The sequence below is a fragment of the Actinoplanes sp. NBRC 103695 genome (assembly GCF_030269485.1).
In the GTDB taxonomy this organism is placed as follows: domain Bacteria; phylum Actinomycetota; class Actinomycetes; order Mycobacteriales; family Micromonosporaceae; genus Actinoplanes.
In genome coordinates, this window is the sequence record NZ_BSTL01000029.1 from 1 (window position 1) to 57,671 (window position 57,671).

Annotated in this window: 50 protein-coding genes, 1 tRNA gene and 1 pseudogene (1 of these 52 running past the window's edge); 31 read left to right on the top strand and 21 right to left on the bottom strand. The window is 71.5% G+C overall.

Annotation, left to right across the window (positions count from 1 at the left end; translation table 11 throughout):
- Positions 1-447 precede the first annotated feature (447 nt).
- Together QSK31_RS38170 and QSK31_RS38175 are read right to left on the bottom strand one after the other, a co-directional pair.
- The gene (locus QSK31_RS38170; RefSeq protein ID WP_285689591.1) at positions 448-1,296 is read right to left on the bottom strand and encodes a LacI family DNA-binding transcriptional regulator; all 849 of its coding nucleotides are present in this window, start codon (positions 1,294-1,296) and stop codon (positions 448-450) included.
- Positions 1,293-3,761 (bottom strand): glycoside hydrolase family 2 protein, encoded by a 2,469-nt coding sequence (locus tag QSK31_RS38175; protein ID WP_285689592.1) that lies wholly within the window; start codon positions 3,759-3,761, stop codon positions 1,293-1,295. The genes QSK31_RS38170 and QSK31_RS38175 overlap by 4 nt, the downstream gene beginning before the upstream one ends.
- Positions 3,762-3,825: 64 nt before the next feature.
- On the opposite strand from QSK31_RS38175, the gene QSK31_RS38180 reads away from it, so the two are divergent.
- From QSK31_RS38180 to QSK31_RS38215, 8 genes are all read left to right on the top strand, one after another.
- Positions 3,826-5,109 (top strand): ROK family transcriptional regulator, encoded by a 1,284-nt coding sequence (locus tag QSK31_RS38180; RefSeq protein ID WP_285689593.1) that lies wholly within the window; start codon positions 3,826-3,828, stop codon positions 5,107-5,109.
- Between the two features lie 85 nt (positions 5,110-5,194).
- Positions 5,195-6,436 (top strand): cytochrome P450, encoded by a 1,242-nt coding sequence (locus QSK31_RS38185; protein ID WP_285689594.1) that lies wholly within the window; start codon positions 5,195-5,197, stop codon positions 6,434-6,436.
- On the top strand, positions 6,433-7,551 hold the full coding sequence (locus tag QSK31_RS38190) for a hypothetical protein (RefSeq protein ID WP_285689595.1): 1,119 nt from the start codon (positions 6,433-6,435) through the stop codon (positions 7,549-7,551). Before QSK31_RS38185 ends, QSK31_RS38190 begins: the two co-directional genes overlap by 4 nt.
- Positions 7,552-7,620: 69 nt before the next feature.
- Entirely contained in the window at positions 7,621-10,566 is a 2,946-nt protein-coding gene (locus QSK31_RS38195) for a glycosyl hydrolase 115 family protein (RefSeq protein ID WP_285689596.1), read from the top strand.
- Between the two features lie 503 nt (positions 10,567-11,069).
- Positions 11,070-11,378 carry a DUF3817 domain-containing protein gene (locus tag QSK31_RS38200; RefSeq protein WP_285689597.1) on the top strand — a complete coding sequence of 103 codons (309 nt, stop codon included), beginning with the start codon at positions 11,070-11,072 and terminating at the stop codon, positions 11,376-11,378.
- Between the two features lie 122 nt (positions 11,379-11,500).
- Positions 11,501-12,442: a DUF808 domain-containing protein gene (locus QSK31_RS38205; protein ID WP_285689598.1), complete on the top strand. Its 942-nt coding sequence runs from the start codon at positions 11,501-11,503 to the stop codon at positions 12,440-12,442.
- Positions 12,443-12,490: 48 nt separating this feature from the next.
- Complete coding sequence (locus QSK31_RS38210) at positions 12,491-13,609, top strand: endonuclease (protein ID WP_285689599.1); 1,119 nt, start codon at positions 12,491-12,493, stop codon at positions 13,607-13,609.
- Between the two features lie 48 nt (positions 13,610-13,657).
- A complete protein-coding gene (locus tag QSK31_RS38215; RefSeq protein ID WP_285689600.1) occupies positions 13,658-14,314 on the top strand; it encodes a ThuA domain-containing protein in 657 nt (218 codons plus the stop codon).
- A gap of 69 nt (positions 14,315-14,383) precedes the next feature.
- Here QSK31_RS38215 and QSK31_RS38220 read toward each other — a convergent pair whose 3' ends face one another.
- Positions 14,384-15,316 (bottom strand): GbsR/MarR family transcriptional regulator, encoded by a 933-nt coding sequence (locus QSK31_RS38220; RefSeq protein ID WP_285689601.1) that lies wholly within the window; start codon positions 15,314-15,316, stop codon positions 14,384-14,386.
- 136 nt (positions 15,317-15,452) lie between these two features.
- On the opposite strand from QSK31_RS38220, the gene QSK31_RS38225 reads away from it, so the two are divergent.
- The 6 genes from QSK31_RS38225 (at position 15,453) to QSK31_RS38250 (ending at position 21,259) form a co-directional block, all read left to right on the top strand.
- The gene (locus QSK31_RS38225) at positions 15,453-16,784 is read left to right on the top strand and encodes a serine hydrolase domain-containing protein (protein WP_285689602.1); all 1,332 of its coding nucleotides are present in this window, start codon (positions 15,453-15,455) and stop codon (positions 16,782-16,784) included.
- A gap of 9 nt (positions 16,785-16,793) precedes the next feature.
- The gene (gene ligA, locus QSK31_RS38230) at positions 16,794-18,797 is read left to right on the top strand and encodes an NAD-dependent DNA ligase LigA (RefSeq protein WP_285689603.1); all 2,004 of its coding nucleotides are present in this window, start codon (positions 16,794-16,796) and stop codon (positions 18,795-18,797) included.
- 10 nt (positions 18,798-18,807) lie between these two features.
- Positions 18,808-19,500, top strand: a complete 693-nt coding sequence (locus tag QSK31_RS38235) for a pentapeptide repeat-containing protein (RefSeq protein ID WP_285689604.1) — start codon at positions 18,808-18,810, stop codon at positions 19,498-19,500.
- A 30-nt stretch (positions 19,501-19,530) separates the two neighbouring features.
- Entirely contained in the window at positions 19,531-20,091 is a 561-nt protein-coding gene (locus tag QSK31_RS38240) for a hypothetical protein (RefSeq protein WP_285689605.1), read from the top strand.
- A gap of 18 nt (positions 20,092-20,109) precedes the next feature.
- Positions 20,110-20,523 carry an MmcQ/YjbR family DNA-binding protein gene (locus QSK31_RS38245; RefSeq protein WP_285689606.1) on the top strand — a complete coding sequence of 138 codons (414 nt, stop codon included), beginning with the start codon at positions 20,110-20,112 and terminating at the stop codon, positions 20,521-20,523.
- 67 nt (positions 20,524-20,590) lie between these two features.
- The gene (locus QSK31_RS38250; protein WP_285689607.1) at positions 20,591-21,259 is read left to right on the top strand and encodes a Type 1 glutamine amidotransferase-like domain-containing protein; all 669 of its coding nucleotides are present in this window, start codon (positions 20,591-20,593) and stop codon (positions 21,257-21,259) included.
- A gap of 24 nt (positions 21,260-21,283) precedes the next feature.
- Here the strand turns inward: QSK31_RS38250 and QSK31_RS38255 are convergent, their stop codons facing one another.
- A complete protein-coding gene (locus QSK31_RS38255; RefSeq protein ID WP_285689608.1) occupies positions 21,284-21,619 on the bottom strand; it encodes a hypothetical protein in 336 nt (111 codons plus the stop codon).
- Positions 21,620-21,816: 197 nt separating this feature from the next.
- Here QSK31_RS38255 and QSK31_RS38260 point away from each other — a divergent pair, with 197 nt between their 5' ends.
- Positions 21,817-23,151 (top strand): serine/threonine-protein kinase, encoded by a 1,335-nt coding sequence (locus QSK31_RS38260; RefSeq protein WP_285689609.1) that lies wholly within the window; start codon positions 21,817-21,819, stop codon positions 23,149-23,151.
- A 3-nt stretch (positions 23,152-23,154) separates the two neighbouring features.
- Positions 23,155-24,738: a Na+/H+ antiporter gene (locus tag QSK31_RS38265; protein WP_285689610.1), complete on the top strand. Its 1,584-nt coding sequence runs from the start codon at positions 23,155-23,157 to the stop codon at positions 24,736-24,738.
- Between the two features lie 46 nt (positions 24,739-24,784).
- Here QSK31_RS38265 and QSK31_RS38270 read toward each other — a convergent pair whose 3' ends face one another.
- Together QSK31_RS38270 and QSK31_RS38275 are read right to left on the bottom strand one after the other, a co-directional pair.
- A complete protein-coding gene (locus tag QSK31_RS38270) occupies positions 24,785-25,093 on the bottom strand; it encodes a winged helix-turn-helix domain-containing protein (protein ID WP_285689611.1) in 309 nt (102 codons plus the stop codon).
- Positions 25,090-25,551, bottom strand: a complete 462-nt coding sequence (locus QSK31_RS38275; protein WP_285689612.1) for a hypothetical protein — start codon at positions 25,549-25,551, stop codon at positions 25,090-25,092. The genes QSK31_RS38270 and QSK31_RS38275 overlap by 4 nt, the downstream gene beginning before the upstream one ends.
- 144 nt (positions 25,552-25,695) lie before the next feature.
- Here QSK31_RS38275 and QSK31_RS38280 point away from each other — a divergent pair, with 144 nt between their 5' ends.
- Positions 25,696-28,059, top strand: coding sequence for a transglycosylase domain-containing protein (locus QSK31_RS38280; RefSeq protein WP_285689613.1), 2,364 nt, complete (start codon positions 25,696-25,698; stop codon positions 28,057-28,059).
- A gap of 23 nt (positions 28,060-28,082) precedes the next feature.
- The gene (locus QSK31_RS38285; RefSeq protein ID WP_285689614.1) at positions 28,083-28,865 is read left to right on the top strand and encodes an SAM-dependent methyltransferase; all 783 of its coding nucleotides are present in this window, start codon (positions 28,083-28,085) and stop codon (positions 28,863-28,865) included.
- On the opposite strand, the gene QSK31_RS38290 is transcribed toward QSK31_RS38285, so the two are convergent.
- A complete protein-coding gene (locus QSK31_RS38290; RefSeq protein WP_285689615.1) occupies positions 28,831-29,355 on the bottom strand; it encodes a LytR C-terminal domain-containing protein in 525 nt (174 codons plus the stop codon). The two genes, QSK31_RS38285 and QSK31_RS38290, sit on opposite strands and share 35 nt — an antisense overlap.
- Before the next feature lie 135 nt (positions 29,356-29,490).
- Between QSK31_RS38290 and QSK31_RS38295 the strand changes: the two genes are divergently transcribed.
- Positions 29,491-31,278 carry a CocE/NonD family hydrolase gene (locus QSK31_RS38295; RefSeq protein WP_285689616.1) on the top strand — a complete coding sequence of 596 codons (1,788 nt, stop codon included), beginning with the start codon at positions 29,491-29,493 and terminating at the stop codon, positions 31,276-31,278.
- Positions 31,279-31,757: 479 nt separating this feature from the next.
- Here the strand turns inward: QSK31_RS38295 and QSK31_RS38300 are convergent, their stop codons facing one another.
- On the bottom strand, positions 31,758-32,006 hold the full coding sequence (locus QSK31_RS38300; protein ID WP_285689617.1) for an epoxide hydrolase N-terminal domain-containing protein: 249 nt from the start codon (positions 32,004-32,006) through the stop codon (positions 31,758-31,760).
- Between the two features lie 144 nt (positions 32,007-32,150).
- On the opposite strand from QSK31_RS38300, the gene QSK31_RS38305 reads away from it, so the two are divergent.
- From QSK31_RS38305 to QSK31_RS38325, 5 genes are all read left to right on the top strand, one after another.
- Positions 32,151-32,882 carry a hypothetical protein gene (locus QSK31_RS38305; protein WP_285689618.1) on the top strand — a complete coding sequence of 244 codons (732 nt, stop codon included), beginning with the start codon at positions 32,151-32,153 and terminating at the stop codon, positions 32,880-32,882.
- A gap of 17 nt (positions 32,883-32,899) precedes the next feature.
- Positions 32,900-34,192 carry a copper amine oxidase gene (locus QSK31_RS38310; RefSeq protein WP_285689619.1) on the top strand — a complete coding sequence of 431 codons (1,293 nt, stop codon included), beginning with the start codon at positions 32,900-32,902 and terminating at the stop codon, positions 34,190-34,192.
- Between the two features lie 61 nt (positions 34,193-34,253).
- On the top strand, positions 34,254-34,832 hold the full coding sequence (locus QSK31_RS38315) for a DUF305 domain-containing protein (protein ID WP_285689620.1): 579 nt from the start codon (positions 34,254-34,256) through the stop codon (positions 34,830-34,832).
- A gap of 162 nt (positions 34,833-34,994) precedes the next feature.
- Positions 34,995-35,396 (top strand): hypothetical protein, encoded by a 402-nt coding sequence (locus QSK31_RS38320; RefSeq protein WP_285689621.1) that lies wholly within the window; start codon positions 34,995-34,997, stop codon positions 35,394-35,396.
- A 152-nt stretch (positions 35,397-35,548) separates the two neighbouring features.
- On the top strand, positions 35,549-40,798 hold the full coding sequence (locus tag QSK31_RS38325) for a diguanylate cyclase domain-containing protein (protein ID WP_285689622.1): 5,250 nt from the start codon (positions 35,549-35,551) through the stop codon (positions 40,796-40,798).
- Between the two features lie 10 nt (positions 40,799-40,808).
- On the opposite strand, the gene QSK31_RS38330 is transcribed toward QSK31_RS38325, so the two are convergent.
- Entirely contained in the window at positions 40,809-41,924 is a 1,116-nt protein-coding gene (locus QSK31_RS38330; protein ID WP_285689623.1) for a MerR family transcriptional regulator, read from the bottom strand.
- 41 nt (positions 41,925-41,965) lie between these two features.
- Here QSK31_RS38330 and QSK31_RS38335 point away from each other — a divergent pair, with 41 nt between their 5' ends.
- Positions 41,966-42,643 (top strand): alpha/beta hydrolase-fold protein, encoded by a 678-nt coding sequence (locus tag QSK31_RS38335; RefSeq protein WP_285689624.1) that lies wholly within the window; start codon positions 41,966-41,968, stop codon positions 42,641-42,643.
- A 54-nt stretch (positions 42,644-42,697) separates the two neighbouring features.
- Here the strand turns inward: QSK31_RS38335 and QSK31_RS38340 are convergent, their stop codons facing one another.
- The 3 genes and pseudogenes from QSK31_RS38340 to QSK31_RS49295 all read right to left on the bottom strand — a co-directional run.
- Positions 42,698-43,927: an RICIN domain-containing protein gene (locus QSK31_RS38340; RefSeq protein WP_285689625.1), complete on the bottom strand. Its 1,230-nt coding sequence runs from the start codon at positions 43,925-43,927 to the stop codon at positions 42,698-42,700.
- A 61-nt stretch (positions 43,928-43,988) separates the two neighbouring features.
- Entirely contained in the window at positions 43,989-44,210 is a 222-nt protein-coding gene (locus tag QSK31_RS38345; RefSeq protein ID WP_285689626.1) for a hypothetical protein, read from the bottom strand.
- Between the two features lie 109 nt (positions 44,211-44,319).
- Positions 44,320-44,553: pseudogene (locus tag QSK31_RS49295) on the bottom strand (DcsG N-terminal domain-containing protein); the annotation flags it as partial.
- Positions 44,554-44,596: 43 nt separating this feature from the next.
- On the opposite strand from QSK31_RS49295, the gene QSK31_RS38350 reads away from it, so the two are divergent.
- Positions 44,597-45,025 (top strand): hypothetical protein, encoded by a 429-nt coding sequence (locus QSK31_RS38350; RefSeq protein ID WP_285689627.1) that lies wholly within the window; start codon positions 44,597-44,599, stop codon positions 45,023-45,025.
- Here QSK31_RS38350 and QSK31_RS38355 read toward each other — a convergent pair.
- The 4 genes from QSK31_RS38355 to QSK31_RS38370 all read right to left on the bottom strand — a co-directional run bounded on the left by QSK31_RS38355 (position 44,984) and on the right by QSK31_RS38370 (position 49,614).
- Positions 44,984-47,722, bottom strand: coding sequence for a helix-turn-helix transcriptional regulator (locus QSK31_RS38355; protein ID WP_285689628.1), 2,739 nt, complete (start codon positions 47,720-47,722; stop codon positions 44,984-44,986). The genes QSK31_RS38350 and QSK31_RS38355 overlap by 42 nt on opposite strands.
- A complete protein-coding gene (locus QSK31_RS38360) occupies positions 47,689-47,904 on the bottom strand; it encodes a hypothetical protein (RefSeq protein WP_285689629.1) in 216 nt (71 codons plus the stop codon). Before QSK31_RS38360 ends, QSK31_RS38355 begins: the two co-directional genes overlap by 34 nt.
- 118 nt (positions 47,905-48,022) lie before the next feature.
- The gene (locus tag QSK31_RS38365) at positions 48,023-49,009 is read right to left on the bottom strand and encodes a CU044_5270 family protein (RefSeq protein WP_285689630.1); all 987 of its coding nucleotides are present in this window, start codon (positions 49,007-49,009) and stop codon (positions 48,023-48,025) included.
- The gene (locus QSK31_RS38370; RefSeq protein WP_285689631.1) at positions 49,006-49,614 is read right to left on the bottom strand and encodes an RNA polymerase sigma factor; all 609 of its coding nucleotides are present in this window, start codon (positions 49,612-49,614) and stop codon (positions 49,006-49,008) included. The genes QSK31_RS38365 and QSK31_RS38370 overlap by 4 nt, the downstream gene beginning before the upstream one ends.
- A 128-nt stretch (positions 49,615-49,742) precedes the next feature.
- Between QSK31_RS38370 and QSK31_RS38375 the strand changes: the two genes are divergently transcribed.
- Positions 49,743-51,185: an alpha/beta hydrolase gene (locus QSK31_RS38375; protein WP_285689632.1), complete on the top strand. Its 1,443-nt coding sequence runs from the start codon at positions 49,743-49,745 to the stop codon at positions 51,183-51,185.
- On the opposite strand, the gene QSK31_RS38380 is transcribed toward QSK31_RS38375, so the two are convergent.
- Together QSK31_RS38380 and QSK31_RS38385 are read right to left on the bottom strand one after the other, a co-directional pair.
- On the bottom strand, positions 51,166-51,834 hold the full coding sequence (locus QSK31_RS38380; protein ID WP_285689633.1) for a response regulator: 669 nt from the start codon (positions 51,832-51,834) through the stop codon (positions 51,166-51,168). The genes QSK31_RS38375 and QSK31_RS38380 overlap by 20 nt on opposite strands.
- The gene (locus QSK31_RS38385) at positions 51,831-52,904 is read right to left on the bottom strand and encodes a sensor histidine kinase (protein ID WP_285689634.1); all 1,074 of its coding nucleotides are present in this window, start codon (positions 52,902-52,904) and stop codon (positions 51,831-51,833) included. Before QSK31_RS38385 ends, QSK31_RS38380 begins: the two co-directional genes overlap by 4 nt.
- Positions 52,905-53,160: 256 nt before the next feature.
- Between QSK31_RS38385 and QSK31_RS38390 the strand changes: the two genes are divergently transcribed.
- From QSK31_RS38390 to QSK31_RS38400, 3 genes are all read left to right on the top strand, one after another.
- Positions 53,161-53,994 (top strand): PHP domain-containing protein, encoded by an 834-nt coding sequence (locus QSK31_RS38390; RefSeq protein ID WP_285689635.1) that lies wholly within the window; start codon positions 53,161-53,163, stop codon positions 53,992-53,994.
- 35 nt (positions 53,995-54,029) lie between these two features.
- A tRNA-Val gene (locus QSK31_RS38395) sits at positions 54,030-54,101 on the top strand.
- Positions 54,102-54,398: 297 nt separating this feature from the next.
- Positions 54,399-55,178: an SDR family NAD(P)-dependent oxidoreductase gene (locus QSK31_RS38400; protein ID WP_285689636.1), complete on the top strand. Its 780-nt coding sequence runs from the start codon at positions 54,399-54,401 to the stop codon at positions 55,176-55,178.
- Between the two features lie 113 nt (positions 55,179-55,291).
- On the opposite strand, the gene QSK31_RS38405 is transcribed toward QSK31_RS38400, so the two are convergent.
- Complete coding sequence (locus tag QSK31_RS38405; protein ID WP_352244539.1) at positions 55,292-55,627, bottom strand: GNAT family N-acetyltransferase; 336 nt, start codon at positions 55,625-55,627, stop codon at positions 55,292-55,294.
- Positions 55,628-55,701: 74 nt separating this feature from the next.
- Here QSK31_RS38405 and QSK31_RS38410 point away from each other — a divergent pair, with 74 nt between their 5' ends.
- Positions 55,702-55,875: a CsbD family protein gene (locus QSK31_RS38410; protein WP_285689637.1), complete on the top strand. Its 174-nt coding sequence runs from the start codon at positions 55,702-55,704 to the stop codon at positions 55,873-55,875.
- A gap of 13 nt (positions 55,876-55,888) precedes the next feature.
- On the opposite strand, the gene QSK31_RS38415 is transcribed toward QSK31_RS38410, so the two are convergent.
- Both QSK31_RS38415 and alr read right to left on the bottom strand, forming a co-directional pair.
- A complete protein-coding gene (locus tag QSK31_RS38415) occupies positions 55,889-56,539 on the bottom strand; it encodes a response regulator transcription factor (protein ID WP_285689638.1) in 651 nt (216 codons plus the stop codon).
- 31 nt (positions 56,540-56,570) lie between these two features.
- Positions 56,571-57,671 carry the 3' portion of an alanine racemase gene (gene alr, locus QSK31_RS38420; RefSeq protein WP_285689639.1) on the bottom strand. 6 nt of this gene lie beyond the right edge of the window, so 1,101 of the gene's 1,107 nt are visible here — the last part of the coding sequence; the start codon falls outside the window, past its right edge; it ends in the stop codon at positions 56,571-56,573.

A 57,671-nucleotide genomic window follows, 5' to 3' on the forward strand; every position in this document is an offset into this window, starting at 1 on the left:
CAACGCGACCGCGTCAGCCCGGAACTCGGGCGGATAATGCTTGTTCACCATGATCTTCCAGGACTCCAGATCTCCCAGGACCATCAAGATCCCCGGCTCAAGTGTCCAAGATCAAGGGGCAAGGCCCCCCGCTCCTCGCTACCGCTCATGCCGGCTGCTACCACTGACGCCCGGTCCTACCACCGCGCGCCCGGCCACAGCCTTGAGTGGCGGCAGAGACGGCGAGTGAGCAACCCGGCCGTGTGGCAGCCCGGCCGTGTGGCAGCCCGGCCGTGTGGCAGCCCGGCCGTGTGGCAGCCCGGCCGTATGGCAACCCGGCCGTGTGGCAACCCGGCCGTATGGCAACCCGGCCCGGCCCCACGCCCAGCGGTATCTCGGGCTCGGACGGCCCGCCGCGATCGTCGTGGCCTACCACTCGCGGGGCCGGTTATGGGTCCTGCCGATTCGTCAGATTCGCTGCGGGGCCGGCCCGGTGCTGTCGCGGGTCAGGATGCGGATGGTCGGGCCGAAGTGTTCGCGCCGGGGTGCGCCGTTCAGCACGTCGAGGACGGCCACGCCGATCGTGACGCCGTGGTCGTGGACGTCGGTGCTCATCGCCGAGAGCGGTGGCACGGCCAGCTCGCACAGCGCGGAATCGTCGCAGGCCAGCAGGCTCACCTGGCCGGGCACCCGGACGCCCGCGCGGACCAGGTCGGCCTCGGCCGCGACCGCCATCACGTCGTTGTCGAAGATGACGGCGGTCGGCGGGTCCGCGGCGGCCAGCAGCTCGCGGGCGGCGAACACGCCCAGGTCGGCGCTGTAGTCGGCCTCGACGATGCGCACCTCGACGCCGAGGCCGCGGGCGGCCTCGTGCATCGCCGTGGAGCGTTCGGCGGTGTGCACCAGCTCGGCCGGTCCGCTCACCCGGCCCACGATCCGGTGGCCCAGGGAGTGCAGCAACCGCACGGCCGCGGTCATCGCGCCGGCGTCGTCGGTGATCACGCTGGTGAAGGTGGCCGGGCCCGCGTACCGGCCGGCGAGCACGGCGGGCAGGCCGGCGGTCGCCAGCTCGGCCGGTCGCCCGTCGTCGTGCACCAGGTTCACCACGACCACGGCGGCGACGGTGCGCTCGGCGGCCCACCGGCGGTAGGTCGCCAGCTCGGCGGCCAGATCGGGGACGACGAGCAGCAGCACGGAGGTCCCGGTCGGTGCGAGCGCCTGCTCCATGCCGCCGATCAGTTCCATGAAGAACGGCTCCACCCCGACCTGGGCGGCGCTGTCGGTGAGAACCATCCCGACCAGCCGCGGCGGGCTCATCGCGACCGGGTCAGCGAGTTGGCGGACCTCAGGACCTGCGGGGCGGTGAAGGCCGTGGGATCGGTTGCGGCACTTGTGCGTACGGTGAAGGTCCTGCTCTCGCCCGCGAGCAGGTCGACGAGCATCTCGTCGACCTCGGCGTCCGCGGCGACCCGGTCGGCGAGCACCGTGACGTCGCGGGCGAAGGCGGCGGCGGTGACTGTGACCGCGTACCCGTCGGGGACCGAGGTGACCACGGCCGTGACCGCCCCGGGGTCGTAGGCGAGGTCGAAGTCCTCGGCGAACAGGCGGGTCGCCCGGCTGCCGACGGCGTCGGCCACGAGCACCTCGCGGGTGCGGTCCGCCACGTCGAGCAGGGCCGCGGGCAGCGGAGTCGTGGTCACCGAGCGGGCGGGGACGTGGATGTCGAGCTCGGCGGTGGCCAGCTCGGCGCCGCCGAACCCGGCGCGGCGCAGGCGGACCCGGTCGTTCCACGGCTCGCCGGTGTCGTTGACCGCGACGAGGACCACGGCGTCGTCCCGGACCTGGAACGTGATCAGGCGCGGCTGGTAGGCGCGGCGCAGGGCGTACCAGGCGGGCTTGCGGCGGCCGGCGCCGTCCACGACGGCCCACGAGGTCACCGGCCAGCAGTCGTTGAGCTGCCACAGCACGCTGCCCATCGTGTGCGGGGCCCACGAGCGCAGGTGGTGCACCGCGTACGAGGTCGCCCGCGCCTGGTTGAGCTGGGTCGCCCAGTGCCACTCGGTGAAGTCCGACGGCACCGGCAGGTGGTGGGCCAGGCCGCGGTCGAGCTTGCCGTTGCCGTCGCCCGCCTTCTGATGCAGCAGGAACGCCGCGGATGTCTGGTGCAGGTCGGCGGCCTGGATCGCGTCGGTCAGCGTGGGCCAGGCCGGCGGCGCCTGCCAGCCGAACTCGGAGCAGAACCGCGGCGTGTACCGGTCGTGCCAGGTGTAGTCCTCGGCGTTCCACGCCTGCCACTCGTGGCGGGTGCCGTACCGGTCGTCGTTGGGGTGCACGACCTCGGGATCGAAGCCCGGGCTGGACGGGCTGCCCGGGTGGTAGGGCCGGGTCGGGTCCAGCTCGGCCAGCAGCGCCGGGAAGTCGCGGTAGTAGTAGCCGGCGCCCCACGACAGGTCGCCGAGGTCCTCCTTCCACCGCCAGTCCTCGTGGCCCCAGATGTTCTCGTTGCCACCGTTCCAGATCACCAGGGCGGGGTGCGGGGACAGCCGGGTCACGTTCTCCCGGGCCTCGGCCAGGATCTCCGAGCGGATCGGGTCCTCTTCCGCGTACGCCGCGCAGGCCAGCAGGAAGTCCTGCCACACCAGGACGCCGCGCTCGTCGCAGACGTCGTAGAAGTCGTCGGACTCGTAGATGCCGCCGCCCCAGACCCGCAGCAGGTTGGCGTTGGCCGCCACCGCGCGATCCACCGCGGCCTCGTAGTCCTGCCGGGTCAGCCGGGTCAGCAGGTGGTCCTCGGGGATCCAGTTGAGGCCGAGCGCGAAGACCGGGCGGCCGTTGACGACCAGCGCGAAGCGGCTCCCGGCGGCGTCGGGGCTCTCGTCGATCTGCACCGAGCGGAAGCCGACGCGGCGGGCGATCGTGTCCAGAATCTCGCCGCCCGCGCCGGCGAGACTCACCTCGACGTCCACCAGCGGCTGTGCGCCGTGGCCGGCCGGCCACCACACCGGCGCCCCGGGCACCTCGATCTCGACGGCGCCGGCGGTCGCGTCGGCCGGCAGGGTCACCGTGCCGGAACGGTCGCCGGCGGTCACCCGGACCACGAGATCCCGCGCGTCGCCGAGACCGGAGCGTTCCACCTCGACGTGCACGGACAGGCGCCCGGTCGTCCCGTCGTCGTCCAGGGTGGGCAGGATCCGGGTCTGCGCCAGCCGGGCCACCCGCCAGCGCTCGAGGCGCGCCGGCCGCCAGATGCCGGCCGTCTGCAGGTCGGGGCCCCAGTCCCAGCCGAAGCTGCAGGCCATTTTGCGCACCGCGTTGTATGGATGCGTGTTGGTGTGCGGCCGGGCGCCGATCTTTTCCTGCACCGCCTCGGCGTACTCCAGGGCGGAGTCGAAGCGCACCGACAGCGCCGCCGTCCGGCGCAGTCTGTCGCGCACGTCGAAGCGGTAGCCGCGGTGCATGTTGGCTGTCCGGCCCAGCTCGGCGCCGTCGAGCTCGATGGTGGCCACCGTGTCGAGCCCGTCGAAGACCAGGTCGACCCGCTCGTCGCCGGCGGCGGGCTCGGCGCGCAAGGTCGTCTCGTAGAGCCAGGACGACCGGTGCACCCAGGCCAGGTCGGTTTCGTGAGTGTCCGTGTAAGGGTCGGGGATGACACCGGCCGCGAGCAGATCGGTGTGCACCGTGCCGGGGACCGTGGCCGGTCGGGGAAGGTCGCCGACCTCCGGGGGGATGGCGCCACCGACGGGGCGCACGGTCCAGCCTGCAGAGAGATCGATCTTCTTCACGACCCCATTCTTAAGCAGCTGAACGAAGTCGTCAACGCAGATGGCGGCGGGTTAAGGTGAGCCGGTGAGCGACACGGTGACGCCGGTCGGGGGGCCGCCGGTCGGCACCCCCTCGGCCGGCACGCCATCGGGCAGCACTCCCTCGGGCAGCACGCCCTCGGGCAGCCGGGGCCGCCGCGCCGGGGCGCGGGAGAGCATCCTCGACGCCATCCGTCTCGCCGAGCCGCTCAGCCGCGTCGAGCTCGCCGCGATGACGGGTCTCACCGAGGCCGCCGTCTCGATGACCGTGCGCCGGCTGCTCGACGAGGGCCTGGTCGTGGAGACCGGCCGCACCCCGACCGCCGGCAAGCCGCGCACCCTGCTGCGCCTCGACCCGGCCGCACGCCTCGCGGTGGGCATCCACCTCGACGAGGACGTCACCACCTACGTGCTCACCGGCCAGACCGGCGGCATCGTCTCGCGGATGACCCGCCCGGCGCCCACCGGCACGGGCGACGAGGTGCTGGACGCCCTGGTCGCCGACGTCGCCCTGCTGATCGACGGCTCCGGCGTGGAACGGGTGCGCTGCCTGGGCGTCGGCCTGGTGTGGCCCGGTCCCCGCGGCGGACGGACCACGCCGCGCGACGCCCCGCCGCACCTGCGCGGCAATCACGGCGACGATCTGGACCAGCGGCTGTCCGCGGCGACCGGCATGCCGGTGCTGGTGGAGAACGACGCGACCGCGGCCGCGGTGGGGGAGTACTGGGTTGCCCGGGTGGGCCCGGCGCAAGCCTTCGCCGCGCTCTACATGGGCAGCGGGATCGGCGCCGGCATCGTCATCGACGGCGTCGCGCTGCGCGGCGCCCGGGCCAACGCCGGCGAGTTCGGCCACCTCTGCGTGCAGGTCGACGGGCCGGAGTGCTGGTGCGGCGGCCACGGCTGCCTGGAGGCCCTGGCCGGCCCGGCCGTGGTGGTCGCCGCGGCGCTGGCCGACCCGGTCGCCGCCGCCGAGGCCGGCCTGGACACCGCAGGTCCCCGCCGCAGCGCCGCGGCCGACTTCGCCGCCGTCGCCCGGGCCGCCCGGGGTGGGGCGCCGGCCTGCCTGGCGCTGATCGAGGGCTCCGCCCGCTACGTGGCGGCCGCCGCCGAGTCGGTGGTCAACCTGCTGGACATCGACCTGCTCGTGCTCACCGGCCCCGGGTTCGCCGCGGCGTCGTTCGTCTACGGCCCGGCGATCACCGCGCGGATCGCCGCCGCCGACGCCCGCACCTGGCACCGGTCAGTGTCGGTGACGGTGTCCCTGGCCGCGGCCACCGCGTCGGCCACCGGCGCGGCGGCGCTGGTCCTGCAGTCGAGTCATCGCGGCTGAAAGATACCTGCGGTCACGGGGTTTCCGTGCAGTGGTCAACCTGAAGCATTGACGGCGGAATGCGTGGTTGGCGACGTTTGACGCCATGCCGATCCCTGACGCGCCGCACGCTCTGCCCCTGGTCGGTCATCTGGTGCCACTGGCCCGCGACCGGCTGGCGTTTCTCGCGGGGCTGCACGCGTACGGGGAAATGGTGTGGATCCGGATTGGACCGTGGAAGGCGCTGGTCATCACGAGCGCCGACCTGAGCGACCGGGTGCTGCGCGACGACCGCACCTTCGACAAGGGCGGATACCTCTACGACCGGATCCGGGAGACCGGCGGCAACGGGCTGGTCAGCTGCGCACACAGCGACCACCGTCGGCAGCGACGCCTGGTGCAGCCGGTCTTCCACCGCGACCGGCTGCCCGGCTACCTGGCGCTGATGAGCGAGCAGCTGGACGAGGTGCTGGGCCGGTGGCGTGACGGCGGGACCGTCGACGTGCGGGCAGACATGCAGTCGATCACCGCCCGCACGATGCTGCCCCGAGGGCTGCCGCCGGCGGTGATGGAACGGATGCTGGCGGACATGAACGTCATCCTCGCCGGGGTGACGTGGCGTTCGATCGTCCCGAAGAGCCTGGACCGGGTGCCGACCCCCGCCAACCGGCGCTACCGGCGGGCGCAGGAACGGCTCCGGGGCGTCGTCGCGGACGCCATCGGCCGGTACCGCGCCGGCGACACCGTCCACGACGACCTGTTGTCGGGCCTGCTGGCCTCCTACGGTGCGGAGGGGGACGACGCGGAGATCCACGACCAGGTGCTGACGTTCCTGCTGGCCGGCACCGAGACCACGGCCAACGTGGTCAGCTGGGCGTTGCACCTGGTCGCGGGGCATCCCGACATCGAGAGGCGGCTGCGCGACGAGGAGGATCTGGCGCGCAAGGTGGTCCTGGAGACGATGCGGCTGTATCCGCCGGTTCCGGTCCTGACCCGCATCACCACGAAGGACACCGAGCTCGGCGGCCACGACGTTCCGGCCGGCACCGCGATCGCCTACAGCCCTTACCTCGTCCAGCGCCAGGGTGGGCACTTCAAGGATCCGGACCGCTTCGACCCGGATCGGTGGGGCGACGGCAAGGACGTGCCGCGGGCGCCTTTCCTCGCCTTCGGCGGCGGTGCGCGGCGGTGCGTCGGTGACACCTTCGGGATCGCCGAGGCGGAGCTGATGCTGTCGACGATCACCCGCCGATGGTCGCTGCGGCCGGTGCCCGGCTCACGCGTACGCCCGGCCCTGAGCTTGGTCCTGACCCCCAGAACCCTGCGCATGCGGGCGGTCGCGGCATGACGGACCTGTGGTTCTACCCGGACGTCATCGCGCGCGACCTGGAGGAGAGCGGCCTTCCTGACGCGATCGTCGCCGAGACGCTCGCGTGCGCCTGGGAGTACACCCGGTGCGTGATTCCCCAGTTCACCAACTGGGAGCGCTACGTGGCCTTCACGCGGATCATCGTGATCGGGATCGTCGCGGAGTTCCGCGGCTCGCTGGTCGACGTGACCACCGGCGACCGCGTCCTGGGCTACGACGTGGATGAACTCCTCGGCACGGTCTTCGGCGGCACGCCCGGCCACGAGCTGATGGCTCGTGAGTACCGGACCTTCCTGCTCGTGACCGCCGACAAGTCCAGCGACCGGCGCGACTCGGAGCTGTTCCGCCGTTACGTCAACGCGCTGGTCCGGTCGCCGCGGGACTGGTTCCGGCTGCGGGACTGCGACGCGCTGGCCCGGTTCACCATCGCCGCCGCGATGGCCTGCAACGACGTCGACGACCTCTGGTTCGGCGAGGAGGAGTTCGAGATCCTCACCGAGCTCGGGGACACGCTCTACGACGCCGTCGCCTACTACAAGCATCGGGCCGAGGGCGAGACCAACAGCACTTTCGGGTACGCCGGGCACGAGATCCGCACCGGGTCGTTCCGTCGTGGCCGCGAGGTCCTCTGGGCGCTGGACGTCGCGTGGGCGCGCTCGCCGGGGCACCGGGCGGCGGTCAACTTCCTGCGGTACTTCGGCGGCCCGATCCACATGATGATGCGGCGCTACCGGTTCACCGAGGAGGGGCTGACCATCGGGCGCCCGGAGACCGACCAGGTGGTGACCCAGACGCGGCACAACGTCAAGCTGTGGAACCGGATCGACGCCACCGACCGCAGCGTCCACGACGCCAGGTACGCCGGGGTGCTCGCGCGGAGCGACCGGCTGATGTTCCCGGGCCTGCCGGACATGCTGGAGAAGGCGCACGAGCCGCACTGCGACCGCTGCCGGTACCGGGTCTCGTACGGGGCCGAGGGCGCCGGTAGTTTCGGTGGAGTCGGCCTGTGCGACGAATGCCGGCAGGAGTGGCAGGACTACATCACGTCGTTCCCGGCGCGCGCGGCCGAGGTGTTTCCCGTCTTGACGACATAGATGGACGCCTCTACGTTACGGGTGTAGAGCCGAGATGTTTCCGAAACTTTCGGATTCGAGGTTGTCCCGATGAGGTCGTTTCTCGCGCTTGCCCTGATCGCGCCCTTGGTGGCGGCCCCGGCCGCGCAGGCTTCCCCGCCCGGCTATGTGGCCTTCCGCGACGGCCCCGGCCGCTTCCCGATCGTCGCCGCCGGGCGGGCCGCGCCGGTGGTGGTCAGCGCCGCCGACCACGCCGGCGTCATCCGGGTCACCGACGACCTGCGCTCCGACCTCCGCGAGGTCACCGGGGCCGAGCCGGTCGTCTCGCTCGACCGGGTGCCGGCCGGCGTCGCCCCGATCATCATCGGCACGCTCGGCAAGAGCCCGCTGATCGACCGGATCGTCGCCCGCGGCCGGCTCGACGTACGCGGGCTGCGCGGCAAGTGGGAGACCACGATCGAACAGGTGGTGACCGACCCGCTGCCCGGCGTCCGGCGCGCGTTCGTGATCGCCGGCAGCGACCAGCGCGGGACGATCTACGGCGCCTACGACCTGTCCCGCGCCATCGGCGTCTCGCCCTGGTCCTTCTGGGACGACGTGCCCGCCGCCCGGCATCCCGCGGTCTACGTGCTGCCCGGCCGGCACACCCAGGGCACCCCGGCCGTGAAGTACCGCGGGTTCTTCATCAACGACGAGAACCCGGCCACCGGCACCTGGGCGCCGGGACACTTCGGGCCCGGCAAGGCGCCCGGGCGGCCTGGCGGGCTCAACGCGGCCTACTTCGCCCAGGTCTTCGAGACGATGCTGCGGCTCAAGGCCAACTACCTGTGGCCGGCGGTGTGGGGCCGGGCGTTCGCCGAGGACGACCCGCTCAACCACGCCACCGCCACCCTGTACGGCGTGGTCATGGGCACCTCGCACGAGGCGCCGATGATGCGCGGCATCGAGGAGTGGAACCGGCACGCGGTCAACGGCACCGACCCGTACGGCGGGAACGGGCAGTGGAGCTTCGTGCGCAACGCCGCCGCGATCAAGGCGTACTGGCGGGACGGCGCGCAACGGATGGCCGACGAGAACATCGAGGGCGTCATCACCCTCGGCATGCGCGGCAACGGCGACGTGAGCCTGCCGGACGGCGACGGCATCGAGCTGATGTCGTCCATCATCGACAGTCAGCGGGAGATCCTGCGCGACACCGGGCTGATCGACCGGCCCCAGGTGCAGACCCTCTACAAGGAGGTCCAGCGCTACTGGGACGAGGGGTACCGGCCGCCGGACGACGTCACCGTGGTGTTCTGCGACGACAACTGGGGCAACCTGCGCAAGCTGCCCGACCCCTCGCTGCCGGAGCGCAGCGGTGGCTACGGCATGTACTACCACTTCGACTACGTCGGGGCGGGCCGCAACTACAAGTGGGCCGACACGGTCAACCTGACCAACACCTGGGAGCAACTGCACCGGGCGTACGCGTCGGGGGTCGACCGTCTCTGGATGGTCAACGTCGGCGACCTCAAGAACGAGGAGGCGCCGACCCAGTTCTTCCTCGACTACGCCTGGAACCCGGCGGCCATCCCGGTCACCGGCATCGAACGCTGGCTCCGGTCGTACACATCGGAAAATTTTGGTCCTGCTCTTGCCCCGGCCGTGGCCGACCTGCTGGACGAGTATGCGACGTTGCAGTCGCGTCGCAAGCCGGAGCTGCTGAACCGGCGGATCACCGGCGACGCGACCTCGGTGATCTACGACGACGAGGGCAACCCGTTCAGCCTGACCGCCTACCGCGAGATGGATCGCGTGACCGCGCAGTGGCAGACGCTCGCGGCCAAGGCCGACCGGCTGCGGCGTCTGGTCCCGGCCGCGTGGCAGGACGCGTTCTACCAGCTGGCCTACTACCAGATCAAAGACACCGCCCTGGTGTACGAGCTGAGAAGGGCCCAGTTCACCAACATCGAGTACGCCCGCCAGGGCCGCGCCGCCACCAACGCGATGGCCGACCGGGCTGAGGCGCTGTTCGCCCAGGACCAGGCCATGAGCGCCTACTACAACACCACGCTGGCCGGCGGGAAGTGGGCGGGCTGGCAGACCCAGCCCAAGATCGGGTACGGCGACGTCGAACGGTACGGCCCCAACGCGCCCTGGCAGCAGCCGGAACTGAACAACGTGGCCCTGCCGGACGCGATCTACCCGCACCTTCAGCGGATCAACGTGCCGACGGCCGCCGCGCTGGGCGTGGCCCTCGACGGCGGCGACCCGGTGACGCTGCCGACGTTCAGCCCGTGGCAGTCGCAGCCCGCGCAGTACATCGAGGTCTACAACAAGGGCGCCACCGCGTACGACTACCGCATCACCGCCGCCCAGCCCTGGGTGCACGTGACACCGTCGTCGGGCCGGGTCACCGACCAGGTCCGGGCCACGGTCACCGTCGATTGGCGGCGCGCCCCCCGCGGTACGTCGGTCGTGCCCATCACGGTGACCGGCGCCGGCTCCGCGGTGGTCGTCCGGGCGCCGGTCTCCTTCCCCGGTGTCGCGCCGTCCGGCTTCCTCGAGGCCAACGGCTACGTCGCCATGGAGGCCGGCCACTACAGCCGCAAGGTGGGCGACTGGCAGTTGCTGCCCGGGATCGGCCGCACCGGCAACGGGCTCACCCCGCTCGGCGGCGCCCGGGCCCGCCTCGAGTACGCGATGACGCTGACCACGACCGGCCCGGTGCGCGTCTCGGCGTACCTGTCACCACGCAACAACGTCCTGCCGACACCGGGCCTGCGCTACGCGGTCTCGATCGACGGCGCGGCGCCGCAGGTCGTCGACATCATCGGCGAGACCGGCGCGGACGACACCACGATGAACCCGCAGTGGGCCCGCAACACCTCGGACAACACCAACGTGACGACGACGGCGCACGCGGTGGACCGGCCGGGCCGGCACACGCTCACGTTCTGGATGGTCGACCCCAGCGTGATCGTCCAGCGCCTGGTCGTCGAGACCGCCCCGCTGCCGTACAGCTACCTCGGCCCACCCGAAAGCCGGCGGGCCTGACGCCCGGGGTGCCCGCTCGCGGTTGCCGGCGCGGCATGCGCTGGGCGTCGGCTCGAGGCGGGTTGCCAGGCGCCCGGGTGCCTGCTCGTGGTGGTTGCCGCCGCTCGCGGTGGTAGCCGAGTGCGGGAGTGGTAGGCGGGCGCGGGAGTGGTAGCCGGGCGCGGGAGTGGTAGGCGGGTGCGGGAGTGGTAGGCGGGCGTCGGAGTGGTAGGCGGGCGCGGGAGTGGTAGCCGGGCGCGGGAGTGGTAGCTCAGCGCGGACAATTCGGGCGGGATACCGTCGTGAGCCTCCACGGTCCGCGCGAGTGGTAGCCGGGCGCGGCTGGGCGTCCTGGATGGCGCCTGGTCCTACCACCGCGAGCGGCGGCTACGACCGTGAGCAGGCACCCCGGCCGCCTGGCCACCCTGCCTGACCATCGCCCGCGAGACCTGCCGACGATTCAATTCCCGGAAGCCGGGACGCGTATTCTCGCGCTGACCTTGCGCCGCGAATCAAGGAGCAGCATGCCGCCGCCGTACCGCATCTTTCGGATCGCCGCCGTCGCGGAGGCGATCTCCTGGACCGGGCTGCTCGTCGGCATGTATCTGAAGTATGTGCCGGAGAGCACCGAGGCCGGCGTCTGGCTGTTCGGGCGGCTGCACGGCGCGCTGTTCGTCGTCTACCTGGTCGCGACGCTCTGGGTGGCTCGGGCCGAGCGCTGGTCGCTGCGTCGCACCGCGGCCGGGCTGCTCGCGTCGATCCCGCCGCTGACCACGTTGATCTTCGAGCGCTGGGTGTCGCGTCGCCGCGCGCTCGTGCGGGCGGCGGGGTAGCGAGTCCGTCCGTGGGTGCGTGCGGGCGGCGGGGTAGCGAGTCCGTCCGTGGGCGCGTGCCTTTCAGGAAGCCCTGCGAGAATGGGCCGGCACGCACGCTGAACAGGACGGAAGGACTGCTTGTGGCCGGTGGACTCGTTGCCCTGCTGGACGATGTGGCGGTGCTGGCTCGCACCGCCGCGGCCTCCATCGATGACATCGGGGCGGCCGCCGCGAAAGCCGGTGCGAAGGCGGCCGGCGTGGTCATCGACGACGCCGCCGTCACGCCGCAGTACGTGCGCAGTCTCGCGGCCGAGCGGGAGCTGCCGATCATCAAGCGCATCGCCCTCGGGTCGCTGCGCAACAAGTTCCTGATCATCCTTCCGGTCATCCTGCTGCTCAGTCAGTTCGTGCCGTGGCTGCTCACCCCGATCCTCATGCTCGGCGGCGCCTACCTCTGCTACGAGGGCGCGGAGAAGGTGTGGGCCAAGGTCGCCCACCATGACGCCCACGGGCAGGGGGAGGAGGGTACGCAGGACGAGAAGAAGCTGATCTCCGGCGCCGTGCGTACTGATCTGATCCTGTCCGCGGAGATCATGGTCATCACCCTGAACGAGGTGATCGACGAGCCGTTCTGGTCGCGCCTGGCGATCCTGGCCGTCGTCGCGGTCGTCATGACCGTCGTCGTGTACGGCGCGGTGGGCCTGATCGTGAAGATGGACGACGCGGGGCTGCGCCTGGCCCAGCTGCCCGGCGCGATCGCCACCTTCGGCCGTGGCCTGGTGAAGGCGATGCCGGTGGTTCTGACGGTGCTCACGGTGGTCGGCACGGCGGCGATGCTGTGGGTGGGCGGGCACATCCTCCTGGTGGGCACGGACGAGCTCGGCCTGCACTTCCTGTACGGGGCGGTGCACCACGTGGAGGAGGCCGTCCACGACGCCTCCGGTGTCCTCGGCGGGCTCACGGGCTGGCTCGTCAACACGGTGGCCAGCGCGATCCTCGGCCTGATCGTCGGCGCTCTGGTCGTACTCGTCATGAGTGTGACCCTGCACCGGCGCAAGCCGGCCGCCGAGGCCGAGGTATGACGCGCTTGATATGACCCTGGGGGCGGTTCCGCCGCTCACACTGAGGCCATGAGGCGCAACGTCACGGTCGTCGCCGTTCTGGCTCTGCTCGGCACGGTGCTCGGGGCGCACGCCGCGTCCGCCGCCGCCCCGCTGACCGTCGCGCAGGCGATCGCCGGCCAGAGCGGCAGCGGCACGGTGCTCGGGTACATCGTCGGGCAGCCGACCGCCACGGACACGGTGATCCGCAGCGGATTCACCGCGGACACCGCGCTCGCGATCGCCGACAGCAGCGGCGAGACCGACACCGACGACATGCTGTACGTGCAGATCACCAGCGCGTACCGGAGCGCTTTTGGTCTGCAGAGCAACCCGGGCCTGGTCGGCCGCGCGTTGACCGTGACCGGCGCCCTGGCCGCGTACTTCGCGCATCCGGGCCTGAAGTCGCCGACCGCGATGACGCTCGGCACCGGCTCGGGGACGCCACCGCCGACCGACCCGACCGGCTACTACGCGGCGGCGTCGGGCAGGTCGGGGGAGGCGCTGAAGAACGCGCTGCACGGCATCATCTCCAGCGGGGTGACCACCCTGTCGTACGACTCGGTGTGGAACGCGCTCAAGGTCACCGACCAGGATCCGTCGAACGCGAACAACGTGATCCTGCTGTACTCCGGGGTCAGCCGGTCCAAGTCGCTGAACGGCGGCGACCAGGGGGACTGGAACCGCGAGCACGTCTGGGCGAAGTCCCACGGCGACTTCGGCACGAGCAACGGCCCCGGCACCGACCTGCACCACCTGCGCCCGGAGGACGTGCACGTCAACTCCGAGCGGGACAACAAGGACTTCGACAACGGCGGCACGGCCGTCGCCGACGCGCCCGGCAACCGTACGGACGCCGACTCGTGGGAGCCGCGGGCGGCGGTCAAGGGCGACGTGGCGCGCATGATCTTCTACATGGCGGTCCGCTACGAGGGCGGCGACGCCTGGCCGGACCTCGAGGTGGACAACGCCACGAGCGGCGGCACGTCGCCCCGGCTGGGCCGCTTGACGGCGCTGCGCACCTGGAACGCACAGGACCCGCCGGACGCGTTCGAGCGTCACCGCAACGAGGTCATCTACGGCACCTACCAGCACAACCGCAACCCGTTCATCGACCACCCGGAGTGGGTCGCCTCGATCTTCGGCTGAGGGCTCTCCCAGGCCGGATCCACGGCGCCGGTCGGTAGGGTGGGTGATGTGCGACCGTTGAGAGCGCTGATCGTCCGGGGCGGTTGGGACGGGCACGAGCCGATCGCCTGCACCGAGCTGTTCCGAGACTTCCTCGAAGGCAACGGGTTCAGCCTCCGGATCGCCGACAGCCTCGATGTCTACACCGACGCCCATGCGCTCCGCGAGGCCGACCTGATCGTGCAGTGCTGGACCGGCGGCCGGCTCACCGGCGAGCAGGAGGAGGGGCTCGTCGAGCGGGTCGCGGCCGGTGCCGGATTCGCCGGTTGGCACGGCGGCGTCCTGGCTGTCGGCTACGAGGCGTCCCGCTACCAGTACATGGTCGGCGGGCGGTTCCTCTTCCACCCGGGTGGATTCGTCGACCACACCGTCGCCGTCACCGGCGACCACCCGATCACCCGCGGGTTGCGCGACTACGACGTGCACACGGAGCAGTACTACTGCCACGTCGATCCCACGCTCGAGGTGCTGGCCACCACCACCTTCGACGGACACCCGGAGGCGCCTGAGACGGCGGGGGCCGTGATGCCGGTGACCTGGATCAGACCCTTCGGCGCGGGCCGGGTCTTCGTCACCACGCTCGGACACGCGCCGTCCGACCTGCTGATCGGGCCGACTCGCACGATGGTCGAGCGCGGCCTGCTCTGGGCCGCCGCCCGACCCTGACGAGAAACCTGGTCTTCGTCGAGGCGATCCGGGAACGGCGGCCGGCCGTGCGGGCGGCGCAGTACAGCATCAGCAGCCGGCGGTCCGCCGAGCCTGTCCCGGATCGGCGCCGGGACCGCGACCGGGCGGCGCCCCGGCCAGAGTTTTGCGCTGGGTCGCGCTGAGACGGTCCGGTCTCGCCATGATGGTGTACGCGCCGAGCGGGGCCGGCGCCAGCACGAGGGGGTCGGCGATGGCCGGGCGGCGTTCGAGAGCGCCCAGCGCGTCGTCGACCCGCTCCCGCGGCCAGTCCAGCCCGGTGGCGAGCTCGCCGGCGCACAGCGGCCGGGCGGCGTGGACGAGGGCGGCGAGCACCGTCAGCGCATCCGGCTCGACGACCTCGCTCTCGTGCATCTGTTCGCTGAGCCACCCGAAGAACTCACCCATCCTCCGCAGCCGTTGCCCGGCGGGCGTCCGGGCACCGAGGATCCTGGCTCCGCGCTGTGCCGCGGCGGCGACGTCGGCGTGCGCGGTCGTGTCGGTCTTCCACGCGCGCTGCCACAGGTCGTCGGCGACGACGTAGCGCTCGCGGCGGCTGCCCGCGTCCGGTGTGCGCACCAGCATGTCCATCACCTCGAGATAGGCGACGGCCTTGGAGACGGACGCCGGGCTGACCCGGAGCTGACGCGCGAGCTCGCCGGCCGTCCGGCTGCCGGTGTCGGAGAGCAGCAGGCTGACGAACACGCGGGCGCTCATCCGGGGCAGGCCCGTCCCGGTCAGCAGGGCGGCGAAGTGTTCCCCGAAACCGTGCATCGGCGGGGCGGCGGACGGCTTGCGCCGTGGCCTGCGTACGGCGACGTGGTCGGCCTGGTAGCCGTCGCGTTCGCCGTTGCGGGCCACCTCGCGGCTGATCGTGGAGGTCGGCCGGCCGAGGCGGCGGCCGATCTCGGCGTACCCGAGACCCTCGCCCAGCCACGCCGCGATCCGCCGGCGATCGTCCTGGCCCAGCCTGCTCCCCGGCATTCGCTCTTCCCCTTTGCATTAATCGTCAGTGCATTGCAATTCTTTCGGTGCAACGATGCTGATTATGCCGTCGCATTGCGAGTGTTCGCAACGATCGGTGTTTGCCACTCGAGGAAATACGCCATAGATTTCCGGAATGCGTTCCTTGATTAGTGAACTCCTCGCGGAATACGGGATTCCGAGCGCGCAGATCGGCATTCTGCGCGACGGCGAGATCACGGACCTCGCCGTGGGCGTCGCCGATGTGACGACCGGTGCGCCGGCCACGACCGGCACTATCTATCAGTGCGGTTCCATGACCAAGACCTGGACCACCCTGGCCTTCCTGCAGTTCGTCGACGAGGGCCGGGTCCGGCTGGACGAGCCGGTGCGCACCTATCTGCCCGGGTTCCGGGTCGCCGATTCCGACGTCGGCGCCCGGGTCACCGCGCGGCATCTGCTCTGTCACACGAGCGGCATCGAGGAGGATTTCGGCGATCCCGGCGAGGACGACGACGTCTACGAGCGGATGGTGCGCGCCATCGCCGACGCCCCGCAGGTGCACCCGCTGGGATACACCCACGGCTACAGCGCGGCCCTCGGGTACGCGATCCTCGCCCGCATCATGGAGGTGCTGGACGGCAAGCCCTGGGACGACATCATGGCCGACCGGCTCTTCGCCCCGCTCGGGCTGACCGGCACCACCAGCCGGCACGAACGGGTGGACCACGGCCGGGCCGCCACCGGGCACCTGATCCGGTCCCTCGCCGAGGGCCCGTTCGTCACGCCGGTCGACCACCTGCCGCGCCTCTACGGCCCCGGCGGCAACGTCACCTCGACGGCCCGGGACGTGCTCACCATGACGCGGGTGATCCTGGACGGCGGCGGCAGCATCCCCGAGATGCTCACGTCCCGGGTGCCGGTACCCGACCCGTACATGTTCGGCCCGGAGTGGGCGCTGGGCCTGATCGTGTGCGACTGGCACGGCCGGACGGTCTACGCGAGCGACGGCAGCACCATCGGCCAGAACGCGCGCCTGCGGATCCTGCCGGACTCGGGCACGGCCATCGTGATGCTCACCAACGGCGGACCGCGGGACGGCTTCTACCGCAAGGTGTTCAACGCCATCCTGGCCGACCTCGGCGAGGTCACCATCCCGGACCTGCCCGTTCCCGACCCCGCCCTGGACCTCGACCTGTCCCGGTACGAGGGCGTCTACGAGCGTCCCGGCACCAGGTACGAGGTCGAGGCCGTGGCGGGCCGGCTGCACCTCAGCCACGACCTCGACCCGACGCACGCCCAGATCCTCGGCAAGCCCGGCCGGATCACGTACGAGCTTCTCCCGGTGTCACCCACGCACTTCCTGATGCCGCCCGCCGACCCGCTCGAGGACACCCAGACCGTCGCGATCTACGACTTCGCCGAGGGCCGGGCGCGGTACCTGCACACCAACTGCCGCGTCCACCCTTCTGTCGTACCCGGGACGTAAGTTGTCGGCATGACGGACGCTCTCCTCTCCGAGACCGATTTCGCCGACGCGGTCGATCGGGCGCGGGCCGCCGCCTCGTCGTACTACGACACCGGCGACGTGCTGATGACCGACGCCGACTACGACGCGCTGCTCGACCGCATCACCGAGGCGAAAGGGGAACACCCGGACTGGGACGACCGGGGTGTCCTGACCCGGGTCGCGGCGGGCGCGTCCGCCGGCGGCGACGTGCGCCATCCGGTGCCGATGATGTCGCTGGACAAGATCACCGGTGAGGACGGCGTCCGCGCGTTCGTCGCGACCCTCGGCGGCGAGCCCTGCCTGGTTGAGGTCAAGCTCGACGGGCTGGCGATCCGCGTGGAGTACGCCTCGGGCCGGCTCGCCCTGGCCGCGCTGCGCGGCGACGGCAGCAGCGGCGAGAACGTCACCGCCCAGGTGTTGCGCGGCGTCGCCGGTCTGCCCGCCCGGCTCGGCACCCCGTGGACGGGTGAGGTCCGCGGCGAGGTCTACATGACGGTCGACGACTTCGAGGCCGCCAGCGCCAACCGGGTCGCCGCCGGCGCCAAGGCGTTCATCAACTCGCGCGGGGCGGTCGCCGGGTCGATCCGCAGCGTCGACCGCGCCTACGAGACCCCGATGACCTTCGCGGCGTACGACATCTCCGGCACGTTCGCCTCGCATCGCGAGCGCATGGCCCACGCGGCCGAGCTCGGCTTCCCCGCGGCCGGGCAGCTCGCCACCGGCGACATCGAGGTCGCCGGCGACGCGGCGGCCGCGCTGGCCGCCATCGCGCACATCGGTGAGCTGCGCCGCGGCCTCTCGTTCCCGATCGACGGCGCGGTGCTCACCGCCGATCTCGAGTCGACGCGCCGGCGGCTCGGCTCGGCCAGCCGCACGCCGTACTGGGCGGCCGCGTTCAAATACCCCGCCGACACCGGCTCGACGGTGCTGCGTGACATCGAGGTGCGGGTCGGGCGTACCGGTCGCATCTCGCTGCGCGCCGTGCTCGACCCGGTCTTCGTCGACGGCACCACCATCACGTACGCGACGTTGCACAACCCCAAGTTCGTCGAGGACCAGGGCCTCGCCATCGGCCAGACCGTCGCCGTGTGGCGGGCCGGGGACGTCATCCCCCGCGTCACCGCGCCGATCGGCGAGCAGCCGCACGGCCTCACCCCGTGGACGCCGCCCGAGACCTGCCCGCAGTGCGGCGAGCCGTGGGACAAGTCCAGCCTGCTGTGGCGCTGTCACACCGCCTCGTGCAGCGCCACCAACGCGCTGGAGTATTGGTGCAGCCGCGAGGCCCTGGACGTCGAGGGAGCGGGCGAGGCGCTCTGCGTCGCCCTGGTCAGCACCGGCCTCGCCACCGACGTCGCCGACCTGTACTCGCTCACCGAGGAACAGCTGGCCGAGCTCCCGGTCGGCAACACCAAGGCGGGTGGTGTCGTCCTGCTCGGCAAGCTCAACGCCGCCAAGGTGATCGCCTCGCTGGAAAACAGCAAGACCCAGCCGTTCAACCGGGTCATCACCGGCCTGGGCATCCGGATGACCGGCCGCAGTGTCGGGCGCTGGCTGGCTGCCCGCTTCAAGACCATGGACGCGCTGCGCGCCGCGACCGTCGAGGAGATCGCCGAGATCGACAAGATGGGCCTGATCAAGGCGCAGCACGTGGTGGACGGCCTCGCCGCCATGTCCGGCGTCATCGACCGGCTCGCCGCCGCCGGCGTCACCATGAGCGTCCCCGAGACCACGGGCGGCAAACCCCTCGAGGGCAAGACGTACGTGGTCAGCGGCAGCGTCCCCGGCTACACGCGTACGACGGTGAGCGAACGCATCGAGCAACTCGGCGGCCGGGCCAGCGGCAGCGTCTCGGCCACCACCACGGCGCTGGTCACCTCCGAGACCACGACGGCCAAGGCCACGAAGGCGGCCAAGCTCGGCATCCCCATCATCGACCCGGCCGCCTTCGCCGACCTGCTGGCGGACCGAGTCGTGCCGCAGAGCCGAGGCTAGGGTGGCACCCGTGTCGAGTCGACGAACCTCCGCTGTCCGCCGGCCCCGCCAAGGACCGCCCAAGCCGCCCCAGGCACCCGCGGACCTGTCGCTGGCGAACGCTCTCCAGCTCGACATCGAGCACGAGCAGACCGTCGAGGCGGTCGCCTACTACGACGCCGACCTCGCCGGCGCCGACGCGGAGGGCGTCGAGTTCCGCCAGTGCCGTTTCCGCAAGGCCAGCCTGGCGGGCGCGGCCCTGTCCCGGGTCCGCATGGCCGACTGCCTGATCGAGACGTGCGACCTGTCCAACCTGAAGGTGGACGGCGCGGCGTTCGACCGGATCAAGGTCTCGGGTACGCGGATGACCGGCCTCGCGTGCTACGGCGGCCTGGTCAGCGACGCGACCTTCGTCGACTGCAAGTCCGACCTGACGAACTGGCGGCAGACACGCCTCGACCGGGTCACGTTCCAGAAGTGCAACCTGGCCGGCGCGGACTTCACCGACGCCGACCTGCGCGGCGCGAGCTTCACCGACTGCGACCTGACCCGCGCCCAGTTCCACAAGGCGACGATGACCGGCGCCCGGTTCCGCAACTGCGAGTTGCAGGGCATCGGCGGCATCACCAGCTGGGAGGGCGCGATCATCCACCCCGACGACCTGCTGGCCATGTCCTACCTCATGGCCGGCGCCCTCGGCATCGTCGTCGACGACCGGAACTGATCTTTGCCGGGGGCTGCCACACTCGGGCGCGTGAGAAAAGTCGGCGAGTCCGTGGTGGCGTTCGTCGTGCCGATGGCCGTGTTCGCCGTCATCCTCTCGGTGATCGGCCTGATCAGCGAGGTCGTCGGCATCGCACAGCAGACCCCCGTCCAGCGGGGCATAGACGCCCACACCGTCAAGGTGACGGGCACCTACGCCGGTTACGACGACGGCTCGAAGTTCCACGACCCGACGTACACCCTCTCCTACCTGTACGAGGACGAGCCGTACAGCACGCCGCTGCGCAGCCTGCCCGGCAACCACTCGTTCGGTGACCAGTTCTGCGTCGAGATCGACGCCGAGCAGCCGACGAACGGCCGCGTGTGCGGTACTCTCGGCGGCCTCGCCGACGCCCGGTCCGGTCTGCGGACGGGCCTTCTGTTCCTGGGAACGGCGCTGCTGGTCCTGCTGGTGATCTGGAGGCTCGGCCACGCACGCGGTTTCCGGCGGCGGCGGACGACCACCACCCAGGTGCGGGGCCTGGGGAATCGCCAGCGCCGCAAGCCCGCCCGCGGGTCGCGAGCCCGCGCACGGCGGGCCGGGCGGCGCTGATCGCGGTACGGTCGGCTCATGTCCGGCCCCGGAGACGTACCCGCGGAGATCGTGGACCGGTTGCGGCCGATCTGCCTGGGGCTGCCCGAGACGTACGAGGAGCCGGCCTGGATCGGCGTCCGCTGGCGGATTCGCAAACGGACGGTCGCCCATGTCTACATGCCGGACCTCGAGCGCTATCCGTTCTACGCCCGGTACGCGACCGCCGGCGAGCCGCCGACCGTGATGACGTTCCGTGTGCCCGCCGACGAACTGCTCGGCCTGACCGCCGGCTTCCCGTTCTTCCGAGCCGACTGGGGCGGCAACGTCGCGGGTGTTCTGCTCGGTGACCACACCGACTGGACCGAGATCGCCGAGCTGCTCGCCGACAGCTACTGCGAGATGGCCCCGAAGTCCCTGGCCGCCCAGGTCGCCCTCCCGCCGCCCACCTGATCCTCGGCCCGACCGGGGCAACCCTAGGTCGTTGCACGCGCCTTGCCGGTCGTGGTTGGCTCGCCCGGTGGACCTTTTGTTGACGTCGAGCGGTCTGCGCAACGACTCCTTGCGGGATGCTCTGCGGGACATGCTGGGAAAGCCGTTCGGGTCGGCGAACGTCGTGTACGTTCCGACGGCGTCCGTCGCCGAGCCCGGCGACCACGGATGGTTCGTCGCGAACCTGGTCCGGCTGCACGGCCTCGGCTGGCGTGAGTTCGACGTCCTGGAGCTGAACGGTCTCCCTCGGCAGATGGTGCTCGACCGGCTGCGCCACGCCGACGTCATCTACGCCGAGGGCGGCAACCACTATCACCTCGCGCGCAGCATCACCGGCAACAACCTGGCCGACGACTTCCTGGAGGCGCTGGAGAGCCGGGTCTACGTGGGCTCCAGCGCCGGATCGATGATTTTCAGCCGGAACCTCACAGCGCACTCCGCCGACGTCATCGGGGACGCGGCAGACCTGCACGTGCTCGGCGCGACCACCGTGGAGTCGCCCTTCGGCCTCTTCGACTGGTACCTGAAGCCGCACCTGGACTCGCCCGAGTTCCCGGAGCGGGACGATGCCTGGGCCGATCGCATCGCCGGGCGGGCGGACTTCCCGATCTACTTCATCGACGACCAGACGGCTGTCCGCGTCCGTGACGACAAGGTGGACGTCGTCTCCGAAGGCCGGTGGCGGTTCCATCCGTAACTCCACGCAGCGGCCGGCGGCACCTCAGGCGACCCGTGGCACTCCACCCATCGGCAGCGCTGACCTGCTCACATCGCCGGTCTGGTCGGGGGAGGGCGCCACCGACGGAGAAGTCGTCGCGGTCGCCTCCACGTCCGCGAACGGTGTGCCGCCCGACGGATCGACCTGTGACAACACCTCCATCAGCCGGGCCACATCGCCGACGGCAAGCTGGAAGGTGCCTTTGCACACGGTGCCGGCCCACAACGACACGACGACCGTGCCACGACCCTCGTGGTAGCTGACCCGCATCCTTCGGTCGCCGCCGCGCAGATCGGTGAACAGATCACCCACGGCCGGCATCGGAAAGACCTCGCCCATCACCGCAGTCTTGCGGATCGACGACCTCTGGTAAAGACCGGCCACCGCGGCGGGTCGATCAAGGCTGTGCCGGGCCCTCGAGCGGACCACCGAAGACGACCGGCAGCAACGACGCCAAGAACGGCGGGCAGGACGGCGGGCCGGACGGCGGGCGGCATGGCCAGGAACTCGGCGCAGGCTGCCTGTACCTTGTCGGGGTGCCAGAAGCGCTGTCGTCACGGGATCCGGCGAGCATCGGCCCGTACCGATTGGTCGGCCGGCTCGGCGAGGGCGGCATGGGCACCGTCTACCTCGCCACCGACGCCGGCGGGCGGCGGGTGGCCGTCAAGGTGGTGCGCGGTCATCTCGCCGCCGATCCCGAGTTCGCGCTGCGCTTCCGCCGCGAGATCGACGGGGCCCGTCAGGTGCCGCCGTTCTGCACCGCCGAGGTGCTGGACGCGGACCCCGACCACGTCCCGCCGTACCTGGTCGTCGAATATGTCGACGGTCCCAGCCTGGCCGACGTGATCGAGCGGGACGGGCCGCTGACCGCGTCGAACCTGCACGCGCTCGCGATCGGCGTGGCCACCGCCCTGACCGCCATCCACGGCGCCGGGGTGATCCACCGCGACCTGAAGCCGCGCAACGTCCTGCTGCCGCCGGGCAGCCCCAAGGTGATCGACTTCGGCATCGCCCACGCGGTGCGGTCGTCCCGGCTGACCGCCGAGAACCAGCTGGTCGGCACGGTCGGCTACATGGCGCCGGAGCGCTTCGACCCGCGGCCGGGCGCCCCGGTCGAGCCGTCCGCCGACATCTTCTCGTGGGGCGCGGTCGTCACCCTCGCCGGGACCGGCCACGAGCCGTTCAGCGCACCGACGCCGATGGCCACGGCGGCCCGCATCGTCACCGAGGAGCCGAACCTCGACGGCCTGCACGGAGCGCTGCGTGACCTGGTGGCCGAGGCGCTCGCCAAGGACCCGGCCGGCCGCCCGACGGCGCGCGAGTTGCTGGACCGCCTCCTGCACTCCGGGACGGAGCACGGCGCCACGGTTCTGCTGGACAAGCCGGACCTGCGCGCCGCGGTCGACGGCGTGACCTGGCGTTACCCTGTTCGTCGTCGGCGTGGCCGCTGGATCGGCGCTGCCGCGGCGGCGGTGCTGCTGGCCGGCGCGGGAGTCGTACCGCTGCTCAAGGGGTCCGAACAACCGAGAGCGACCCCCGCACCACCCCCGGCCGCGTCGTCACCACCGCCCGCCGCGGAATGGATCGGCGAACTGAAGCAGAGCTTCGGCAGCGCACAGCCGGTGCATCTGCGGCTCGCGCCGGAGGAGGACCAGGGCACGATCAGGTACCCGCGTCTCGGCTGCTCGGGGACGGTCCGGGTGACCAGCCGGACCAGTGAGAAGATCGTCCTGGTCGAGCGCATCGACACCGGCACGTGCAGCCCGCGCGGCGACATCGTGCTGTGGCCGACCGGACCCGACACGATGCTGCTCGACTACACCCCCGCCGGCGGCAGGTACACCGCCCGCGCCTCGATGACGAGGAACTGACTCGTGTCCAGTCTCGCCCTGGTGGTCGCGATCGGCGTCGTGGTCCTGGTGTGCTCGGGCGCCTCCCGGCGGTTCGGGGTCGCGCCGCCGGTGCTGCTGCTCGTGTCCGGCATCCTGATCGGGTTCGTGCCGGCGCTGCGGCAGGTGCATCTGCCGCCGGAAGCGGTCCTGCTGTTGTTCCTGCCGCTGCTGCTCTACTGGGAGAGCTTCACCTCGTCGTTGCGGGAGATCCGCAGCAACCTGCGCGTGATCGTCATGTTGAGCACGTTGCTGGTCGCGGCGACGGCGGCGGGTGTCGCGGTGGCGGCGCACGCGTTCGGCCTGCCGTGGGGTCCGGCGTGGGTGCTCGGCGCGGCGGTCGCCCCGACGGACGCGACGGCGGTCGGGGTGCTCGGCCGGATCCTGCCGCGCCGGCTCGCCGCCACGCTGCGGGCGGAAAGCCTGGTCAACGACGGTACGGCGCTGGTCATCTACGCGCTGGCGGTCGGCGTGACCCTGGGCGAGGAGCATGTCAGCGCCGGACGGCTGGGCGGCATGTTCGCGCTGTCCTATCTGGGCGGCGTCGCCATCGGCGCGGCGGTCACGTTCGTCAGCGTGCGGGTGCGGCGCCGGTTGACCGATCCGTTCCAGCACAACGTGCTCGCGGTGGTGACGCCGCTGACCGCGTACCTGATCGCCGAACTCGTCGAGGTCTCCGGCGTGCTCGCGGTGGTCGTGGCGGGCCTGTGGGTCGGCCGGGTGTCGCCGCGGCTGTTCCCCGGCCCCGCCCGGCAGTACGTGCGCACGGTGATGAGTTTCCTGACCGCCCTGGCCAACGCGGCGCTGTTCGTGCTGGTCGGACTGGAGGCGCAGAACGCCGTTCGCGGTTTGAGCAGCGTCGGGCTGGTCACCGGCGCGGTGATGGTCGCCGGGGTGAGCGCGGTGGTCATCGCGGTGCGGTTCGGCTGGCTGTTCACCAGCCCGTATGTGATCCGCCTGGTCGACCGCCGCGAGGTGCAGCGGGACCGGCGGCTGGGTGCGCGTCCGCGGGTGGTGATGGCGGCTGCCGGTTTCCGCGGCGCGGTGTCGCTGGCGGCGGCGCTGGCCGTGCCGCACACGCTGGGTTCGGGGGAACGGTTCCCGGACCGGGACCTGATCGTGTTCGTGACTTCGGGCGTGATCGCGGTGACGTTGCTGGTCCAGGCGCCGCTGCTGCCGCGGGTGCTGCGCTGGGCACGGCTGGGCGATGACGGCGCGGCCGACGAGGAGCGCCGCCGCGTCGAGATCCACGCGACCGAGCGGGCGCTGGCCTCGTTGCCCGAGCTGGCCGCCGACCGGGGCACCGACGACAAGATCACCGACCAGTTGCGTACGGAGTACGAGCGCCGCCTCGGCGTCCTGCGCGCCGGCGCCGGCGACTCCGGCGGCGCCGAGGCGGCGGAGCAGGACCGGCAGTACGCCGACCTGCACCTGGCCGTCATCGGGCACAAGCACGACACCGTCGTCCGGATGCGTGACCAGGGCGAGATCGACGACGCGGTCCTGGTCAAGGTCCAGAACGCCCTCGACCTGGAGGCGGTGAATCTGGCCCGCCGCAGCGGCGGTTGACGGCCTCGCGACGGCGTGTCGGGCGTTGGCGATACCTGGTGATGGTTCATGGAGTGACGGGCCGCTCGGCGCGGGTCGCGATGTCCTGCAGGGCCGCGACGTGGCGGCTCAGGGCGGTCCGGCCGGCCTCGGACAGATTGATCCAGGTGCGCGGCCGCTTGCCGACATAGCCCTTGCGCACCTCGACATACCCACCGTCGGCCAGCGCGGAGATCCGCTTGGACAGGGTCGAGTCGCTGACCTCGACGGCGTCGCGCACGAAGGCGAACTCGGCCCACTCGGTCCCCGCCAGCAGAGCCACGATGGCCAGCCGGGTCGGATCGAGCAGGGCCGGGTCGATCTTTGCCTCGGTCACCGCCGGGCCTCGCGGGTCAGCACCCGGCGCTGCCACCACGGTCCGACCGCGGCCAGGAGCAGCCCGCCGGTCAGGCTCGTCCACAGCGCGACGTGCGGGGTGTGCAGGCTCGCGGCGAGGGCCGAGCCGCCGATGAGCAGCACGATCACCAGGCCGGACCAGAGCAGGGCCGCCGAGTCGTGCGGGATCCGCGGACGCACCTGCCGCCGGAGCAGGCTGCCGCCCCGGCGGGTGTTGCCGAGCACGACGACGAGCAGCAGCAGGCCGACCACCATCGAACCCCAGTCGCCGGCGAACCCCGGCCTCTGGTCGATCAGGACCCCCCAGGCCACGGTCAGCACTCCGGCGCCGATCCAGATCCAGCGTGACTGCCCCGAGGCGGCGGCGGTCTGCGTCCGGCGCCGCTCGACGTCCCGCAGCGCGTCCCGGGCTTCTTCCGGCGTGGGCGTGGCTTTCATCGTGCACCTCCGAGCGCTAGGGAAAATACTTGCTCCATTGGAAAGTACTTCCCTCAGAGCGGATCGGCAAGTCGAGTGCGAATCGTTGCGAGACGATGGCTTGTGTCCGGTGCGTACGCTGCGGCCGTGATTACCCGGACGCGCATGCGTGATCATCGCCTCGTCACGAACGCCGGCTCGTTGCTGATCTGTGGGCTGCTCGCCGGTGTCCTGGTGGCAGGGGCGACGTTCCCCGTCGCCGCGCTGATGGGCGTCACGGCGAAGACGGGCGGGCAGGCGTGGGCCGCGCTGCCCAGTGAGCTTCGCGACGTCAGTTCGCTGCAGGTGACCTATGTGTACGCGTCGGACGGCAAGACGCGGATCTCGCAGTTCTTCGACGAGCTCCGCAGCAACGTGCCGCTGAAGGAGATGTCGCCGTACCTGAAGAGCGCGATCGTGGCCGCCGAGGATCGCAACTTCGAGCGCCACAACGGCGTCGACCTCAAAGGCGTCGCCCGCGCGGCGGTCCGGGGCAGCGCCAACGGGGCGACGCAGCAGGGCGCGTCGACGATCACGATGCAGTACGTGCGGATGTCCCTCACCTACTCGGCGACGAATCCGCAGCAGGTGGTCGACGCGACGGCGAGGACCTCCAAGCGCAAGATCACCGAGATGCAGTACGCGACCGAGGTGGAGAAGCAGCTCTCGAAGGACCAGATCCTCGAGCGTTACCTGAACATCACTCCGTTCGGCAACCGCGCGTACGGGGTCTATGCGGCCAGCCAGATCTACTTCAACAAGAAGCCGAAGGATCTGACCGTCGCGCAGGCCGCGATGCTCGCCGGCATCGTGAAGGCGCCGAGCGACTACAGCCCCACCACCGCCGCCGGGCACGCCCTGATCCTGGCCCGGCGGAACAACTACGTCATCCCGAGCATGCTGGAGGCCGGCGCGATCACCCCGGCGCAGGCCGAGGCCGCGAAGAAGGAGCCGATCCCGCGCCGGGTGCGGGTGGTGGGCAACGGCTGCACCTCGTCGGCGAAGAACAACTGGGGTCACTTCTGCGAGTACTTCTACCGCTGGTGGATGAGTCGTGAGGAGTTCGGGGCCACGGCGAACGACCGGGAGCGTCGTCTGAAGGGCGGCGGCTACCACATCGTCACCACGCTCGACATCAAAGGCCAGGACGCCGCGCGCAAGCGCATCAGCGAGCGGATCGGCGACCGCAACCAGAAGGCGCTGCTGCTGGCGGGCATAGAGCCGAAGACCGGCAAGGTCCGCGTCATCGCCGCGAACCGCAAATACAAGATCGACGACCCGGACCACCCGGAGAACGGCCCCAACGCGAACCCGAGCAAGGCCAGGAAGGGTCAGAAAGGCACGTACCCGAACACGACCAACCCGCTGGTCACCGGCGGCGGCGACATCAAGGGGTACCAGGCCGGCTCGGTGTTCAAGATCTTCGCGATCGTGGCGGCGCTGGAGAAGGGATACCCGCTCGCGACACCGATCAACACCGTTCCCCGATACCGGTCGAAGTACATCGTGGACCCGGGCAGCTCGTCGGCCTGCCAGGGAACCCACTTCTGGTGCCCGGGTGGCGGCGGGGGCATCCACAACATGTGGACCGGATTCGGCAAGTCGGTCAACACCTACTTCGTGCCGCTCGAGGAGATGGCGGGCGCGGAGAACGTGGTCGGCGTGGCGCAGCGCTTCGGGATCAAGTTCCGGGAGAAGAAGGACGCCCAGTACGCCGCCACCGAGCGCTCGGCGAGCCAGTGGGGCGCGTTCGTGCTCGGCGTCTCGGCGTCGACCCCGCTGGACGTCGCGAGCGCGTACGCGACGCTGGCCGGGGACGGGATGTACTGCCAGCCGACCCCGATCGAGCGGATCACCACGGCGACCGGCGAGAAGCTGGACGTCGGCAAGCCGCAGTGCACGCGGGCGACCTCCAAGGACGTCGCCCGTGCCGCACTCGACGCGGCCCGCTGCCCGGTCGGCGACTCCGCCCAGCTCGGCCGGTGCGCGGGTGGCACGGAGGAGAGCGTCCGCGGCTTCGTGGGCCACCCGGTGTTCGGCAAGACCGGTACGACCGACGGCGACCGGACCGCGGCGCTGGTCGCCGGCACGACCAAGCTGGTGGTGGCGGGCTACCTGGTGAACCCGGACTGGCAGAACCACCACAGCCAGATGTCGCACGACGTGGTCAACCCGGCGGTCTACAAGACGCTCGGCGACTTCATGCGTGGCAAGCCCCGCCAGCAGTTCAAGAGGCCGGAGGACAGCAAGCTCTCGATCGGCGAGCAGCGCACGATCCCGGAGGTGACCTGCGACTCGGTGGCGGGCGCCCGGGACCGGCTCGAGGACGCCGGCTTCACCGTCTCGGTCGGCAGGCCGGCCGAGTCCGACTGCCCGGCCGGCACGGTGGCCGGCACCAAGCCGAGCGGACGCACCATCAAGGGCGGCTTCGTGACGATCGAGCCGAGCTCCGGCCGGAAGCCGGAGCCCACCGGCCGGCCCACGGACTGATCCGCGCGTGTGACCATTCTCCGATGAACGATGAGCTGAGACAGCGTCTCGTCCGGCCCCGGTTTCCGAGAAGTGCCGGCTACGACGCGCAGTGGATGATCGACAACTGGATGGGCCCGAGCGCGCTGTGGCTGGCCGAGTGGCTGTGCTCGGCGCTCGACCTGCGGCCCGGCGCCCGCGTGCTCGACCTGGGCTGTGGCCGGGCCGCCACGTCGATCTTCCTGGCGAAGGAGTTCGGCGTCCGGGTCGTCGCCGCCGACCTGTGGGTCAAGCCCACCGAGAACTGGGCGCGGATCGACGCCGCGGGCCAGGCCGGGCTGGTCACGCCGTTGCTGGCGGAGGCGCACGACCTGCCGTTCGCCGAGGGCTACTTCGATGCCATCGTCAGCGTCGACGCCTATCACTACTTCGGCACCGACGATCTCTACCTGCCCTACCTGAGCAGTTTCGTGGCGCCCGGCGGCGGCATCGGGATCGCGGTGCCGGGCCTCGCCGCCGAGCTCGACGACGGGCTGCCCGAGCACCTCGTGCCCTTCTGGGAGCCGGACTTCTGGTCCTTCCACTCGCCGGCGTGGTGGCATCGGCTGTGGAGCCGCAGCGGGGTCGTGGAGGACGTCCGCGCCGAGTTCCTGGAGGACGGCTGGCGTGACTGGCTGGACTGGAGCGAGGCGGTCCTCGAGGTCACCGAGAACGAGGTCCCCCGCAAGCTGGTCCCGCGGGAGGTCGGCATGGTGCGGGCCGACCACGGCCGGAACCTCGGCTTCACCCGGGTCATCGCGCGGCGCAAGCTCCCGGCGGAAGTTTAGGCTCGCTGAGCTGGGCCAGCGACTGGTTGACCTCGGTCTTGGTGGCGAGCTGCTTGTACTGGGCGCCGATGACGATGTCGATCACGTCGGTGGTCCGCTTCGCGTTGTACTGCGGGTCGGCCTCCCCGAGGAAGTACGCCCGGATCCACTGGGCGGCGCCGACCGACTTCGGCCCGTACCGGATGATCGCGACCTTGCCGAACTTGGTCTTGCTCTCCGCCGGCGGCTGCGTCCGGAAGCCACGGTCGGCGAACTCCTGGCTGACCCGGTCGGCCACGCCCTCCGTCTTGGTGCCGTTGAAGACGCGCAGCTTCACCTCGTCCGCGCCGGCCGGAATGTCGATGTTCGCCGTCGGCGCTCCGGCCGGGCACTTCTGACCGGCGGCGGCGTCGCCCTGGGTGTCGCGGACCAGGGCGACCACCACCACGACGATCGCGGCCACAGCAAGAAGGGCGACGACCAAAAATGCTCGGGTACGCGTGAAGCTCATGCACGCGTGACGCGCGCCGAACCTGTTTTGTGCACTCCCGCCTCGACAAGGGATGAACGTCACTCCGATTGGGAGACGGTCGACACGCTAGCGTCAGGCATCCAAGGATGGAGCTCTATCAATCGGGGAGGTCTGATGACCGTACGCAGAAGGACCGTTGCCGCCGCAGGCGCGCTGATCACGGTCGCGGTTCTCGCGCTCGGCGGCACCGCGACCGCCGCCACCGCGGCACCGGCGCCGGCGGGCGTCACCCACGACGAGAACCCGCGCGTGCCGGAGGGGGCGGTCTGGACCGAGGAGTACTTCCGGTCCGCCGACAACAGTGGCGTCGTGCTCCACGCCGACGTCCTGCGGCCCGCGAACCTGCCCGCCCGCGCCAAGACACCGGTGATCCTCGCCGTCGGCCCCTACTTCAGCCACGCGGGCCAGACGGGGCCGGAGGGGTGGACCCAGGCCGGGCCGTCCAGCCGGTTCGCCGACTTCACCAGCGGCACCGACCTCTTCGCCCGCGGCTACACCTACGTCATGGTCGACCTGCGCGGCTTCGGCGGGAGCACCGGCTGCCTCGACTGGGTCGGCCCCGGCGAACAGGCGGACGTGAAGGCCGCCATCCAGTGGTCGGCGAGCCGGCCCTGGTCGACCGGCAAGGTGGGCATGTACGGCAAATCGTACGACGCCGTGACCGGCCTGGTCGGCAACAACCTGCGCCTCGGAGCCCTGCGTGCCGTGGTGGCTCAGGAGCCGGTGTGGAACATGTACAACTACCTGTTCAGCAACGAGGTGCCCCGGCCCAACGTGACCGGCACACCGAACGCCTACAACGGCATCGCCACGATCCCGCCGATGGCCGACGACTCCGCCCGCTACCAGGCGAACGCGGCGTACGAGGAGAGCCACCCCGAGTGCCTCTCCGACAACCTCACGAACAACAACAACCCCGACCTCGCCTCGCCCTACTGGCGCGCGCGCAACCTCGCGGCGAAGGCCGAGGCCACGAGCACCCCGCTGTTCGTCACCCAGGGCTTCATCGAGAACAACACCAAGCCCGAGGACATGGAGGAGTACTTCGACAACCACGCCGGCGTCGAGCGTGGCTGGCTGGGGCAGTGGGAGCACGTCCGGGGCAACGAGAGGAACGCCCAGGGTCAGCTGCTGATGGGCCGCGCCGGGTTCTTCGACGAGGTCATGCGCTTCTACGACCACTACCTGAAGGGCGTGAAGCCGGCGGTCAAGGATCCCGCCTTCGCCATCGAGGACAACACCGCCGCGTGGCGGGTCCAGCCGACCTGGCCCAAGCCCTCGTCGTACACGGTGGCCGCCTTGCCGGACGGACAGTACGTGGACGACGGCGTCGCCTCCGAGCCGCTCGCGGCGGCCGGCAAGAAGTGGGACATGGAGCACGCCGCGGATCCGGCTCCGCCCGCCGCCAAGGGCCTCGCCCCGATGTCGGCGGACGCGCACAGCTACTTCGGCTGGTCCACGCCGGTGACATCCCGGGTGCGGATCACCGCCACACCGTCGATCACGCTGAACGCGAGCGCACCGGGCAACGTCATGGTGCGGCTGTGGGACGTCGCGCCGGGCGGGAGCGCGGTGATGTTCGACGAGAACGTGGCCCTGATCAAGCAGGCGGGCCGGGTCGCGTTCGACCTCAAGTCCACCGACTGGACCTTCGAGGAAGGCCACCAGCTCGGCGTGCAGATCGGGACCATCGGCAGCGGCAGCTGGCTCGACACCCCGAGCGGCAACACGATCGCGGTCAGCCGGGCCAAGCTGAGCCTCGCGCTGCAGAACCCCCGCGCGGACGTCCCGGCCCAGGGCGACCGGTCGCCGTTCCTCGACACCTACCTGAGGCAGAACACCCGAACCCTCACCGGCGTCGGGGCGGGAACCTTCCCGCTGAGCCTCCGCAACCAGCACTGACGACGCGGAAACCTTCCCGCCGAGCGAACTGACGATCACCGGAATCCAGGACCGGATGAGCCACCCGCGGGGTGACTCATCCGGTCGGTGGCAGGTCATCCCGCCCGCGACGAGGCCGCGACATCGGCCTTCAGGTCAGCGAGAGGACTCGTCGACAGCGGGCGTCACGGGCGCTGCTTTGCGTCGCCGCGGCTGTCGCGGTCTGCGGATGGCCGGCGCGTCCTGCTGAACCTCGGAGGCTGTCTCGGGCAGCCGCAAGGTCGCGGTGTCAGCGCCGCCGGCAGGCGACGTCGGGGCTTCTGTCGCGCCGGGTTGCGTTTCGGGTGCCTGCGCTCACCTCCTTCGGTCACCACGATCTGTGTTCCACACCGCCACCGCTCCAAACCCGCGAATCGGCCGTTGACCTGTGTAAGTCACCTGACTGAGGCGGCCGAGGCGGGGTCTTCGAGCCGGAACGGCGCCGGACGCCGATCATGTGCTCACGCACCGCGGTAGGGCCGGAAGAACTCGCCTTGAACGGCCTCCCGGACCCGGGTACGGAAACGGGGAAGCCGATCCTCCGGGGGTGTCCAGCCGGCCCAGTGGTCGACGAGCTCGCGCAGGTAGGCGATGTCGGCGCCCAGCGACCACCCCGCGTCCTCGGGCGCGTCCGGCCAGCGGGTCGCCCGCAGCCGGGCGCGGAGGTCGTCCAGGTCCGCCGGCTCCGCGTACATCGGGAAGGGTTTCACCCAGAGAGAATCACCCGGCTCTGGCTGCTCAAACACCCGCGGGTCGCGGATCAGGACGGGAGCGGCCGGCATTTCTTTACGCGAATCTCACTCGGCTCACGGCACAGTCTCCGTCGACTGCCATCAATGGGAGGAATGTCGACAGTGAGTCGTTACAGAAAGTGGGGGTGGGGTCTCGGCATCGCGACGGTCACCGCGGTGACCGCCTACGGGCTGGCCTCCTGGCAGGCGAACGCCGCGCCGGCCCCGCCGACCCCGTCGGCTGCGGCGAACGCGCAGCCCCGCGTGTCCGACCCGAAGCCCGTAGCCGAGCCGGTCTCCGGCAAAGGCAGCGACGGTCTGACCACCAGCGAGGTCGAGAAGGCGCGCACTCTCGCGCTCACCCCCGAGCTCACCTCGGGTGCTCAGAACGTCGCCGGCGAGGCCGGGCCGGAGTACCTGTCGGCCGAAGTGGACTTCGAGAACGCCGGTCGGCAGGCCGAGCTGTACTTCTACGACTACAAGACGGACAAGCTGATCAAGCAGGTCGTCGACCTGAAGACCGGCAAGCTGGCGAAGAGCTTCTCGGCGGCGGGCATGCAGCCGCCGGCCTCGGAGCGGGAGTCCGCGGTCGCCCTCGACCTGCTGCTCGCCGACCCGCAGAGCGCCGACTTCAAGGAGGCGTTCCAGAAGGCCACCGGCAAGCAGTTCGCCGGCAAGGACGGGCTCGTCGCCACCGCGCACATCTACAAGGCCAAGCCGGCCGACAAGGGCGCGAGCCAGTGCGGCAAGAGCCGATGCGTACAGCTCATCGTGAAGACCGCGGACGGGCACTTCATCAACGTGCCCGGCCTCATCATCGACCTCTCCGGGCGCAAGATCGCCCGGCTCACGTGAACGAGGAATCCGCCAGCATGACGTACCGAAAGCTCGCCGGCGCCGCCGCGCTCCTGACCGCGGCCACCCTGGGCCTCGCGGCGCCGACCGCGGCCGTCGCAGCGCCCGCACAACCGCCCTGCAGTGAAGCGTCGACCGTCCGGGAGACCCTGCCCAACGGGACCACGTGGCAGCTCTGCTGGCGCATCCACGACCGGGCCGGACTGGTCCTGACCGACGTCTCCGTCTCCACCAAGAAGCACCCCGAACCGGTGCAGGTGCTGCAGTCGATCCGGCTCGCACAGCTCAACGTGCCGTACGACACGGGCGACACCGAGTACAACGACCTCACCACGTACGGCTTCGGCGGCTACTCGCTGGAGACGCTCACCGGCGACGACTGCAAGGGCGGCTCCACGCGCCAGGGCACCGACGGCAGCGGGGACCCGCAGCAGCGGGACGTGCTGTGTGTCAGCGCCGAGGCGTCCGGCCTCGCCTACCGCCTGCACGAGCAGGAGTGGGACGACGAAGCCAACGAGCCGAAGGACACGTACTTCACCAAGGAGGGCCACGACCTGGTGCTCCGCTCGATCAGCAAGGTCGGCTGGTACGAGTACGTGTCCGAGTACCGGCTGCACGACGACGGGCAGATCTCGGCCCGCCTCGGCGCGACCGGCGACCTGTCCCCGGGCGACTACTCGGTGGCCGACAACGGGTGGCCGATCGGTAAGCGCGAGAAGGACTACGCGAGCATGCACTACCACAGCGCCTTCTGGCGGGTGGACTTCAACATCGACGGCAAGGGCGGCGAGACCGTCGAGCAGTACGACACGAAGATGGACGGCCGTGGTTCGCAGGCCGCCAAGCTCGTGACCACCAGCAAGACGATCGCCAAGGAGGCCAGCCTCAACAAGGTCGACCGCCGCTGGTGGCGCCTGGTCAGCCCGACCAGCAAGAACGCCGACGGACACAAGCGTTCCTACGAGCTGGTCACCGGCGCCGACGACCCGTACGAGGGACACCCGGAGATGCAGCCGGACGTCACCTTCACCCAGGCGAACCTCTGCGACAAGTGGGCGACCGACAACGTCTCCGACCCGGAGTGCCCGCTGGACAACTACGGGATCCTCGACTTCGCCAAGGACAAGCAGAAGCTGACCGACCCGGTGATGTGGGTCCGGGTGGGCTTCCACCACGTGCCGCGCGACGAGGACCAGAGCCCGATGCCGTTGCACTGGCAGGGCTTCGACCTCCTGCCGCGTGACTTCACCGAGACGAACCCGCTCGCCCCCGAGGGCCGCGAGGCCGTCAACGGGCAGCAGCGCAACTGATTCCCGGCCGGCCCGGTCCCTCGAGGACCGGGCCGGCCCCACTCTCACCAGGGACTTTCTCGTGGCCATCCGAAGCCGCATTGCTGCCGTGCTGATCCTCGCTCTCACCGGCCTGACCGTTCTGTTCCTGCACACCCCTGAAGAGAAAAAGGCGTCAGCGGCGGCTGGTCCGTCGGGGGTGGACGTGCACTTCGCCCAGATGATGGTGACGCACCACGAGCAGGCGGTCCGGATGAGCCGTGGCCTGCTCGCCAAGGGCGAGGTCCCGGAGCGGATCCGCCTGATCGCCGAATTCATCGTGCACGACCAGCAGCGCGAGATCGACGAGACGAACGCCTGGCTGAGCGCCTGGGACCAGCCCGCCGTGGCCGGCCCCGCGGACGGCGGCCACGGCATGCTCACCGAGGCTCAGCTGGCCGACCTGGACCGGGCGAAGCTGCCCGAGGCGGGCCCGCTCTACCTGCGCCTGATGATCGAACATCACCAGGGCGCCATCACCATGTCCCGCTCGCTGCTCGACGGCGGGAAGAGCAACCCCTACCTGCACAGCCTGGCCAAGCACGTGATCAACGAGCAGAGCGGCGAGATCGACGCCATGCGGGCCCTGCTGGCCGACAAGAGCAATCCGCCTCAGAGCTGACGAGGGCGCCGCGCAGGCCGGCCTCCGCGGGCCGGCAGGGCGGCCTCCGTGCGGTTGTCGCACCGGCCACGTCTCCCTCCGCGCCACGGTGACCGACACCCAGGCATCGAGCATGAGCTCCGCCAGCAGCCCCCGAGCCTCCGCCGCCTCGGCGAAGCCGCGTTGATCCTGCTCGTCGGCTCACTGCTCGTCGGCTCACTGCTCCTCGGCTCACTGCTCCTCGGCATTCCGCAGCTCGTCGAGTCGCTCTCCCGCATTCCGCCGGTGGCCGAGCGCTGGGGCACCTTCACCGCACCCCTCGACCTGCCCGCCTGGTCCACGATCGGCTTCGCGATCATCGCGGCGAACGTCAGCACCGAACGTGCGCTGCGCCTGCGCTACAACGCGTGGCTCGACACCGTGGGCCGACCCAGAGCGAGGCGCCCGCCGGCGTCCGTCAGCCGGCCCGTCCGGGCGCCTGCCAGTTGGTCCGTCCGGGCGCTTGCCAGCAGCCCGGGCGCCCAGATGTTCCTGGGCGCGGAGGGCCTCACCGCCCTGCCGCTGGAGATCCTGCCGCAGGGCTAGGACGCCGACGTCTGGTGAATTTCAAGACCGAGGACACCGACGTCTGATGATCCTCGAGACCGAGGACGCCGAGGTCTGATGATCCACAAGGTGGTGTCCCCTGGTGGCTAGGGCGTAACGTCCGTCTGACCTGTCGGGAATGGAAGGACACGTTGACCGCGATCTTTGGGATGCCGCCCGGGTCGTTCTCCGATCTGGAGGTGATGTCGCAGCTCGGGCGGGGCGCCGAGACGGTCGTCTACCGTGTCCGCCGGCACGGCGGCGAGTATGCGCTCAAGTTGCTCTCCACCGCCGACCCGGATCAGGCCCTGGCCGACGTCCGGCGGGAGGCCGCGCTGCTCGGCAGCGTCGGCCATCCGCTGCTGCCACGAATCTTCGAGGTCGGCCGGACCACCGCCGGCCCCTATCTGATCCTCGAGTACATCGACGGCCGCCCGCTGTCGCAGACGCTGCGCCGCGGACCGCTGGCCGAGCCCGAGGCGGTACGGCTGGCGATCGACCTGGTCGGGCCGCTGACCGCCGCGCACCGCGCCGGGCTGGTGCATCGCGACGTCAAGCCGGACAACGTGATCATCGAGCCGGACGGCACCGCCCGGCTGATCGACTTCGGTCTGGCGGCGCGCGGCGGGACGCAGGACGACCGGGTCGCGGGCACCCCGCGGTACAGCCCGCCGGAGCAGACCGGCATGTTGAAGCGGCCGGTCGACGCGCGCTCCGACCTGTACGCCCTCGGCGCGCTGCTGTACGAGGCAGCCACCGGGCAGGCGCCGTACCTGGCCGAGGATGCCGGTGAGCTGATCCGCCTGCACGCCACCGCCCCGGTCCCGGTCGCCCGGGACGTGTCGCCGACCCTGGCCGGGATCATCGCCACGCTGATGGCCAAGGATCCCGACGACCGGTACCAGAGCGGCGAGAGCCTGCTGGCCGACCTGCGCCGGCTGGCCACCGATCCGGCCGCGCGGTTCGCCGCGGCGGCCGACCGGCGCGCGGCCCGGACCTCCGGTCACGACCGGCTGATCGGCCGTGACCAGGAGATGATCGACCTGGCCAACCGCTGGTTGAAGGCGCGGTCTGGCGGGGGCGGCGCGGTGATCGTCGAGGGTCCGGCCGGTGCGGGCAAGACCCGGCTGGTACGCGAGCTGACCACCGCGGTCGCGAAGGACGGCGACCTGGTCCTGTACGGCAAGTGCGTGCCCGACGACCCGGTGCCGCTGGCGCCGTTGCGGGGCGCCGTCGAGCGTTTCCTGCGGACGGTGGAACGGCTCCCGCCGGACGAGCGTGACGAGGCCGTCCAGCGGCTGCGGAAGGCGGCCGGGCGCGGCGGCCCGTTGCTGCGGACGCTGTCGCCGCTGCTCGCCGACCTGGTCCATGCGCCCGAGATCGGCGAGCTCAACCGGCACGAGCAGTTCGTCAACGCGGTCGCGGCGTTCCTGATCGGGCTGGCCGACGAGTTCCAGGCGGCCGTGCTGCACATCGACGACGTGCAGTGGCTGGACGGGCCGACCAGGCGGGTGCTGCAGCAGGTGACCAGCCGGTTGACCGGCACGCCGCTGCTGGTCATCGCGACCAGCCGGGACGGCCCGGGCGACCTGGCGGCGCTGCAGAGGTTCGGCGCCGACATGGACGTCACCCTGGACACCCGGATCAGGCTGGGCCCGCTCGGGCAGGACGCGGTGACCGAGCTCATCGCGGAACACCTCGGCGCTGTCGAGCTGCCCGCCGAGCAGATCGCCGAGCTGGCCGTCCGGGCCGGCGGCAACCCGTTCACCATCGGCGAGTTCGTCCGCGCGGTCCTCGACGCCGGCCTGGTCACGCCCTCCTGGGACGGCTGGCACCTGGACCGGGTCGGGCTGGACCGGATGGAGCTGTCCGGCGACGACGCCGTCGACCTGGTCCTGCAGCGCATCGACGGTCTCGGCACGGAGAGCCGCGAGCTGCTCGCCGCCGGGGCGGCCGGCGGCCGGTGGTTCGCGACGGACCTGGTGGCCTCGGTCTGCTCCGTGGACCCGCGCCGTGCCCGCGTCCTGCTCACCGAGGCCGAGTCGCGGCGGCTGGTGACCACGGCCGGGCCGGAGGGCTACCGGTTCCCGCACGACCGGATCCGGGAGGCGCTGCTGGTCGGGCTGGACGCCGCGACGTTGCGCCGGCTGCACCAGCGGATCGCCGAGATCCTGGAGTCGGCGGCGCCCGGCGACCCCCGCTACGTGTACGCGATCGCCCGGCACTACGCGCTCGGCGACACCGCCAACCGGCCGCGGAGCGTCTACCTGAGCAGCTTCGCGGCCGGTCGGCTGGCGCTGGCCGAGCACGCGCCGGCGGAGGCCCGGGACTTCCTCGAGGTCGCCGCGCGGGCGGCCGCCGGCGCCGGTGTCACGCCACAACCCGACTTCCTCGTCGCGCTGGGCACGAGCTGCGCGCGTACCGGACGATTTGACGACGCCCTGAACCACCTGGAGCGCGCGTTGCAGGCGGAGCCGGATCGGCTCCGCCGGGCCGAGGTCCTGGCGCTGGTCGCGCAGGTGCACAACCATGCGTGGAGTCCCGACCGGGCCTTCGACGCGGTCTGCCTCGGGCTGCGCGAGCTGGGCACACCCCTGCCGCGCACGCGGTTCGCGCTGGCCACGACCACGCTGGTCCGCCTGGTTCTCGGGCTGCTCATCGGGCGTACCCGAATAGGTTTTGGCAATGTGGTCGGGCGGACCCGGGAACGGTATCGGCTGCAGGCGCTGCTGTACGACATCGCCACGTTCGCGCTGTCCATGCGGATGCGCCGGGCGATGCGCGCGCTGATCAGCCTGCGTGCGCTGTACCCGATCAACCGGCTCGGGCCGGGCCGGGAGTACGCCCAGCACATGGCGGGCCTCGGGGTGATCGCCGACGTGGCGCGCCGGCCGAAGCTGGCGACCCGGCTCTACGACCGTGCGGCGGGGGTCGCGGCCGAGATCGGCGACCCGGAGCTGGTCGGCTACGTCGAGTGGAAACGCGGCGCGGGCAGCCACCTGGGCGGCCGCGACGACGAGGGGCAGGTCTGGGGGCGGGCGCTCGCCGAGCACGAGCGCTGGCTGGAGCTCGGCGACTACCTGACTGGCGTGTCCACGGTGTGCATGCAGTACTTCAAGCGTGGCCGTACCGCCGACGCCGAGGCCTGGTACCAGCGCGCCAAGTCCCGGCTGGCCCCGGACGCGGAGGCCGAGGGCGCGGCGATCCGTGCGGTGGCCGCCGTCGTCGCCGCGCAACGCGACCGGCCTGAGGAGGCGGCCGCCCACATCAAGGCGCTCGCCCGGTTCCTCAACGCCAACCCCGACAACCCCATGCAACTGATCAATCTGTACGGCGCCCGGATGGTCGCGCTGGTCGAGCAGGACCGGCTGGGCGAGCCGTTCGACCGGCTCACCGAAGAGTTCGCCACCTACCGGCTCAAGCCCAGGTCGATGGTCCCGGAGCAGCGGCTGTACTTCATCTACGAGGCGATGGCGAGGCTCGCCCGGTGCCGCCAGGGGGTGCCGGGGGAGACCCAGGCCACCGCGGCGGACGCGGTCGCCCGGCTGGCCACGATGGCCGACACCAAGCCGCTGAAGGCGTACCTGCAGGTCACCCGCGCCGACCTGGCCGTGCTCGCCGGCCGCCCGGCGGAGGCGCTGCGCGGCCTCGCCGACGTCGAGGTCCAGCTGCTGCCGCTGGACGCGCCGATGATCGCGTACGAGGCGGCCCGGGTACGCGCCCGGGCACTGAACGCCCTCGACCAGACCGCCCCGGCCGCGCACCAGGCCAGGATGGCGCGGACGATCGCGGTCGAACAGCAGTGGCCGCAGCGCATCCGGTGGGTCACCGAAGAGTTCGGCATCGCCCCGGACGCGTCGGCGACGTCCGGCGACGTGAGCGCGATGCGGGACTCCGGCGACCGGGCGGAGCCGGGCGCGGCCCGTTACCGCCGGCGGCTGAAGGCGTTGCAGCAGGTCAGCCTCGCGTCGGCGACGATTCTGGACCCGCGCGGCCTGGCCCGGGTCGCGCTCGACGAGACGTTGCGGATCATCGGCGCCGAACGGGCGTTCCTGTTCCTGCTCGACCTCGAACTCAACCAGCTCGTGCCGCATGTGGGCCGCGACGGCGAGTACAACGACATCCGCGAGCTCACCGGCTACAGCGCCACCCTCGTCGACCGGGTGCGGCACACCGGCGAACCGCTGGTCGTGACCGGCAGCGAGGAAGGCGTCGCGCTCGGCTCGCAGAGCGTGCAGGTCCACGGCCTGCGTAGCATCCTGATCGCCCCGCTGAAGTTCGACGGCCAGCTGCGCGGCGTGGTCTACCTCGACAGCCGGGTCGCCAAGGGCGTGTTCACCAGCGACGACGTCGACATCCTCAAGGCCATCACGAACCACGTCGCGGTGTCGCTGGAGACCGCCCGCGCCGCCCAGCTGGAGGTCGCGGTGGAGGCCGCCCGCCGGCAGCGGGACGTCGCCGAGACGTTGCGCGCGGCGATGGCCGACCAGAGCTCGTCGCTGGACCCGGACGAGGTGATGCGCCTGCTGCTGACCAGCCTGACCCGTACGCTCGGTGGCGACTCGGCGGTCCTGCTCACCCGCCTGGACCACGAGGCGCTGGTGGTCGCCGCCGCGTTCGGCGCCGCCGCACCGGTCGGCACCCGGCTCTACTCCATCCCGTCCGATCTGCTCAGCCTCGCCTCCGCGCGCGCGGGCCTGGTGCAGCCCGGCTCGCTGCTGGCCGAGGTACTCGGCGCGGCACGCAGCTGGTGGGCGATCCCGGTGACGGAACGCGGCGCGCCGGCCGGTGTCCTGCTGGTCGGGGCGAGCCGCGAGGACGACCTGACCGACGCGCAGACGCAGATCGCCGCCGCGCTCGCCGGGCAGGGCATGACCGCGTACGAGAACGCGAAGCTCTTCAGCCAGGTGCGGCGGCTGGCCACCGTGGACGGGCTCACCGGCCTGTTCAACCGCAACCACTTCTTCAGCGAGGCGGAACGGCAGCTGAGCCAGGCTCGCCGCCACGGTCAGGCGATCGCCGCGATCATGATCGACATCGACCATTTCAAGAGGATCAACGATACGTACGGCCACCCGGTCGGCGACGAGGTGATCCGGGTGGTCGCCGACCGCCTGAGCGACGCCGTGCAGCCCGGGGACGTCCTCGGGCGCTACGGCGGCGAGGAGTTCGCGATCGTGACGCCACGCTGCGCGACCGCACCGGAGCTGGCCGAACGCCTGCGCCACATGGTCGCCGACCAGCCGGTGCCGACGGCGGCGGGCGGCCTGCCGGTCACGATCAGCGTCGGCCTGGCGATCCTCGACGACCGCGAACAGGACCTGCGCCCGGTGCTGGCCCGCGCCGACGGTGCCCTCTACCAGGCCAAACAGTCCGGCCGCGACCGCGTCTGCATCGTCTGACCCGCTGGCGTCAGGCCACCAGCAGGCGAAGGCCCAGCTCCGCCGCGTCGAGGCCGGCGAGTTCGCGGTTGCGCTCGGCCCACCGTCCGGACGACAGGTCGTCGCGGAGCCTGGCCACCGCCCGCTGTTCGGCCACCGGCCCGACCCGGGTCCACACCGACACCGCACGGCGCACCCGCTCGTCCAGGTACGTCTCGGGCCGGCGCCAGTACGCCTCGAAGAAGCCGTCGGCGCAGTCCCACGGGATGAGCACCGGCTCCAGGCGAGCCCCGATCGCACCGGCCAGCTCGTCCACCGAGGGCCGCCCGGCGACCAGGCCGGCGACCTCGGGCAGGTAGTCGCGGATGAGCCAGAACCGGTGCCGCCAGCCGGCGTCACTGGCGTCGTGGGTGAACACCACCACCCGGCGGGCCACGCGCCGCATCTCGCGGAGTCCCGCGACCGGGTCCGCCCAATGATGAACGGTGCTGACCGCCATCGCGGCGTCGAACGACTGGTCCTCGAACGGAAGGCTCTCCGCACTGGCCGCCACGCACGGCGCCGCTCTCGTACACCGCTGGGCCCGCATGACCGCCGACGGTTCCACCGCCGTGACCTCGCGGCCGGAAGGTTCGTAGGAGCCGGTGCCCGCCCCGACGTTCAGGACCGTCCGCGCGTCGCCGAGCGCCTCCCAGATCCTCGCGGCGATCCGCGGCTCGGTGCGCCGCGTGGCCGGGTAGGCGGACCCGATCGTCTCGTACAGCCGCGCGCCGACCGCTTTCAACTGTTCCTCCGGCGTCGTCCCGAATCCCATGGCTCGCGCCTCCAGTTCGTCGTCGATGGCCGTCACCATGGCGGCGGCGCGGTCACGCTGTTCCAGCAGCAGCCCGCGCAGCCGGCGCAGATGGGCGACCGCGTCGGTGTCCGGGTCGTCGACCAGCTCCGCGATCTCCCGCAACCCGAAGCCCAGCCGCCGGTAGACGAGCACCTCCCGCAGCCGCTCCACGTCGGCCGCCGCGTAGATCCGGTGGCCGGCCGCGGTCCGCGCGGAGGGCCGCACCAGGCCGACCTCGTCGTAGTAGCGCAGCGTGCGAATGCTCACCCCGGCGAGCCCGGCCACGCGTCCCACGGTCAGTTGCTCGTCCACGCCACCGACTATCAGCCCTGACGCCGCGTAAGGTGCAAGCGATGGTTTCTTCCGTAGCGGGTGAGCTCGTCACCGAGACTCTGGATTACGACGGAGGGCGGCAGGTCACCGCCTACGTCCCCTCGGCCGCGGCCGAGGCGATCGTGTTCGCCGGTGACGGCCAGCTGGTCGAGACCTGGGGCGGCGTCTTGGCGGCCGCCGACCTGCCGCCCACGATGATCGTCGGCGCGCATCGGCTCGAGGACGAGACGCTGCGCATCCACGAGTACTCACCGGGCCGCACGACGGCCGCGTTCGCCTTCGACCCCGAGCGGTTCGCGGCGCACGAGAAATTCTTCGTCGAGGACGTGCGCCGCTGGGCAGTCACACGCCTGGGCGTCGAGCTGCCGGCCCACCGGACCGCGGTCTTCGGTGTCTCGGCCGGTGCGGAACTCGCCCTGGCCATGGGGCTTCGCCATCCCGGCATCTACAACACGGTCTTCGGGGCCTCGCCCGGGGCGGGGTACCAGCCGCCCGCCGTGCTGACCGGTCGACTTCCGCGCACCTACCTGGTCACCGGCACCGAGGAACCTTTCTTCCGGGACAACGCGGCCCGCTGGGCGGACGCGCTGCGCGATGCCGGCGGGGACGTTGTCCTGACCGTTCGCGCCGGCTCGCACGGCGACGCGTTCTGGGAACAAGAGCTTCCACGAATGGTGACGTGGGCTTTCGGACCCTAGGTACGCGGAACGCCGGCGGCCCGGAGGCCGCCGGCGTTCTGATGGTTCGGTGGATCAGGCGCGGGCCCACTTCTGGTTGGAGCCGCCGGAGCAGTCCCACAACTGGAGCTGGGCGCCGTTGGCGGTGTTGCGGTCCTTGATGTCCACGCACTTGTTCGCGGACACGTTCACCAGGTCGCCCGAGGACGAGAGGGTGAACCGCTGCACCGGGTTGCCGTTGCAGGTGACCAGCTGGATCGGGGTGCCGTTGGCGAGGGCGCCGCCGGCCGGGTCCATGCACTTGCCGAGCGCCCGCAGCGTGCCGTCGCCGTTGGCCGTCCACTGCTGCGCGGCGGTGCCGTTGCAGTCGTACGTCTGCAGCCGGGCCCCGTCCACCGGGTTGGCGCCGGGGATGTCGACGCACCGGCCGCTCAGGTTGGACCTGAGCGCGTTGCCGCCGGCCGGCGGCGGGGTGCTCGTGGTGCTGACGTGCACGTAGTCGATCAGCATCTTGCTCTCGGCGGGCAGGCCCGCCGGGTTGCCCTGGCCGAAGTTACCGCCGACCGCCAGGTTGAGGATGATGAAGAACGAGTGGTTGAAGACCCAGCTGACGTTGCCCTTGGCGGCCTGGAGCGAGGCCGGGGTGGCCCGGAAGAACTCCTGGCCGTCCACGGTCCAGACGATCAGGTTGGGCGACCAGTCCACGGCGTAGTTGTGGAAGGCCTGGTACCACGGCGTGCCGGAGACGATGGTGTTGCCGTACGAGCCGCCACCGGAGTAGCCGGGGCCGTGCAGCGTGCCGAACAGCTGGTTGGGTTCGCGGCCGACGACCTCCATGATGTCGATCTCGCCGTCGGTCGGCCAGTTCCCGCCGCCGAGCATCCAGAAGGCGGGCCAGAGGCCGGAGCCGTTGGGGACCTGGATGCGAGCCTCGACGTGGCCGTACTGCTGGGTGAACTTGCCGGCGGTCTGGATCCGGCCAGAGGTGAACTGGCAGACGCCGTTCCAGCAGTCGTTGTGGCCGCCGCTGCCCTTGCGGGCCGTGATGACCAGGCGGCCCTGGCCGTCCTTGGCGATGTTGCTCGTGCCGCTGGTGTAGTACTGCAGTTCCTGGTTGCCGAAGCCGCTGCCGCCGGTGTCGAAGTTCCACTTCGACGTGTCGACGCCGGAGCCGGCGGGACCGTCGAAGTCTTCGTTCCAGACGACGGCCGCTTCCGCGTTGTCGCCTCGGGAAGCGACGGTGAGACCGGCGCTCAGAGCCACCGCGACGGTGACCGCCGCGATGAGGAGCCTGGATTTGCGCATGGGGGATTCCTCCGGGGAGAGGGATAAATCAGTAACAGTCTTAACAGTTGACTGCCACGAGTCAAGCGAAGCGAGGAGTTCCGGAACTGCGCAGGCAGGAGACGAGGCGGGCGGTCGACTTCGGTGGCGCCTGCGGGAGGAACAGCGACGGCTCCACGAGTTCCAGTTCCAGGACGCACGACCGGCCGGCGTCGTCGCGCACGAGGTCGACGCGGGCGTAGAGCGGGACACCGAAGCGCCGGGTGACGAGGTCGACGGCCCGCCGGGAACGCCGGCACGTCACCGGGCTCGACGAAGACGGTCGGCGTGACCGGCACTCCCGCGTGCTCGAGTTCGGTGAGGTAATGCTTGTCGAGACTCCAGCGCACCATCGGCACGGGGTTGCGCAGGTCCGTCACCGCTGCGACCCTCTCCAGCCAGGGCAGGAACTGATCGAGCCGCTCCGGGTAGTCCCACGCCGACCGCAGCACCACCCGGTCGTAGGACTCCCACCGCACCGCCGGGTCGTCCCACACCACGACCTCGACCTCGACACCGGCCGCTCGCAAGGCGGGCAGGGCCAGAGCCTCGTCCTCGTCGCGCCCGAGCGCCTCGCGGGCCGAGACCCACCCCAACCGCTTCACCATCAGCGCAACAATAGGCGACACATCGCAACGGGGAGAGATCGAGATGAGTGGTTCAGTGAAGAAGGGTCTCCTGGTCACGGCCGGGGTTCTCGTCCTCGCGTACGCCGGAAGCGGGTTTGTGCTGCGGGCCTGGTCGGAGTCGCTGATCGAGGACGCGGCGCGGTCGGGGGCCGACGCGGCGGCCGGTGCGGCGGTCAAGGCGGAGGCCCTCGGTGTGCAGCCCTGGCGCGACGCGGACAGTCCGACGCCGCTCGAGGGCACCAGCCCGTTGCACAGCGCCCAGTCAGCGGCCTGCGACACGCTCCGTCCGCTCCGGGACCTCACCCTGAGCACCGGATGTGCCGGGATCGGGACGTCGGTGGCCGGCGGCGAGGTTCGCATCACCTACGTGTTCGAGCCCTGGCTCGGCCTGCCGTTCGACTACGGCGTGTCAGCGTCGGCCCACCAGGTCGCCGACCTCGGTGCGGGATGAGACGCCCAGCTTGCGCAGGATGCTGGAGACGTGCACGGCGGCGGTCTTCGGCGAGATGTAGAGGCGCCGGGCCAGCTCCGTGTTGGTCAGCCCGTCGCTGACCAGCACCGCCACCTCCCGCTCGCGGGGTGTCAGCGCGGCCGGACCGGTGACCGCGGACGCCGCGTCGGCCGGCGCCATGCCCAGCTGCGCGCGCACCTGGGCGAGCTTGGCCACCCGCCAGCCACGCCACTCGGCCAGCAGCGTCGCCGCGGCCTCCGCCTGGGCGACGGCCTCCGCGTGCCGGCCGCCGGCGAGCAGGCAGCGGGCCGCGCCGACGCGGACGGTGCCGCGGGTCGCCGGGCCGAAGATGTGCGCCTCGGCGATGGACAGGTAGCCGGCCAGCGCCTCCGCGTGCCGGCCGTGTGCCTCCGCGAGCTGGGCCTCGATGAGGGTCCGGTAGGCGTCCCACACCTCGGCGTCGAGCAGCTTGACGCCCATCTCGTCGAGCCGGTGCATCGGCAGGCCGAGCTCGAGCGCGGCGGAGATCAGGTCGTGCGCCTGCTCGCCGCTGCGCCACGGCTGGCCGGCCAGCTCGGTGAAGAGCCGGTCCAGGGCCGCCTCGGCGCCGGCCAGGTCGTAGCGGCGGCAGGCGAGGTGGAAGACCAGGCCCGGGATGGTGACCGGCGGGTTGTCGGGCAACGCCTTCAGGTCGGTGATCAGCTTCTCGACCCGGTCCAGCTCGCCGACCTCGAGGTACAGCCCGGCCAGGAAGACGCCGTGGTAGTCGGCCCAGCGGCCCCGGCGCTGGTAGCCGCTGTCCTGCGCGCGGCCCTCCTCCAGCGCCTCGATCGCGCCGTTCAGGTCGCCGGCGCGCAGCGCGAGCCGGGCCCGGCCCTGGAAGTAGGTGGCCACCGCGAGCGACTCGAAGCCGGCCCGCTCGGCGTCCACCCGCATCCGCTCCAGGAGCTCGGCGTGCTCGATCGGCGAGGCGGGCGGCTCGCCGTGCACCAGGTTGTTGAGGGCGCGGGCGGCCAGCACCCACTCGCCCGCCTTCTCGGCCTCGTCGACCAGGGCGGACAGCAGTTCCCGGCCCTCGGCCGCGGTGTGCGGACGCTCGGTGAGGGTCGAGCCCTTCTCGACAAGAGCGGTCAGGCGTACGCCCGGCAGGTCGAACTCCTCGGCCAGTTCCAGGGCGCGGTCGCACCAGAGCAGCGCCGCGTCGAGTTCGTCGCGCAGGTACGACGACTGCGCGATCGCGGTCATCGCCCGTGCCTGGTCGGCCCCGGGCGGTAGCTGCGCGATCAGGCTCTCGATGTCCTGGGTCAGGGCGCGCATCTCGTCCGGCTCGCGGATCTCCCAGGCGATCCGGACCAGCAGGTACAGCGACTCGGCCCGCTCGGTCGAGGTGCCGGCCAGGTCCCGCCAGCGCCGCGCGTACCGCAGGGCGTCGTCCAGCAGGCTGGCCAGCCAGGCCGCGCGGGCCGCGCCGGCGAGCAGGTCGGTGTCGTCGGGCACCTCGTCGAGGCCCATCTCGGCCAGTTGCAGGGCCTGGTACGCGGAGCCGATCGACAGGTACAGCTCGGTGCCCCGGCGGGCGGCGGCGATCAGGTCCTCGTACCGGCCGGCGCCGCGGGCGTGGTGCGCCACCAGGGCGGGATCGGAGCCTCCGCTGCCCAGCAGCGCGTCCAGGGCCGCCTCGTGCAGCCGGCGGCGCTGGCGGCCGAGCATCTGGTCGCCGATCGCCTCGCGCACCAGCGCGTGCCGGAACGCGAACTCGTCCTCACCGGACTCCACCAGAACGCCCCGGGTGACCAGGTCGCGCAGGGCGGCGATGAGCTCGTCCTCGCCGGCGCCGGTGACGTCGGCGAGCAGGTCGAACGGGATGCGCTGGCCGAGCACGGCGGCGGCCTCGACGATCCGGTGGCTGTCCGGGTCGAGGTCGTCGATCTGGCGGCGCAGCACGTCGGCGAGACTCCACGGCAGCGGCTGATCGACCAGCGCCTCCACGTCGTTCGCGGGCAGCGCGCGCAGCAGCTCCTCGAGGAAGAACGGGTTGCCGCCGGTGCGGTGGTGCAGTGCGGTGGCGGCGCGCATCGGCGCCGGACCGCCGGTGGCCGCCGCCAGCAGCGCCGCGGTCTGCGCCGGGTTGAGGCGGTCCAGGCGGACGTGGGTGACGGTGTGCCGGCGTTCCATCCGGGCCAGCAGGCCGGCCACCGGCTGGCGGTGGGTCACCTCGTCCGGCCGGTACGTCCCGATGAGCAGCCGCGGTCCGCGCTGGTCGGCGATCCGCTCGAACAGCGCCGCGCTCTCCGAGTCGGCCCAGTGCAGGTCCTCGAAGACCAGGATCGCGGGGGAGTCGCCGATCAGGTCGGCCAGCAGCGAGAGACCGGTGTGCAGGCGCTCGACCGGGTTGCGCCGGGCGTCCGCCAGGGCCGCCAGCTGTTCCTCGTCGACCTCCGGGCGCCCGTCGATGGCGTCCAGGAGCACCTCGTACGGCCGGGACAGCGAGCCGGGTTCCGCCTGGCCGACCAGCACCACCGTCTCGGCCGGCAGAGTCCCCAGCAGCTCCTGCACCAGCCGGGTCTTGCCGATGCCCGGCTCGCCGGCGATCAGCGCGACCGCGGGCTCACGTGAAGCGGCGAGCTGCGCCAAGCGGCGCAGCTCGCCGTCTCGCCCGATCATCACCGGGCCGGCACCGCCGCGGATGGTTCGCACGACGCCAGGGTACCGGTGGGTCGTCCCCGCACCGCCGCGGTTCTCCGGCCGGCCGAGAAGGGCCGGCGGGCCGCCCGGGCCTCCCGTGCGCCGGCCAGCAGGCGCTGCTTGTCGGCCTGCTGGATCAGCTCACGGTGACGGTTGTTCGCCAGGGTCAGCATGAGGTCGGGGTGCATCAACATGTCCTGTCTCCTTGTCATCCGGTGATGTATCAATCCTCGGACGACGGGGGAGCCGGCACATCGGAAGCACTGACCTATCTTGGCTGGTCAGCCACGTCTAGTTATACCTAGGCGGGGCTCAGCGGGGCGCCTTGCCGGCCTTGTCCACCACCGCGCGTTCGAGCACGGCCGTGGTGCCGGTGAGCATGCCCTTCTTGCCGACGTTGGTGTCGCGCACCAGGTAGGAACGCTCGCCCAGGTAGGTGAAGGTGTCCGGGTCGAAGATCCACTCGCGGCGCTCGCCCTGGATGTCGGTGTGGGCGACCGCCACCCCGTGCCGTCCGGCGGCGTCGACCGAGTCCTTCACCAGCACCACGCCGGGGATCTTGGCCGCGGCCCGGTACAGTGCCGCGGCCACCTCGGGCGGCAGGATGCTCTCGCGCAGCGCCTCGCCGATCTCGTCGAACGCCTGGTCGTCCGAGTTCTGGCCCTGGCCCTTGGTGTCGGTGTAGACCTTCCGCAGCAGGGCGTCGGGATCGGTGGGCCAGCCGGCGTAGAAGGAGTTGGTGCGGGTGCCCTCCAGCCCGAACAGGTCGCCGTGCTCGCGGATCTTGCCCGTGCTGCCGGCCGTCGCCGGGATCCAGATCTCCCGGCTGTGCACCTTGTCGAGAATCATCGGATCCTCACCCATGCTCTGCGAGCCGTCCTCGGGCATCGGCTCCGCGAAGACCAGCCACGCCACCTTGCTGCGGATGTAGACGAACTGCCCGGAGCCGACCGGGGTGCTCGGGCTGCCGCCCGCGGCGAGCGCGAGCCGGTCGATCAGCGGTGCCACCCCGGAGGCGCTGCCCGGATCGACGGCGATGATCGGGGCGGCGCTGCCCTCCGGGCCGCTCGACTGGCGGCTGACGGTCACGGCGGTGATGGCGACCGCGGCGACGGCGAAGGCGGCGGCCGGCGCGGCGATCATCGCCCAGCGGCGCCGGGCCGGCCGTGGCTGAGCCTGGGGTACCTCGGTGATGGTCTGCATGAACGCGTCCTTGAGGTCGCGGTGGCGGTCGGCGCTCAGGTCGGGAACGATCGGCGCCGGCAGCATGCGTGCGAGGTCGGCGGGCTTGTCGTTCATCGGTTCCCCTCCTGGGCCGATCGGGCCGCGGGACCGCGGCCATCCAGTACCTGTCCGCGACCCGGCGCGAGTTCCCGTTCGGTCAGATCCCGCAGCCGGGCCCGCGCCCGGGACAGCCGCGACCGGACCGTGCCGATCGGCACCCCGAGCGCGTCGGCGGTCTCCGCGTAGTCCAGACCCGACCAGACGCAGAGGGTGAACACCTCGCGCTCGGCCGGGCGCAGCCGCTTCAGCGCCGTGACCGCCGCGGCCAGCCGTTCGGCGTCGTGCATCCGGTCGGCGACGGCGTCGGCGAAGTCGGGCACCGTCTCGGTGCGCATGCGGCCCAGCGCGGCGGTGTGCCGGCGTGCCGCGCGACGGATGTTGCGCAGCACGTTCGTGGCGATGCCGAGCAGCCAGGGCAGGACGCCGTCGCCGTCCGGGAGGATGCTCTCCCGCAGCCGCCACGCCTCGAAGAACGTCAGCGACACCACGTCCTCGGCGGTGGTCCAGGAACCGGTGCTGCGCAACGCGTGCCGGTGCACGTCGCGGGCATGGTCGTCGAAGACCTGCCCGAACGCGTCGGCGTCGCCGGCGCGCAGCCGGGCACGGAGAGTGCGATACACACCTGTTCCCTGTCCGTCGAGCGGCCCGAGTTCCGTGACCGTGGTCACACTATCCCCCAGCTGGGGGAGAACCTGGCCGCGCACGAGGGTGACTCGGTGACCAGGGTGCCGATCCTAGGTTCGAGTGCATGGTGAAACACGCTTTTCTGGCGATGGTGCTCGCGCTGGGCGGTCTGGTTCCGGCTCATTCCTCGGGTACGCCCACCCGCCCGTGCACGGACCTCGAGGCGGTGCCCGGCGCGCTCTGCGGCAGCATCACCGTCCCGTTGGACCGGGCCGATCCCCGGGCCGGCACGACCACGGTGGCCTTCGCGCTGCTGCCCCGGCGGGATCGGAGCAGGCCGTCGCTCGGCACGATCGTGCCCAACCCGGGCGGTCCGGGCACCTCGACGATCGACCTGGCCGGCGACGACTTCGCGGGCGCGCTCGCCCCGATCCTGGACCGGCGGGACCTGCTGCTGATCGACCCGCGCGGCGTGGGCCGCTCGGATCCGTTCAGCTGTCCCGCCTTGGCCGGCCCGGACGTGGTGTTCCAGGGACTGGAGGCGCAGCGGAAGGCGATCGGCGACTGCGGACGGCAGCTCGGCGCGAGGCATCGCTACTACGGCACCGCGGCCGTCGCCGATGACTTCGATGACGTACGCCGGGCCCTCGGTCTTGATCGGCTCGATCTCTTCGGGGTGTCCTACGGGACCTATCTGATGGCGGTGTATGCGCAGCGGCATCCGGCGCACGTGCGGTCGGTGCTGCTGGCCGGCGCGTACGCGGTCAACGTCGACACCACCGAGGGGGTCGCGGCGACGGCGCTGCGGCGGGCGATCACGCTGGTGTGCGAGCGTTCGCGGGAGTGCGACGGCCGGACCGTGCTGGCCGACCTGGGCGACCTCGCCGCCAAGCTGCGGCGCAAGCCCACGACCGTGGACGTCGAGTACCGGGACCGTACGCATCGGGTGGTGCTCGACGAGTGGGCGCTGGCCGGAGCCGTCGCCAAGATGTACTCGACCCAGCCCGACCGGGACGCCCAGCTGGGCCTGGCCCGGGCGGTCGCGGCGGCCCGGCACGGCGACCTCGCACCGATCCGCGACGTCGTCGCCACACACCTCGCCTCGCAGGCGGCGACGGCCGACGCCGGTCCGCTGCTCGCGACGATCCCGGGAAGCTGGGCCACCTCCTGCCACGACTACCCGCGCGCCTTCGACTTCTCGGACAGCCTCGCCGAGCGGCGCCGCGACTACGAGCGGCACCTGGCCCGGCTGGACCCGAAGGACTTCGCGCCGTTCTCACCGCGCGCCTGGGCCACCCGGACCGACTTCGACTCGGGCGCCTGCCTGCGCTGGCCGGACGACCCGACCGCGCGGTCGCCGTTCCGGCCCGGCGCGCGCCTGCCCGGCGTGCCGGTCCTGGTGCTCAGCGGCGACCTCGACGCCAACACCCCGACCGCGTCCGGCCACGCCGCCGCCGCGCAGTTCCCGCACGCCCGCGAGGTCGAGGTAGCGGACGCCGGCCACACCCCCGCCCAGACGCCCGAAGGCGCCCGCCTGGCCATGGAGTTCATCGTTTCTCGGCGGTAAGCCCGATCCGGTGGGCCAGCACGACCGCGTGCACCCGGTCGCGCAGGCCGAGCTTGGTGAGGATGCGGGACACGTGGGTCTTCACGGTCTCCCGGCCGATGAACAGCGCCGCCGCGATCTCCGGGTTGGAGAGACCGGCGGCGACCAGCCGGAGCACGTCGACCTCACGACCGGTCAGCTCCGCGAGGACATCCGCCGCCCGGTGGTCGTCCTCGCGGAGCCGCGCGCCGAAGTGGCCGATCAGGTTCCGGGTGACCTCCGGCGCCAGCAGGGCATGACCGGCGGCGACCGTGCGGACCGCCTCGATCATCGCCTCCGCCGGGGTGTCCTTGAGCAGGAAACCGCTGGCGCCCGCCCGGATCGCCTCGAACACGTACTCGTCGAGGTTGAACGTCGTCACCACCAGCACCCGCGGGCCGTCCGGGGCAGCGTCCGGCCCGGCCAGCACCCGGGTCGCCTCGATGCCGTCCAGCAGCGGCATCCGGATGTCCATGATCACCACGTCCGGGCGCAGCCGCCGGGCCTGCTCCACCGCGTCCGCGCCGTCCGCGGCCTGCCCGACCACCTCGAAGTCGAGCTGCGACGACAGGATCGTGACATACCCGGCCCGGACCAGGTCCTGGTCGTCGCAGACCAGCAACCGAGTCACAGCGTCGCCCGCACGACGAACGCGCCGTCGTCGTCCCGGTAGACGCTCAGGTCACCGCCGGCCAGCCGGACCCGCCGCCGCAGTCCCGTGATGCCGCGACCCGGTCGCACCGGCCCGCCCGGCCCCGCCGTCGTCACCTCGACCGTCAAGCTGTCGCCGGCGGCCACCGCACGGACCACCGTCGGCCGCCCCGGGGCGTGCTTCATCGCGTTCGTCAGCCCTTCCTGCACCACCCGGTACGCCACCGCCGACTCGACCTCGCCCTCCTCGATGAACTCGACGGGCTGGCCCGCGAGCCTGGTCTGCTCGACCAGGTCCGCCAGCCGGCCCGTCGACGGGATCCGCGGCGCGTGCCCGGTGTCCGGGCTGAGCACGTTGAGCAGCTGTCGCAGGTCGGTCAGGGCACGGCGGCCGGTGTCACCCACCGTACGCAGCCCCTTCTCCACGGCCGGCCGATCGTCGGCGGGCACGAACCGCGCCGCGTCCGCCTGCATGATCATCGCCGTCACGTGGTGGGTGACCACGTCGTGCAACTCTCGGGCCAGATGCTCGCGCTCGTCCCGCGCCGCCCACGCCACCGCATGCCGGTGCTGTTCCTCGCGCCGCAGCAACTCGCCACGCGCCCAGCCGCCGCCCAGCCAGCACGCCGCCGGAGTGGCGAAGAAGTAGAAGTACTCCAGCAGGGGAGCCGGTGAATCAAGCACGACCAACAGAGCGCACGTCACGGCGTACCCCAGGGTCCAGATCGAAACCGTGACCCACCGACCGCGCCGTTGGCGCACCCCGGCTGTGAAAAGCGCCAGGTAGAGCGCGACGCTCGCGAAGGTGGGGCGGAAACCCAAGATCTGGTACGCCGCGAAAGCGAGCGAAACCAGGGCCAGGCAGAGCGCCGGGAACCGCGTCCGGACGACGAGCGGCAGAGCATGCGCGAGCACCAGAGCCGCCGCGAGCAGGTCGAACGGCCGCTGCGGCGTGTCGAAGCCGAAGGCGGTGCCCTTGTCCCGCACCCAGGGGGTGAAGGACAGGCCGACCACCACGGCCGCGATCAGGGCGTCGCGCGACCATCGCATCGTGCGAACTATAAACGCGTTGCCCGTCGCCACCAGCCGGTCCTACCGTAGTCATCACCACCGACGACCTGAGGGAGCACCCGATGATGCGGCATACGACGACCGTCCCACAGCGGTCCATGTCGCGTTCCCGGTGGCGTCGCTAGCATCCCGCCGGCCAGGTTTCACGCCGCCGCCCCCATCCGGGACCGGCGGCTCTTCTGTCTCTTGAAAACTCCACAGCGGATGACACATGTCGGCTGACATGCTTGAGGCCATGCTGCCCACCGACGGACATGTTCACACCGAATGGTCCTGGGACTGCGAGCCAGGTGACATGGAGGCCAGTTGCGCCCGGGCGCTGGCCGTGGGCCTGCCGGCCATCGCCTTCACCGAACACCTCGACTTCACCGTCTGGACCGATGTGGAACCGGCGCCGGACGCCCCCGCGAAGGTCACCGACCTGATCACCGAGGACGGGACGCTGGCACCGCCCCCACTGGACGTCGACGGCTATCTGGCGTGCGTGCAGCGCTGCCGGGAGAGATTTCCCGAGCTGGTGATCCTCACCGGGGTGGAGGTCGGCGAGCCGCACTGGCATCGAGATCAGGTTGCCGCGGTGCTCGCGGCGGGGCGGTTCGACCGCGTACTCGGTTCCTTGCACACCCTGCCACTCGGTGGCGGGCTCAACGAGCCGGGCGAGCACTTCGCACGACGCCCGGCCGCGGAGGTGGTCCGCGACTACCTGGCCGAAATTGCCCGGCTGGTGGCCGGATCCACGGACTTCGAGGCGCTCGCCCACATCGACTTCGTCAGCCGGTTCTGGCCCGCGGACGCGGGGCCCTTCGACCCCGCGGACTTCGAGGAGGAGTTCCGGCATGCGCTGACGGCGGTGGCGGCCGCCGGCCTGGCGCTGGAGGTCAACACGAATCGACGGCCCTTCCCGGAGATCGTGCGGTGGTGGGGGGAGGCCGGCGGTGAGGTGGTCACCTTCGGCAGCGACGCGCACCATCCCGGCGGTGTCGGCGCCGGTTTCGCGGAAGCAGTCGCCATGGTCGAGGCGCTGGGCTTCCATCCCGGCCGGCACCCGCACGACAGGTGGTACGCCTGACGCGACCTGAACCTGCGGGCCGCACGCAGGACCCCGCCCTTGTAGCTCAGCGGAAGAGCGTCCCGTTCACACCGGGAAGGTCCCAGGTTCGATCCCTGGCGAGGGCACGTTGCCGAGGTTCGCTATCAGGCTCACGCTCATGACCGACGGCGACTGGAGGGATGGCGGCTTCAGGCAGCGCCGGCCCTCCGCGGAGACGCTCGCCTGGGTCGCGGCGTCGATGGGTCGGGGCAGCCCTACGGCGCCTCGGATGACCGCGGGCCCACCCTCACGATGTGTCATCCGCCGTGGAGCACCGCAGGCGAGCGTTGGCTGCTCGGCCGCCCCTCATACCGGCGGAATGCCCGGTTCGACACCGGGGCCTGCGACATGGTTCGACGCCGTACTCGGCGTAGGTTGCGACGATGAGCGACTTTCCCCGCGGCCTGGCCGCTTTCTCCCTGCAGGGGCGCAAGGCTCTGATCACCGGCGGCAACCGCGGTCTCGGGTACGCGTTCACCCAGGCGCTGGCCGACTGCGGCGCCTCGGTCGCCTTCATCGGGCGGGACGCCGACGCCAACCGGGCCGCCGTCGGGCGCCTCGCCGAGGCCGGTGTTCAGGCCCACGCGATCGGCGCCGACCTGACCCGTGACGACGACGTGCGGCGCGGCGTCGACGAGGCGGTGGAGGCGCTCGGCGGGCTCGACATCGTCGTGAACAACGCCGGCACCTGCTTCCACAACCCGGCCTGGGACGCCACCGACGACGAATGGCAGCAGGTCTTCGACCTCAACGTGCGGGCGGTGTGGAAGGTGAGCCTGGCCGCCGGGCGGCACCTGCGCGCGACCGGCGGCGGTTCGATCGTCAACATCGGCTCCATCTCCGGCCTGATCGTCAACCGGCCACAGGCCCAGGCGCCGTACAACGCCTCCAAGGCCGCGGTCCACCAGCTGACCAAGTCGCTGGCCGCGGAGTGGGCGGCGGACAACATCCGGGTCAACGCGGTGGCGCCGGGCTACGTCAAGACCGAGATGGCGCCGGTCGACCGGCCCGAGTTCCGCCGGATGTGGATCGAGGACGCCCCGCAGCAGCGGTACGCCGATCCGGAGGAGATCGCCCCGACGGTGGTCTACCTGTGCTCGCCCGCCGCCGCGTTCGTCACCGGTTCCGTGCTGGTGATCGACGGCGGCTACACCGTCCACTGACCGCGGGTACTGTCCCTCGATGCTCGTCATCTCAGCGACACCCACCTGGACCAGCGGCAGCCGCCCGGCGTGGCCTTTCACGTCCACGACGACAAGGGGCCGCTGACCACCCACTACCGCGTGGTGGTCTGACGCGCCAGGCTCTGTTTCGCGGCCGGCCATTCGTCGTCGAGGAGGGCGTAGAGGACGGTGTCGCGCCACGAGCCGTCGGCGCGGCGGTGTTTGCGCAGCTCACCCTCGCGGGCCGCGCCGAGGCGCTCGATGGCCGCCTGGGCGCGCAGGTTGCGGATATCGGTGACCCAGGTCACCCGGACAGCTTCGAGCGTTTCGAAGGCGTACGTCAGCAGAAGGGTCTTGGTCTCGGTGTTCATGCCGGTGCCCTGCCACCGCGCGCCGAGCCAGGTGTAGCCGATCGCCAGCGACCGCTGCCCGGGATCGAGGTCGCTCAACGAATAGGGATTGCGGTTGTGGCGAGTGGGTACCCCACGGCTGTAGGCAACTCTCCTCGACGTGGAGGTATCCCATGGCTTTCGACGACAAGGTCGACAACAAGGCTGAGGAAGTGGGCGGCAAGGCCAAGGAAGGTGTGGGCCGCGCCACCGACGACGAGCAGCTCGAGGCCGAGGGTAAGGCCGACCAGAAGAGCGCCAACCTCAAGCAGGCCGGCGAGAAGATCAAGGACGTCTTCAAGTCCTGATCGAGCAGGTCAGTCAGGTTTTGGCAGGCGGGAGCGGACGGCGAGCAACACCGCCGTCCGCTCCCGCCTGTGCCATCTCGATCGCGATGCGGGTCAGGTCTGCCTTGTTGGTGACGCCCAGTTTGGTGCGGATGCGTTTCGCGTAGGTGTTGACCGTGTCGTCGGAGAGGCCCATCCGCCGCGCGATCTGCCGGTGGGTCAGGCCGGAGGCGATCCAGCGCAGGGTCTCGACCTCGCGGGGGGTCAGGCCCTGAGGTCCGCCGGCGGCCTGCCCGGCGAGCTCGGCCTCGAACTGATGGACGGTACGCGGGCAGATGTAGAACCCACCCTGCGCGATGACCCGGATCGCGCCGCCCATGATCTCCTGCTCGGCGAACCGGCTGACGCAGCCCCGCGCGCCCGCCCGGACCGTCGCGAGGAGCATCGGTGACCCGTCCCAAACGGTGCTGACCAGCACAGATCCGCGGGTGGCGGCCTCGGCGACCGTGTCCATCGCGGACGCGACGATGTGCGGCAGGTCGAGGATGACCGCGTCGTAGCGGTCGGAACCCAGGTCATCGACGCACGGCACTGCCACGGTGACGCTCAGGTCAGCGTCAGCCGCCAGCTTCTCCAGCCCCGCCCGCCAGACCGGCTGATCCGCGACGATCGCGATTCGGTGCACGATCCCCTCGACGGTTTTCGTACCGCCGGGTTCATTCAGGCACGTAAGTACGGTGCACTCGGGCACCGATGCCGGTGAGGATCTCGTGCGGGTTGGTGCCGGCCCAGCCGGCCCACTCCTCGACGGTCGGCTCGCCCGCGTCGCCCGGCCCGAGCATGACCACGGTGTCACCGGCCGTGACCGGCAGGTCACCGACGTCCAGGACCACCTGGTCCATCGTCACCCGCCCGACGACCGGCCGGCGGACGCCGTGTGCCAGCAGGCAGGCCCGGCCGCCGGTGGAGCGCGGGATGCCGTCGGCGAACCCGAGCGGGATCTGCGCCAGGGTGGTCTCGCGGTCGATCACGTGGTCCCAGCCGTACGAGACGCCGGTGCCGGCCGGGACACGCATGGTCCGCAGCACCCGGGCCGTCACCGTCATGGCCGGGCGCAGCCCGAACGACCGGCTCGGCACCGGCTCGACGCCGTAGACCCCGATGCCGGGGCGGACCAGGGTGTGCCTGGCCGCCGGCACCTGCAGGGTGGCGGCCGAGTTGGCCAGGTGCACGTGCCGCGGTTCCAGGCCGGCGTTCAGCGCGGCCCGGCGGAACGCGCCGAACGCGTCCAGCTGCCGCCGCAGGCCGTCGGAGTCGACGTCCTCCGCCGAGGCCAGATGCGACCACAGGCCGGTGACCTCGATCGTCCCGCTCTTCTCCAGCCGCCGGGCCGCGTCGACCAGGTCCGGCCAGTCGCCGGCCGGGGCGCCCCCGCGGGACAGCCCGGTGTCCGCCTCCAGATGCACCCCGGCGACGACGCCCAGGGCGTTTGCCGCGGCGGCGACCTCCTCCAATGCCTCCACCCGCGACGCGGCCACCTCGACGCCCGCGGCGAGTACGTCGGCGAACGACTCGTCGGGCGGGTAGAGCCAGAGCAGCATCGGCGCGTCGATGCCGGCGGCTCGCAGCGCGAGTGCCTCGTCCGGGGAGGTCACGCCGAGCCGGGTCGCGCCGTGCCGCAGTGCGGTGCGTGCCACCTCGGCGGCGCCGTGGCCGAAGCCGTCGGCCTTGACCACGGCCATCACCCCGGCGGCGCCCGCGGCGCGGGACAGCACCCGGACGTTGTGCGCGACGGCGCCCAGATCGATGATGGCCTG

Coding starts and splice junctions, on each gene's coding strand:
- QSK31_RS38170 (WP_285689591.1), bottom strand. CDS start 1,296: ATGAGCCCGCCGCGGCTGGTCGGGATGGTTCTCACCGACAGCGCCGCC.
- QSK31_RS38185 (WP_285689594.1), top strand. CDS start 5,195: ATGCCGATCCCTGACGCGCCGCACGCTCTGCCCCTGGTCGGTCATCTG.
- QSK31_RS38190 (WP_285689595.1), top strand. CDS start 6,433: ATGACGGACCTGTGGTTCTACCCGGACGTCATCGCGCGCGACCTGGAG.
- QSK31_RS38195 (WP_285689596.1), top strand. CDS start 7,621: ATGAGGTCGTTTCTCGCGCTTGCCCTGATCGCGCCCTTGGTGGCGGCC.
- QSK31_RS38200 (WP_285689597.1), top strand. CDS start 11,070: ATGCCGCCGCCGTACCGCATCTTTCGGATCGCCGCCGTCGCGGAGGCG.
- QSK31_RS38210 (WP_285689599.1), top strand. CDS start 12,491: ATGAGGCGCAACGTCACGGTCGTCGCCGTTCTGGCTCTGCTCGGCACG.
- QSK31_RS38220 (WP_285689601.1), bottom strand. CDS start 15,316: ATGCCGGGGAGCAGGCTGGGCCAGGACGATCGCCGGCGGATCGCGGCG.
- QSK31_RS38225 (WP_285689602.1), top strand. CDS start 15,453: ATGCGTTCCTTGATTAGTGAACTCCTCGCGGAATACGGGATTCCGAGC.
- ligA (WP_285689603.1), top strand. CDS start 16,794: ATGACGGACGCTCTCCTCTCCGAGACCGATTTCGCCGACGCGGTCGAT.
- QSK31_RS38245 (WP_285689606.1), top strand. CDS start 20,110: ATGTCCGGCCCCGGAGACGTACCCGCGGAGATCGTGGACCGGTTGCGG.
- QSK31_RS38255 (WP_285689608.1), bottom strand. CDS start 21,619: ATGGGCGAGGTCTTTCCGATGCCGGCCGTGGGTGATCTGTTCACCGAT.
- QSK31_RS38275 (WP_285689612.1), bottom strand. CDS start 25,551: ATGAAAGCCACGCCCACGCCGGAAGAAGCCCGGGACGCGCTGCGGGAC.
- QSK31_RS38280 (WP_285689613.1), top strand. CDS start 25,696: ATGCGTGATCATCGCCTCGTCACGAACGCCGGCTCGTTGCTGATCTGT.
- QSK31_RS38285 (WP_285689614.1), top strand. CDS start 28,083: ATGAACGATGAGCTGAGACAGCGTCTCGTCCGGCCCCGGTTTCCGAGA.
- QSK31_RS38290 (WP_285689615.1), bottom strand. CDS start 29,355: ATGAGCTTCACGCGTACCCGAGCATTTTTGGTCGTCGCCCTTCTTGCT.
- QSK31_RS38295 (WP_285689616.1), top strand. CDS start 29,491: ATGACCGTACGCAGAAGGACCGTTGCCGCCGCAGGCGCGCTGATCACG.
- QSK31_RS38310 (WP_285689619.1), top strand. CDS start 32,900: ATGACGTACCGAAAGCTCGCCGGCGCCGCCGCGCTCCTGACCGCGGCC.
- QSK31_RS38335 (WP_285689624.1), top strand. CDS start 41,966: ATGGTTTCTTCCGTAGCGGGTGAGCTCGTCACCGAGACTCTGGATTAC.
- QSK31_RS38340 (WP_285689625.1), bottom strand. CDS start 43,927: ATGCGCAAATCCAGGCTCCTCATCGCGGCGGTCACCGTCGCGGTGGCT.
- QSK31_RS38350 (WP_285689627.1), top strand. CDS start 44,597: ATGAGTGGTTCAGTGAAGAAGGGTCTCCTGGTCACGGCCGGGGTTCTC.
- QSK31_RS38360 (WP_285689629.1), bottom strand. CDS start 47,904: ATGTTGATGCACCCCGACCTCATGCTGACCCTGGCGAACAACCGTCAC.
- QSK31_RS38365 (WP_285689630.1), bottom strand. CDS start 49,009: ATGAACGACAAGCCCGCCGACCTCGCACGCATGCTGCCGGCGCCGATC.
- QSK31_RS38375 (WP_285689632.1), top strand. CDS start 49,743: ATGGTGAAACACGCTTTTCTGGCGATGGTGCTCGCGCTGGGCGGTCTG.
- QSK31_RS38385 (WP_285689634.1), bottom strand. CDS start 52,904: ATGCGATGGTCGCGCGACGCCCTGATCGCGGCCGTGGTGGTCGGCCTG.
- QSK31_RS38390 (WP_285689635.1), top strand. CDS start 53,161: ATGCTGCCCACCGACGGACATGTTCACACCGAATGGTCCTGGGACTGC.
- QSK31_RS38400 (WP_285689636.1), top strand. CDS start 54,399: ATGAGCGACTTTCCCCGCGGCCTGGCCGCTTTCTCCCTGCAGGGGCGC.
- QSK31_RS38410 (WP_285689637.1), top strand. CDS start 55,702: ATGGCTTTCGACGACAAGGTCGACAACAAGGCTGAGGAAGTGGGCGGC.